The organism is Pseudomonas frederiksbergensis, from assembly GCF_003732705.1.
In the GTDB taxonomy this organism is placed as follows: domain Bacteria; phylum Pseudomonadota; class Gammaproteobacteria; order Pseudomonadales; family Pseudomonadaceae; genus Aquipseudomonas; species Aquipseudomonas frederiksbergensis_F.
In genome coordinates this window covers 226,239-282,791 of sequence record NZ_MOBR01000015.1, presented here as the reverse complement: position 1 = coordinate 282,791, position 56,553 = coordinate 226,239, and the positions used below count along the sequence as shown (strand labels likewise).

At 59.6% G+C, this 56,553-nt stretch carries 54 protein-coding genes and 1 pseudogene (2 of these 55 running past the window's edge); 35 read left to right on the top strand and 20 right to left on the bottom strand.

The window, feature by feature from the left end:
• Together BK667_RS17405 and BK667_RS17400 are read left to right on the top strand one after the other, a co-directional pair.
• Positions 1 to 288 carry the 3' end of a serralysin family metalloprotease gene (locus BK667_RS17405; protein ID WP_123598385.1) on the top strand. It extends 1,122 nt beyond the left edge of the window, so 288 of the gene's 1,410 nt are visible here — the last part of the coding sequence; its start codon lies beyond the left edge, outside the window; its stop codon occupies positions 286 to 288.
• Positions 289 to 538: 250 nt separating this feature from the next.
• On the top strand, positions 539 to 907 hold the full coding sequence (locus BK667_RS17400; protein WP_123598384.1) for a DUF427 domain-containing protein: 369 nt from the start codon (positions 539 to 541) through the stop codon (positions 905 to 907).
• 189 nt (positions 908 to 1,096) lie between these two features.
• On the opposite strand, the gene lldD is transcribed toward BK667_RS17400, so the two are convergent.
• The 3 genes from lldD to BK667_RS17380 all read right to left on the bottom strand — a co-directional run bounded on the left by lldD (position 1,097) and on the right by BK667_RS17380 (position 5,868).
• Positions 1,097 to 2,239 (bottom strand): FMN-dependent L-lactate dehydrogenase LldD, encoded by a 1,143-nt coding sequence (gene lldD, locus BK667_RS17390; protein WP_123598383.1) that lies wholly within the window; start codon positions 2,237 to 2,239, stop codon positions 1,097 to 1,099.
• 98 nt (positions 2,240 to 2,337) lie between these two features.
• Positions 2,338 to 3,960: an MFS transporter gene (locus tag BK667_RS17385; protein ID WP_123598382.1), complete on the bottom strand. Its 1,623-nt coding sequence runs from the start codon at positions 3,958 to 3,960 to the stop codon at positions 2,338 to 2,340.
• A gap of 261 nt (positions 3,961 to 4,221) precedes the next feature.
• Positions 4,222 to 5,868 (bottom strand): GMC family oxidoreductase, encoded by a 1,647-nt coding sequence (locus BK667_RS17380; protein ID WP_123598381.1) that lies wholly within the window; start codon positions 5,866 to 5,868, stop codon positions 4,222 to 4,224.
• A gap of 121 nt (positions 5,869 to 5,989) precedes the next feature.
• Between BK667_RS17380 and BK667_RS17375 the strand changes: the two genes are divergently transcribed.
• A complete protein-coding gene (locus tag BK667_RS17375) occupies positions 5,990 to 6,886 on the top strand; it encodes a LysR family transcriptional regulator (protein WP_123598380.1) in 897 nt (298 codons plus the stop codon).
• A gap of 92 nt (positions 6,887 to 6,978) precedes the next feature.
• On the opposite strand, the gene BK667_RS17370 is transcribed toward BK667_RS17375, so the two are convergent.
• A complete protein-coding gene (locus BK667_RS17370) occupies positions 6,979 to 7,377 on the bottom strand; it encodes a carbohydrate-binding module family 20 domain-containing protein (protein WP_185058232.1) in 399 nt (132 codons plus the stop codon).
• A gap of 220 nt (positions 7,378 to 7,597) precedes the next feature.
• On the opposite strand from BK667_RS17370, the gene BK667_RS17365 reads away from it, so the two are divergent.
• Positions 7,598 to 7,813, top strand: coding sequence for a DUF4287 domain-containing protein (locus tag BK667_RS17365; protein WP_123598378.1), 216 nt, complete (start codon positions 7,598 to 7,600; stop codon positions 7,811 to 7,813).
• 802 nt (positions 7,814 to 8,615) lie between these two features.
• Positions 8,616 to 8,984 carry a DUF6124 family protein gene (locus BK667_RS17360; protein ID WP_123598377.1) on the top strand — a complete coding sequence of 123 codons (369 nt, stop codon included), beginning with the start codon at positions 8,616 to 8,618 and terminating at the stop codon, positions 8,982 to 8,984.
• 191 nt (positions 8,985 to 9,175) lie between these two features.
• Here the strand turns inward: BK667_RS17360 and BK667_RS17355 are convergent, their stop codons facing one another.
• Complete coding sequence (locus BK667_RS17355) at positions 9,176 to 10,666, bottom strand: restriction endonuclease (RefSeq protein WP_185058231.1); 1,491 nt, start codon at positions 10,664 to 10,666, stop codon at positions 9,176 to 9,178.
• Between the two features lie 188 nt (positions 10,667 to 10,854).
• Between BK667_RS17355 and BK667_RS17350 the strand changes: the two genes are divergently transcribed.
• The gene (locus tag BK667_RS17350) at positions 10,855 to 11,160 is read left to right on the top strand and encodes a DUF6124 family protein (protein WP_259698060.1); all 306 of its coding nucleotides are present in this window, start codon (positions 10,855 to 10,857) and stop codon (positions 11,158 to 11,160) included.
• Positions 11,161 to 11,363: 203 nt separating this feature from the next.
• Here the strand turns inward: BK667_RS17350 and BK667_RS17345 are convergent, their stop codons facing one another.
• Genes BK667_RS17345 through BK667_RS17335 form a run of 3 tightly spaced genes read right to left on the bottom strand, consistent with a single transcriptional unit; the run spans position 11,364 to position 14,052 of the window.
• Positions 11,364 to 12,467, bottom strand: a complete 1,104-nt coding sequence (locus tag BK667_RS17345) for a DNA alkylation repair protein (RefSeq protein WP_123598375.1) — start codon at positions 12,465 to 12,467, stop codon at positions 11,364 to 11,366.
• Between the two features lie 25 nt (positions 12,468 to 12,492).
• Positions 12,493 to 13,104, bottom strand: a complete 612-nt coding sequence (locus BK667_RS17340) for a glutathione S-transferase (protein WP_123598374.1) — start codon at positions 13,102 to 13,104, stop codon at positions 12,493 to 12,495.
• 27 nt (positions 13,105 to 13,131) lie between these two features.
• A complete protein-coding gene (locus BK667_RS17335; protein ID WP_123508833.1) occupies positions 13,132 to 14,052 on the bottom strand; it encodes a MurR/RpiR family transcriptional regulator in 921 nt (306 codons plus the stop codon).
• Positions 14,053 to 14,363: 311 nt separating this feature from the next.
• On the opposite strand from BK667_RS17335, the gene BK667_RS17330 reads away from it, so the two are divergent.
• The 14 genes from BK667_RS17330 to BK667_RS17265 all read left to right on the top strand — a co-directional run bounded on the left by BK667_RS17330 (position 14,364) and on the right by BK667_RS17265 (position 32,280).
• A complete protein-coding gene (locus tag BK667_RS17330; RefSeq protein ID WP_123598373.1) occupies positions 14,364 to 16,301 on the top strand; it encodes a bifunctional 5-dehydro-2-deoxygluconokinase/5-dehydro-2-deoxyphosphogluconate aldolase in 1,938 nt (645 codons plus the stop codon).
• Positions 16,302 to 16,436: 135 nt separating this feature from the next.
• Complete coding sequence (iolE, locus tag BK667_RS17325) at positions 16,437 to 17,330, top strand: myo-inosose-2 dehydratase (protein ID WP_123598372.1); 894 nt, start codon at positions 16,437 to 16,439, stop codon at positions 17,328 to 17,330.
• Complete coding sequence (iolB, locus tag BK667_RS17320) at positions 17,327 to 18,136, top strand: 5-deoxy-glucuronate isomerase (RefSeq protein ID WP_123598371.1); 810 nt, start codon at positions 17,327 to 17,329, stop codon at positions 18,134 to 18,136. The genes iolE and iolB overlap by 4 nt, the downstream gene beginning before the upstream one ends.
• A gap of 29 nt (positions 18,137 to 18,165) precedes the next feature.
• Positions 18,166 to 19,668: a CoA-acylating methylmalonate-semialdehyde dehydrogenase gene (locus tag BK667_RS17315; RefSeq protein WP_123598370.1), complete on the top strand. Its 1,503-nt coding sequence runs from the start codon at positions 18,166 to 18,168 to the stop codon at positions 19,666 to 19,668.
• A 23-nt stretch (positions 19,669 to 19,691) separates the two neighbouring features.
• On the top strand, positions 19,692 to 20,513 hold the full coding sequence (locus tag BK667_RS17310) for a TIM barrel protein (protein WP_123598369.1): 822 nt from the start codon (positions 19,692 to 19,694) through the stop codon (positions 20,511 to 20,513).
• 133 nt (positions 20,514 to 20,646) lie between these two features.
• Entirely contained in the window at positions 20,647 to 22,578 is a 1,932-nt protein-coding gene (gene iolD, locus BK667_RS17305) for a 3D-(3,5/4)-trihydroxycyclohexane-1,2-dione acylhydrolase (decyclizing) (RefSeq protein ID WP_123598368.1), read from the top strand.
• Positions 22,579 to 22,610: 32 nt separating this feature from the next.
• Complete coding sequence (gene iolG, locus BK667_RS17300) at positions 22,611 to 23,621, top strand: bifunctional inositol 2-dehydrogenase/D-chiro-inositol 1-dehydrogenase (protein ID WP_123598367.1); 1,011 nt, start codon at positions 22,611 to 22,613, stop codon at positions 23,619 to 23,621.
• A 148-nt stretch (positions 23,622 to 23,769) separates the two neighbouring features.
• On the top strand, positions 23,770 to 24,630 hold the full coding sequence (locus BK667_RS17295) for a sugar phosphate isomerase/epimerase family protein (protein WP_123598366.1): 861 nt from the start codon (positions 23,770 to 23,772) through the stop codon (positions 24,628 to 24,630).
• A 263-nt stretch (positions 24,631 to 24,893) separates the two neighbouring features.
• Positions 24,894 to 25,964: a Gfo/Idh/MocA family protein gene (locus tag BK667_RS17290; RefSeq protein ID WP_123598365.1), complete on the top strand. Its 1,071-nt coding sequence runs from the start codon at positions 24,894 to 24,896 to the stop codon at positions 25,962 to 25,964.
• Positions 25,965 to 26,093: 129 nt separating this feature from the next.
• A complete protein-coding gene (locus tag BK667_RS17285; RefSeq protein WP_123508822.1) occupies positions 26,094 to 27,020 on the top strand; it encodes a sugar ABC transporter substrate-binding protein in 927 nt (308 codons plus the stop codon).
• 70 nt (positions 27,021 to 27,090) lie between these two features.
• Positions 27,091 to 28,656, top strand: a complete 1,566-nt coding sequence (locus BK667_RS17280; RefSeq protein WP_123508821.1) for a sugar ABC transporter ATP-binding protein — start codon at positions 27,091 to 27,093, stop codon at positions 28,654 to 28,656.
• A gap of 57 nt (positions 28,657 to 28,713) precedes the next feature.
• On the top strand, positions 28,714 to 29,736 hold the full coding sequence (locus BK667_RS17275; protein WP_054052830.1) for an ABC transporter permease: 1,023 nt from the start codon (positions 28,714 to 28,716) through the stop codon (positions 29,734 to 29,736).
• 327 nt (positions 29,737 to 30,063) lie between these two features.
• A complete protein-coding gene (locus BK667_RS17270; protein WP_010459637.1) occupies positions 30,064 to 30,468 on the top strand; it encodes a TraR/DksA family transcriptional regulator in 405 nt (134 codons plus the stop codon).
• 201 nt (positions 30,469 to 30,669) lie between these two features.
• Complete coding sequence (locus BK667_RS17265; protein WP_375539175.1) at positions 30,670 to 32,280, top strand: methyl-accepting chemotaxis protein; 1,611 nt, start codon at positions 30,670 to 30,672, stop codon at positions 32,278 to 32,280.
• Positions 32,281 to 32,496: 216 nt separating this feature from the next.
• On the opposite strand, the gene BK667_RS17260 is transcribed toward BK667_RS17265, so the two are convergent.
• From BK667_RS17260 to BK667_RS17250, 3 genes are all read right to left on the bottom strand, one after another.
• Complete coding sequence (locus BK667_RS17260) at positions 32,497 to 32,736, bottom strand: DUF2789 domain-containing protein (protein ID WP_084323168.1); 240 nt, start codon at positions 32,734 to 32,736, stop codon at positions 32,497 to 32,499.
• Positions 32,737 to 32,866: 130 nt separating this feature from the next.
• Complete coding sequence (locus BK667_RS17255; RefSeq protein WP_123508819.1) at positions 32,867 to 33,097, bottom strand: hypothetical protein; 231 nt, start codon at positions 33,095 to 33,097, stop codon at positions 32,867 to 32,869.
• Between the two features lie 160 nt (positions 33,098 to 33,257).
• Complete coding sequence (locus BK667_RS17250; protein ID WP_123598364.1) at positions 33,258 to 33,506, bottom strand: hypothetical protein; 249 nt, start codon at positions 33,504 to 33,506, stop codon at positions 33,258 to 33,260.
• A gap of 407 nt (positions 33,507 to 33,913) precedes the next feature.
• Between BK667_RS17250 and BK667_RS17245 the strand changes: the two genes are divergently transcribed.
• From BK667_RS17245 to BK667_RS17235, 3 genes are all read left to right on the top strand, one after another.
• The gene (locus BK667_RS17245; protein ID WP_123508817.1) at positions 33,914 to 34,384 is read left to right on the top strand and encodes a hypothetical protein; all 471 of its coding nucleotides are present in this window, start codon (positions 33,914 to 33,916) and stop codon (positions 34,382 to 34,384) included.
• Positions 34,384 to 34,587 (top strand): hypothetical protein, encoded by a 204-nt coding sequence (locus tag BK667_RS17240; protein ID WP_123508816.1) that lies wholly within the window; start codon positions 34,384 to 34,386, stop codon positions 34,585 to 34,587. Before BK667_RS17245 ends, BK667_RS17240 begins: the two co-directional genes overlap by 1 nt.
• Before the next feature lie 129 nt (positions 34,588 to 34,716).
• On the top strand, positions 34,717 to 35,733 hold the full coding sequence (locus tag BK667_RS17235) for an ABC transporter substrate-binding protein (protein WP_123598363.1): 1,017 nt from the start codon (positions 34,717 to 34,719) through the stop codon (positions 35,731 to 35,733).
• Positions 35,734 to 35,821: 88 nt separating this feature from the next.
• On the opposite strand, the gene BK667_RS17230 is transcribed toward BK667_RS17235, so the two are convergent.
• On the bottom strand, positions 35,822 to 37,954 hold the full coding sequence (locus tag BK667_RS17230) for a TonB-dependent receptor (RefSeq protein ID WP_123598362.1): 2,133 nt from the start codon (positions 37,952 to 37,954) through the stop codon (positions 35,822 to 35,824).
• An 87-nt stretch (positions 37,955 to 38,041) separates the two neighbouring features.
• The gene (locus BK667_RS17225) at positions 38,042 to 38,428 is read right to left on the bottom strand and encodes a DUF2946 domain-containing protein (protein WP_123598361.1); all 387 of its coding nucleotides are present in this window, start codon (positions 38,426 to 38,428) and stop codon (positions 38,042 to 38,044) included.
• A 95-nt stretch (positions 38,429 to 38,523) separates the two neighbouring features.
• Here BK667_RS17225 and BK667_RS17220 point away from each other — a divergent pair, with 95 nt between their 5' ends.
• Positions 38,524 to 38,961 (top strand): DUF3995 domain-containing protein, encoded by a 438-nt coding sequence (locus BK667_RS17220; protein ID WP_123508812.1) that lies wholly within the window; start codon positions 38,524 to 38,526, stop codon positions 38,959 to 38,961.
• Between the two features lie 114 nt (positions 38,962 to 39,075).
• Here the strand turns inward: BK667_RS17220 and BK667_RS17215 are convergent, their stop codons facing one another.
• The 7 genes and pseudogenes from BK667_RS17215 to BK667_RS17185 all read right to left on the bottom strand — a co-directional run bounded on the left by BK667_RS17215 (position 39,076) and on the right by BK667_RS17185 (position 46,563).
• The gene (locus BK667_RS17215) at positions 39,076 to 39,438 is read right to left on the bottom strand and encodes a Na+/H+ antiporter subunit G (RefSeq protein ID WP_123508811.1); all 363 of its coding nucleotides are present in this window, start codon (positions 39,436 to 39,438) and stop codon (positions 39,076 to 39,078) included.
• Complete coding sequence (locus BK667_RS17210; RefSeq protein ID WP_123409606.1) at positions 39,435 to 39,713, bottom strand: K+/H+ antiporter subunit F; 279 nt, start codon at positions 39,711 to 39,713, stop codon at positions 39,435 to 39,437. Before BK667_RS17210 ends, BK667_RS17215 begins: the two co-directional genes overlap by 4 nt.
• Positions 39,710 to 40,198, bottom strand: coding sequence for a Na+/H+ antiporter subunit E (locus BK667_RS17205; protein WP_123598360.1), 489 nt, complete (start codon positions 40,196 to 40,198; stop codon positions 39,710 to 39,712). Before BK667_RS17205 ends, BK667_RS17210 begins: the two co-directional genes overlap by 4 nt.
• Entirely contained in the window at positions 40,195 to 41,880 is a 1,686-nt protein-coding gene (locus BK667_RS17200; protein WP_123598359.1) for a monovalent cation/H+ antiporter subunit D, read from the bottom strand. Before BK667_RS17200 ends, BK667_RS17205 begins: the two co-directional genes overlap by 4 nt.
• Entirely contained in the window at positions 41,877 to 42,221 is a 345-nt protein-coding gene (locus tag BK667_RS17195) for a Na+/H+ antiporter subunit C (RefSeq protein WP_007986256.1), read from the bottom strand. Before BK667_RS17195 ends, BK667_RS17200 begins: the two co-directional genes overlap by 4 nt.
• A complete protein-coding gene (locus tag BK667_RS17190; RefSeq protein WP_123598358.1) occupies positions 42,221 to 45,157 on the bottom strand; it encodes a monovalent cation/H+ antiporter subunit A in 2,937 nt (978 codons plus the stop codon). The genes BK667_RS17195 and BK667_RS17190 overlap by 1 nt, the downstream gene beginning before the upstream one ends.
• A gap of 376 nt (positions 45,158 to 45,533) precedes the next feature.
• Positions 45,534 to 46,563 (bottom strand): annotated as a pseudogene (locus BK667_RS17185) (DMT family transporter).
• On the opposite strand from BK667_RS17185, the gene BK667_RS17180 reads away from it, so the two are divergent.
• From BK667_RS17180 to BK667_RS17125, 11 genes are all read left to right on the top strand, one after another.
• A complete protein-coding gene (locus tag BK667_RS17180; RefSeq protein ID WP_123508805.1) occupies positions 46,558 to 47,121 on the top strand; it encodes a helix-turn-helix domain-containing protein in 564 nt (187 codons plus the stop codon). The pseudogene BK667_RS17185 and the gene BK667_RS17180 sit on opposite strands and share 6 nt — an antisense overlap.
• A 173-nt stretch (positions 47,122 to 47,294) precedes the next feature.
• Complete coding sequence (locus BK667_RS17175) at positions 47,295 to 47,684, top strand: hypothetical protein (RefSeq protein WP_123598356.1); 390 nt, start codon at positions 47,295 to 47,297, stop codon at positions 47,682 to 47,684.
• Positions 47,685 to 47,898: 214 nt separating this feature from the next.
• Positions 47,899 to 49,092: an SfnB family sulfur acquisition oxidoreductase gene (locus tag BK667_RS17170; protein WP_123598355.1), complete on the top strand. Its 1,194-nt coding sequence runs from the start codon at positions 47,899 to 47,901 to the stop codon at positions 49,090 to 49,092.
• A 10-nt stretch (positions 49,093 to 49,102) separates the two neighbouring features.
• Positions 49,103 to 49,540, top strand: a complete 438-nt coding sequence (locus BK667_RS17165; protein WP_123598354.1) for an acyl-CoA dehydrogenase — start codon at positions 49,103 to 49,105, stop codon at positions 49,538 to 49,540.
• Positions 49,540 to 50,943, top strand: coding sequence for an LLM class flavin-dependent oxidoreductase (locus BK667_RS17160; protein WP_123508801.1), 1,404 nt, complete (start codon positions 49,540 to 49,542; stop codon positions 50,941 to 50,943). The genes BK667_RS17165 and BK667_RS17160 overlap by 1 nt, the downstream gene beginning before the upstream one ends.
• A gap of 245 nt (positions 50,944 to 51,188) precedes the next feature.
• Positions 51,189 to 52,094, top strand: coding sequence for an AMP-binding protein (locus BK667_RS17150; protein ID WP_123598353.1), 906 nt, complete (start codon positions 51,189 to 51,191; stop codon positions 52,092 to 52,094).
• Positions 52,091 to 52,867, top strand: a complete 777-nt coding sequence (locus tag BK667_RS17145) for an ABC transporter ATP-binding protein (protein ID WP_123508798.1) — start codon at positions 52,091 to 52,093, stop codon at positions 52,865 to 52,867. The genes BK667_RS17150 and BK667_RS17145 overlap by 4 nt, the downstream gene beginning before the upstream one ends.
• A complete protein-coding gene (locus BK667_RS17140; RefSeq protein WP_123598352.1) occupies positions 52,867 to 53,748 on the top strand; it encodes a branched-chain amino acid ABC transporter permease in 882 nt (293 codons plus the stop codon). Before BK667_RS17145 ends, BK667_RS17140 begins: the two co-directional genes overlap by 1 nt.
• A gap of 4 nt (positions 53,749 to 53,752) precedes the next feature.
• Entirely contained in the window at positions 53,753 to 54,802 is a 1,050-nt protein-coding gene (locus BK667_RS17135; protein ID WP_123598351.1) for a branched-chain amino acid ABC transporter permease, read from the top strand.
• 25 nt (positions 54,803 to 54,827) lie between these two features.
• Complete coding sequence (locus tag BK667_RS17130; RefSeq protein ID WP_123598350.1) at positions 54,828 to 56,168, top strand: ABC transporter substrate-binding protein; 1,341 nt, start codon at positions 54,828 to 54,830, stop codon at positions 56,166 to 56,168.
• A 3-nt stretch (positions 56,169 to 56,171) separates the two neighbouring features.
• Positions 56,172 to 56,553, top strand: the 5' portion of a protein-coding gene (locus tag BK667_RS17125; RefSeq protein WP_123598349.1) for an ABC transporter ATP-binding protein. 386 nt of this gene lie beyond the right edge of the window; only the first 382 of its 768 coding nucleotides appear in the window; its start codon is at positions 56,172 to 56,174; the stop codon falls past the right edge of the window.

Here is a 56,553-nt window from a genome sequence, read left to right as displayed (position 1 = left end):
TTTGTGTTTGGCGCCGCCAGCGACTCGACCATGACCGCGCCGGACTGGATCATGGATTTCACCAGCGGCCAGGACAAGATCGACCTGTCGGGCATTGCCCAATTTGCGTCGGGTGCTGCGGCGTTGAATTTTGTCAGTGGTTTTACCGGGCATGCGGGCGACGCGATCCTTACGTACTTTGCGCAGACCAATCAGACCAGTTTGATGGTGGATCTGACCGGGCATGGCGCGGTGGATTTTGCGGTGGGCACGGTGGGGCAGGCGGCGGTGTCGGATATCGTGGCTTGATCTGAAAAGGCTGCGATCTTTTGATTTTGTGGCGAGGGAGTTTGCTCCCGTTCGGCTGCGAAGCCGTCGTGAATGCGAAATTTGGGTTATACCTGACAGTCGTGGTCCAAGGTTTTGGGGCTGCTTCCCCGCCCAGCCCGTAGGAGCAAAGCTTGCTCGCGATGGCGTTACGTCGGGTATACCGCGTTTTCGTTCATCGCGAGCAAGCTTTGCTCCTACAGGTCCATCACCGTCATGAGGAACGTATTCCATGAAAAGCTCCGGTCCCAGCCCTGTCATCACCATCGCCGAGCAGCCCGGCTGTCTGCTGGTGAAGTTCCACGGCATCCAGGTGGCCGCGTCCTCCCGGGCGCTGGTGCTGCTTGAGGCCAACTATCCGCCGGTGTATTACGTCCCGCGCGAAGACATTGACGAAAAGTATTTTGCCCGCACCGATCACACCAGTTATTGCCCCTACAAGGGCGATGCCAGCTATTTCAGTTTGCAGGTTCCGGGGCATGAAGGCGCCAACGCGGTGTGGAGTTATGAAGACCCCAAGGTGTCTGTCGATCAGATTCGTAACTATGTAGCGTTCTATCCCGATCAGGTGAAGTTCGAGATTATCGAAAACTTTGAGTGACTGTGGCGAGGACTTTGGGCCGGTATTACAAGGCCAGGACGCCACAACCCCTGTGGGAGCGAGCTTGCTCGCGATGACGGTTTAACGCTCCGCGCATGTATCGCCTGCCAGTCCGCTATCGCGAGCAAGCTCGCTCCCACAGGTTTTACTGACATCAGGGCAAGCGTCCCTGCCTTAAGGCAGCTCAAATCATCGAAGCGCACCGACCAACGTCGATTCATCAATCTGCCCAATCGAAGTCACGCCGGTCAATGTCATCGCCACGCGCATTTCCTTGGCGAAAATATCCAGCATGTTTTCCACCCCACGCTGGCCATCGGCCGCCAATGCATAAGCCATGGAGCGCCCCAGCAATACGCCTTTGGCCCCCAGCGCCAACATGCGCACGACATCCAGCCCCGAGCGGATCCCCGAATCGACCAGCACCGTCAGATCGTTGCCGATGGCCTGCATGATCGGCGGCAATGCCTTGGTGGTGGACAACACGCCATCCAGCTGCCGCCCGCCGTGGTTTGACACGACGATGCCGTCCGCGCCAAAGCTCACAGCGTCCCGTGCATCCTGAGGGTCGAGAATGCCTTTGATGATCATCGGGCCTTTCCAGAACTCACGAATCCATTCCAGATCACTCCAACTGATCGACGGGTCGAAGTTATTGGCCAGCCAGCCCATGTAGTCTTCGAGGGTGACGGCTTTGCCCAGGTACGCGGAAATATTGCCCAGGTCATGCGGCCGGCCCATGACCCCGACGTTGAAGGCCCAGTCGGGTTTGGTCATCGCCTGGAGCATCCGCCGCGACGAGGCAAAAGGGCCGGACATGCCCGAATGAGCGTCCCTGTACCGCGCTCCGGGCGTCGGCATGTCCACGGTAAACACCAGATTCTTCACTCCGGCGGCCTTCGCCCGCTCCAGGGCATTTTTCATGAAGCCCCGGTCTTTCAAGACGTACAGCTGAAACCAGATCGATTGCTGGCTTTGCGCCGAGACTTCCTCGATCGAGCACACTGACACCGTCGAGAGGCACAGCGGGATACCTTTGTTTTGCGCCGCTTTGACCGCCTGCACTTCACCACGCCGGGCGAACATGCCCGTCAGGCCGACCGGCGCCAGAATGATCGGCATTGAAAGGGGTTGATCGAAGAGGGTGGTTTCCAGGCTCAGGGTTTCGACGTTTTTCAGGATGCGCTGACGCAGGCTGATGCCGCTCAGGTCGGCGCTGTTGGCCCGCAGCGTTTGCTCGGCGTAGGCGCCGCCATCAATGTAATCGAACAGGAATCGGGGAAGTTTGCGGCGTGCTGCCTCGCGGTAGTCGGATGCGGATGAAATGATCATGGGGCCTCGGTCTGTGGGATGGCGGGGCTGTAGGGTTGCGTCGAGCTTAACCTGTGGCGAGGGGGCTTGCCCCCTCGCCACAAGGTATTGCGGTGAACTCAGTTGGTATCCAGATCCACGTTTTTCGTCTCACGCAAACAGATCAACCCCACAATCAAACTCACCCCGGTAATCACCACCGGGTACCACAGCCCATAGAAGATGTCCCCGGTGTACACCACCAACGCAAACGACACCGTCGGCAGGAACCCGCCGAACCAGCCGTTGCCGATGTGGTAGGGCAGGGACATCGAGGTGTAGCGGATGCGCGTCGGGAACAGTTCAACCATCAGCGCCGCCAGCGGGCCGTAGCACATGGCGGAGATGATGATCAGCGCGACAATCAACGCGACGATCATCGGTTTGTTGATCGACTGGATATCTGCCTGTGACGGGTAGCCCGCCAGGGTCACCGCGCCGCGCAGGGCCGCTTCGTCGTAGCCGTCGATTTTCACGTCACCGACGCTGACCTGCACACCCGCGCCCGCTGGAGCGGCAGCGCTGGTATAAGGCAGGCCTTGCTTGACCAGGAAGGTCTTGACCTTGTCGCACGGGCTATCAAATTTCGCCTTGCCCACCGGGTCGAACTGGAAGGTGCAGGTGGCCGGGTCGGCCAGTACGGTGATCGGAGCCTGTTGGCTGGCCTGATCGACCGCCGGGTTGGCGTAATGGGCCAGGCTCTTGAAGATCGGGAAGTACAGCGCAGTGGCCAGCAACAGGCCGATCATCAGCACCGGTTTGCGCCCGACCTTGTCCGACAGCCAGCCGAAAAAGATGAAGAACGGTGCGCCAATAATCACGCTGACAATCAGCAGACTGTTGGCCAGCGCCGGGTCCATTTTCAGGAACTGGGTGAGGAAGAACAGCACGTAAAACTGCGCGGCATAGAACGTCACCGCTTGCCCGGCGTTGATGCTGAACAGGGCGATCAGCACCACTTTGAGGTTTTCCCATTTGCCGAAGGAATCGCGCAGCGGCTGCTTGCACAGCTTGCCTTCCTCTTTCATTTTCACGAAGGCCGGCGACTCGTGCAGGCTCAAGCGAATCCAGGTCGAGATGCCCAGCAGCACGATGGAAAACAGAAACGGAATGCGCCAGCCCCAGACTTCAAATTGATCGCCGGTGAAGTAGCGGCAACCGAGCACCACCAGCAACGACAGCAGCAGGCCAAGGGTGGCGGTGGATTGAATCCAACTGGTGTGGAAACCGCGTTTGCCCATCGGCGCATGTTCGGCCACGTAAGTCGCAGCGCCACCGTATTCGCCACCGAGGGCCAGGCCCTGAAGCATGCGCAGCACCACCAGGATGATCGGCGCGGCGATGCCGATGCTGGCGTAGGTTGGCAGCAACCCGACACAGAACGTCGCCAGACCCATGAGGATAATGGTCGCGAGAAACGTGTATTTACGCCCGATCATATCCCCCAACCGACCGAACACCAGCGCCCCGAACGGGCGCACGATGAAGCCTGCGGCAAACGCCATGAGCGCGAAGATAAACGCCGTGGTGTCGTTGACCCCGGCAAAAAACTGCTTGCTGATCACCGCCGCGAGGGCGCCGTAGAGGAAAAAGTCATACCACTCGAACACTGTGCCGAGTGACGACGCGAAGATGACTTTCTTGGTGCCGCTGCTGACGCCCGCGCTACGCGTGGCTTCCAGGGGCTGAACGTGTTCTGACATATCGGTATCCCTCACAGTGATTGTTTTTGTTGTTCCACTGTCGGCACCGGCCTTGTGGGCCAGTGCCGCGTTTATCCATAAAGCGGGGTGTACGTACCGCGAATCTTCCTGTGCCCCCATTCCCTGTAGGAGCAAGGCTTGCCCGCGAAGGCGTCCTTGAAATCCCCATCGAATCCTGCTCTTTGTAGGAGCGAAGCTTGCTCGCGAAGGCGTCCATGAAATCGCCATCGCGGGCAAGCCATGCTCCTACAGGTGTGTGATTCAGGCGTTACTCAGCAGTTCCTTCTGGGGGGCGAAGCTCCTTGTTTCAGGGTTCAGCATCAACTGCGCCGCCTTCTCGGCAATCATCAGCGTAGGCGAACAGGTGTTGCCCGAGGTAATCCGCGGCATGATCGACGCATCGGCGATGCGCAGCCCCGGAATGCCATGGACCTTCAGTTGTGCATCGACCACGGCTTCGGCGTCATGACCCATCCGGCAAGTACCCACCGGATGGAAAATCGTCGTACCAATCCGCGCTGCCGCTTCGTGCAATTCTTCCTCACTCTGCAAACTGTCCCCCGGCAAATATTCAACCGGTTTGAACGCCGCCAGCGCCGGCGCGGCAACGATGCGCCGGGTCAGGCGAATCGCATCCGCCGCCACCCGCAGATCCTCAGGATCACTCAGGTAATTAGGCTGAATCAGCGGCGCTTCCTGTGGATCGGCACTGCGAATCTCAATCCGTCCCCGACTCTGCGGCCGCAGATCACACACCGACGCCGTAAACGCAGGAAACCCATGCAACGGTTCGCCAAAACGCTCCAGCGACAGCGGCTGCACGTGATATTCAAGATTCGCCGAAGCCTGCTCCGGCCCCGAGCGGGCAAACGCACCCAACTGACTCGGCGCCATGGACAGCGGCCCGCTACGGTCATACAGGTAACGCAGGCCCATGCCCATCTTGCCCCACACACTGCCGGCGATCTGGTTCAGGGTGCGGGCGTTTTCCAGTTTGTAGATCAGCCGCAATTGCAGGTGATCCTGCAAATTGCCGCCCACCCCCGGCAGCTCATGCACCACGCCGATCCCCAGGCGTTGCAACAGCGGGCGCGGGCCAATCCCGGAGCGCTGCAAAATGCTCGGCGAACCAACGGAACCGGCGCACAGGACGATTTCCTTGCGCGCCTTGAAGGTTTTCGCCTGACCCTGCCAGCGAGTGATCACCGCCGAAGCACGCCCGTTTTCCAGCAGCACGCGGTCCACTTCAACCTCGGTTAAAACCGTGAGATTGACGCGATGTCGGATCGGTTTGAGAAAGGCCTTGGCCGCGTTCCAGCGAATCCCGGCCTTCTGATTGACCTGAAAGTAGCCGCAGCCTTCGTTATTACCCTGGTTGAAGTCATCGATGCTGGCGATGCCGCTTTGCTCGGCAGCGCTGCGGAACGCATCCAGAATCGGCCACGACAGTCGTTGGCGCTCGACTCGCCATTCCCCGGCGGCGCCGTGAAATTCCGAGTCGCCGGCAAAATGGTTTTCGCTTTGTTTGAATAACGGAAAAACGTCCTTCCAGGACCAACCCGGATTGCCATCAGCGGCCCAGCCATCGTAATCCCCAGCCTGTCCGCGCATGTAAATCATGCCGTTGATCGAGGAGCAACCGCCGAGCACTTTGCCTCGTGGGTAGCTCAGGGCGCGACCTTGCAGGCCCGGTTGCGCTTCGGTCTTGAAGCACCAATCGGTGCGCGGGTTGCCGATGCAGAACAGGTAACCCACCGGAATATGAATCCACGGGTAGTTATCGCGCCCGCCCGCTTCCAGCAGCAGCACCCGGTGTTGCGGGTTGGCCGACAACCGATTAGCCAGCAAACACCCGGCCGGCCCGGCGCCGACCACGATGTAATCGTATTCATCAAGGGGAGCCTGCATCCCTGACCTCTCATTGTTTTTGTTGTTGAGGTTCATCCTAGTTGTTAGCTTTCGTATAAAGAATGTTAGTTTTTGCGCAGCCGCTGTGCGTTTTCAGACAGCGTAGCCCTAAGGAAGCCTGATGTTCGACTGGAATGACCTGCGGTTTTTTCTCGAATTACAGCGCAGCGGCCGCTTGCTCACCGCCGCCCGCCGCTTGAACACCACCCACGCCACCGTGGCCCGGCACATCGAGGCGATTGAAAAGAGCCTCGGCACCGCGCTGTTCGTCCAGCATGCCCAGGGGTATCAGCTAACCCCGGCCGGCGAGGCGCTGCTCAAACACGCCGAAGCCATGGAGAATGTGGCGCTGCTGGCCCAGGAAGAAATCACCCAATCCACCGCGCCGCTCGGCAAAATCCGCGTCGGCGTCACCGAAGGGCTGGGCATCATGTTCCTCGCCAGCCGCATGAACGGCCTGTTCGAACGCTACCCCGGCCTGGAAGTGGAACTGGTCGCCGTGCCGCGCTTCGTCAGCATCCTCAACCGCGAAGCCGAAATCAGCATCCACCTCGAACGCCCGGCCGCCGACATGCTGGTCACGCGCAAACTCACCGACTATCGCCTGGCGCTCTACGCCAGCCAGGCCTACCTCGACAAAGCGCCACCACTCAACAGCCGCGAAGACCTCGGCCGCCATGCGTGGATCGGTTATGTCGATGATTTGCTGTTCAGCCAGGAACTGATGTTCCTCAACAGTTTCTGCCGCAACCCCCAAGTCGTGTTCCACAGCACCAGCGTCATCGCCCAGCAACAAGCGGCGCGCTCGGGGCTGGGGATTGCGGTGCTGCCGTGCTACATGGCCAGTGCTGATCCGGAACTGGTGCCGTTGTTTGCGGATGAGAGCATTCAGCGCAGCTACTGGATCAGCACGCGGCGGGAGTTGCACAAGTCGGTGCGGTTGCGGGTGTTGTGGGATTACGTGGTGGAGTTGTGTGAGCGCGAACAAAGCCTGCTGCTAGGCCCCGATCTACTGTAGGAGCTGTCGAGAGAAACGAGGCTGCGATCTGTTGATCTTGACCTCGCTCTTCATCTCTTCATCTCTTCATCGGTCTCTCGGCCACCCACACCTCAGAACGCGCCAACACTCTTCGGCACGGGACTGAAGGCCATCGTCACCTTGTTGTTGGGATCGGGTTGCCACTTGACGTCGGTCGGGTCGTTCTCATTGCGCACGATACACTTCCACTCCACCTCATCACCGGGGTTCGCGCCTTGGAAATTTACCGTGCCGGCCCATGTAGGGTAGGCACCAGGGGCGAGTTTTGCGGCTTTTGCCGGATCCCAATTCCCTAACTCTGGACTGGCGCCAGCCACATACACACTGTAGCCGGGCGTCGTGATGCCGTTGTTGCATTGAAAATCCACTTTGAGCAAGTACGTAAACTGGGCACCCGGGGCATCGCGCAACACGGGTAGCATCGCCAACAAGAAAACGCCCAGCGGCAATAAGTAACGATGGCGGGACATGATGAACACCTCAATTCACTCCAGTGGGTTCAGCTTACCCCCGGCCAAATTGAACGTGACCTGTCATAAATGACAGTTTTTTAGAACGCTTGGCGATAGTTTTAATGGTTGCTTATGAACTTGTTCGCGCTGGACGGTGCTGCTGTCCTGGCCTTCAATTCGGAGGGTAAAACAAGGAGCGTCCATCGACACTCCGTCGTGAACAAAGGAGCTTGCAGCAATGACCGATGAGACAAAAACCAAAGGCCCGGCATCGTATTTCCCCTCAATTGAAAAAAAGTACGGCCAACCCATCGACCACTGGCTGGGACTACTGGGAACGGTGAGCGACAAAAAGCATATGGAAATGGTGGCGTGGTTGAAGGCTGAGCATGGCATGGGGCACGGCCATGCGAATGCGTTGGTGGCGCATTATTTGGCGGGCGCTAAATCGTGAATTCTATTTAAGCGGCATGCCGTTAGATGGATGCCGGATGTGCCGACGTCTTCGCGAGCAAGCCCGCTCCCACATGGGGCTGGTGTTGTTCGCAGGATTTGTGGTTGGCGCAGGTCCCTGTAGGAGCGAGGCTTGCCCGCGAAAGCGGCGTGTCAGTCGACATCATCGTCATTGACATACCGCCTTCGCGGGCAAGCCTCGCTCCTACAGTTGGTTGGTGTTGATCGCGGGATTTGTGGCCGGCGCAGATCCCTGTAGGAGCGAGGCTTGCCCGCGAAAGCGGCGTGTCAGTCGACATCATCGTCATTGACATACCGCCTTCGCGGGCAAGCCTTGCTCCTACAGTTGGATTGGTGTTGTTCGCAGGATTTGTGGCCGCCACCGGCCCCTGTGGGAGCGAGCTTGCTCGCGATGGCGCCAGATCTGACACCGCATAAACATGTTTAACGACGGCTGTTTAAAGACACTCGGTGTTACGTCATAAGCGGCTACAACGCCTTGCGCCGTTGCCTACGCGTGCGCCAGAATCCGCCGGCTTGTGCGGCTGAGGGGTGGGCTATATCGTTTCCGGGTCACTGCAAAACAGTGATCGGGTTTGGTAGCCCGCCTCGAAACCGTCGCATGGCGACACCTTATGCAGTCTCTTTTTGGGGACTCAGCTTTATATGGTGGGCATGCGTGGGGCTCCTTGTGAGCGCCGGGTTTCCCGTTTCGACCGGTCTACCAACCCACGTATGGCCGCCACCCTTCGTTTGGTAGCGAGGGTGATGGCTCCTTAATTTTCGAAACCGGAGCTTCATCTATGTTCAAAGTAACGCCCAACCCCCCAGATACTGATCCAGTACCCTACGACGCCTCTTTTGATCTTGACCCCAAGAAAATGAAAGCGGCGACAGACCGCGCACTCGATTTCTACCTCAAGCCCGGGGCGACGAAAACGCAGATACCGCCCCGCACATCCGGCACCTTCCTCACCATCGACGCAGCGGTGGATGACGAAACGTTGCTGGTCGAGGCCTACGAGTCGCTGTCATCGTCCCGCAAAATGGTCAACGACCTCGCCGAACTGGAAGACAACCCGCGACGCCATACGATGCTGGTGTTGCATCGGTCGCTCCTGATCGGTGAGCTGGCGCTCAATCGCGTACTGGATAACCACAAGCCTGGGTAGCAGCCAGGCACATCCCCTGTAGGAGCAAAGCTTGCTCGCGAAGGCGTCAGGTCTGACACACCGCGTCATAGTTGTTTGCGGGCAAGCCTTGCTCCTGCAGGGGAAATCTGAAATCCATCTGGCCGACTTCTCCACCTCAAGGAGGCAATGCAAAGTCTGAACTTCGACGAATCTAGGATGAAAGTTGCGTTTCACTCATTCAATGAAAACCCTAGCGTATTAGCTATCGAGTCTTTTGCTAAGCCTGTCGGCCGCCAGGTCTCGGTATGAGGCATAGATAGGCATTTTAGTGATGGATCTATTAGTGCTAGTTTTTCAATGTAATGTACGTCTATGACGTTAACCGAGATAAGTAGTTCGAGTAAGTTTGTGCCTTTATTTTCTACATATTTTTTGTCGTCCTCGTCAAATCGCAAAATCAGTGTTTTGATAGATTTTCTAAGTTTATGTTCCTCTCCAGATATTCCTGCGATGCTTGATAAGGCATATTCTTTGGAGATGGCTGCGTGCAATCCTGATGGGCAAAAACAAAGCAGAGAAGCATAGTAGCCTCTTTCCGCTGTGCGACCGGATAGAGCTATTTCGGCAAGCGATAGTTCCTCTCGCAAGCCTTTTATGCGATGAGAGTACTCACCTTCTTTTTCATATTTTTCCACGGCGTCAGCAACATCGCCTATGGTGGTTGAATCCGATTCGCTTAAAAGATCCTCACCCTTGTCGATTAGGATTCTTCCGTAGATATAAATGGCCTGAGCAAGCCTTAAATTCCAAAATGACCAAACAATGCTCAACGTCCTTAGTCCAAATCTATTTTTTGCTGAGCAAATATTTTTTATTAGTTTAATGTCCCAGCTTGGAAACAAGTCGCTAGAGCGAACCTCATTGTCAGGGATAAAGGACGGGCGCACAAACGAGCACGGAACAACTAGGCAAAAATCTTTTATACGTTCAATGAATATGGTTGAAAATACTCTTTCAGTCGCCAGTTCGTTAGCAAAAGATACCAGCTCTTCAGTAGCAGTTTCTGCTGCCTTAATATTGCCAGCTGGATAATGCATAGTGGTCGGTATGCCATTTATTCGAGACGAGCCTTCTCTATTAACAACGTGATCTTTACTATACTCGGAAAATGGGAGTACTAATGTTGTTGCAATTCTAGAGAAACTTTTAGGGAGCCAGCGGAAGGCCAGCATCCATCCATCTGAAGACGCAGTCGCGATTAAATTACGTTCGATATCTTCGTTGTCAAATATCTGACATTTGAATGTCGGATTATTTTCTTTGGTTTGCCTTAACTTTGCCTCTAAACCAGACGAAGGTTCGGGGTTGTAGAATCCGATAAACTGCTGGCATCCCCACTGTTGCATATCTCCAAGGGGTGCTTTTTCATCGTCACGTGGAATGGAACCTTTAGAGTAGTTTTTGCAACTTACAAGCCAGCGCTCATTGCCTACTCGAATAACAATATCTGCGCCGCCATCAGGTCCGCGGCCAACCGTTTTTTCGACTACTGCACCATAAATAGCAATAAAGAAGTCTTTTGCAAATTTCTCAAAGGCACTGACATCTGAGGATGGAGATTTAGATGGAGGGATTTCTGAAAAATCTAATAACGCCATTTTTATTTCCAAAAAATAAAGTCTTTTGTACTGGCCGGATGCTATATGCCAGAAGCTGGACATGCAACCAGTCTGTTCGAGCATACAGCCTTCGTCGGCTTCGTATCATTGAAGAAGCGAGTGGGAGCAGTCTTGGATTCAGGGCATGTCACGACCCACCAATTGGAATCGTAGCGGTCCTTTGTGACCTGTCTTCGATGCATTTTTCCTGAAGGTGGATTTGAAGGACGCTGCGATTTTCTCAAGGGGACTTGGAGGTCAGTATTGACCAGTCAGCGGCAGACCGCGCACCCAACTACTACCTCAACCCCGGGGCGACGAAAACGCAGATACCGCCCCGCAGTTGCGGCACCTTCTTCACCATCGACGCAGCGGTGGATGACGAAACGTTGCTGGTCGAGGTCTACGAATCGTTATCAACGGCCCGCAAGATGGTCAACGATCTCGTAGAGCTCACGGACGGCCCGCGACGCCATACGATGCTGGTGTTGCATCGGTCGCTCGTGATGGGAGAGTTAGCGGTCAATCGGATACTGGATAACCACAAGCCCGGCTAATCACCCGGCCCTGTAGGAGCGAAGCTTGCTAGCGATGGCGTCAGGCCTGACACACCGCGTTATCGTTCATCGCGAGCAAGCTTTGCTCCTACAGTGACGGCGTCAGGCCTGACACACTGCGTTATCGTTCTTCGCGGGCAAGCATCGCTCCTACGTTTGTCAATGTAGGAGTTGCCGAAGGCAGCACCTACGGGGATCGTATTTCAGGGGAGTATTTCAAATGAGGTACTGGCCAGCCGTTCGCCATTCACCATGATGTGCACGGCATGCTCGCCCGCGTAATGCCGGCGTGTGGTGAGCTCCTTGATCTGCTGCCCACGGCTGACCAATTCGCTGGCATGGCCGGGCAACGTCAATGCCTTGAGCTTGAACACTTTCGCGGAAGTGCTGCCGTTGGCTTTGACGTAATCAATCGCATAGTCGATCACCAGCCGCTGACTGTCCGGGACTGTGGATTTCACAGTAAAAGAGAGCGTGATTTTCTCCCCCAGCCAAATAACCTTCGGTTCCACTTTCACATCGATGATCTCCACCTCAGGCTTCCCGCCAGCCCCAATCACCGCCAACGCCCGCTGATTCCCCTGTTTGATCAAACTGCGCAACGCATGTTTGGCAATCCACGCGGTGTGCTTGTTCTCCAGCGCCCAACCTTCAATCAAGTCCAGCACCCACTCCGGATGATCCTTGGTGATGTCATTGAGATGGTTAGCCACGGATTTGCGCACGTACAGGCTTTCATCAGCCTTGAGGTTATCCAGAATCTTTGCGGCCAGTGTCGGATCAGCCTGAATCGGTTCCAGGCGAAACGACCACGGCAAACGTGGGCGGCTGCCTTCGCTGGCCAGACGCCGGACGTGTTCGCTGTCATCCAGCGACCACACCTGCATCAGCGCCAGTGACCGCTCAAGATCGCTGCGCAGAAAATGCCTGATCGCGAATTCAGAGGAGCCGAATGAGGTGAAAAACTTGAGCGCTTCCATCGACTGCTCAAAGTCATGGGCGCCATACATCGCCACGTAATTCGGCAGCGAGATGCTGACAAACCCGCTGTTCAGACGCGGGGCGAGGGCGCGCAGTACGTCGAGGGATTCTTCATACCCCAGCGGCAACACCGCATGCAGGCACTCACTGACCCGCGCCATGCGCTGCATGATCGACAGTTCGGCCAAGCCATCATTGGCCATTTTGAGAAAGGCTTTGGCATTGAACGCCGGGTAAACCGCCGTCATCTCTTTCGCGATGTGCTTGAGGCGCTCGGCGTTGAAGATTTCCTTCAGCGCCGGGGCAGAGGTTTCAGCGGCAGTCATGGGCGAATCCGTGGAGAAGGGCGGCTCAGGTTATCGGGGTAGCGACGAATGCCTCAAGCTTTTCTGCCTGCGCGGTGAATTGAGCAATGTGCGGGAAGCGCTCGGCATCGACCTGATCCGGGACCACGAGGTTGGTGAAGCTCCAGGCGACGGCGACGGTAATGCCGTCCTGGGCAATCTCGGAATCACTCAACAGCGGTTGCTTCGACAGCTCCCGCTCCAGCGCCGAATAGGCCGCAGCGAGTTGCCCTTCAACCCGCTCAACCCAAGGCTGATACTGAATATCCGCCGGGCGCAGGTTGCGTTCGTAGTAAAGCTGCACCGACTTCTCACACGCCGCCAGCGCTAGCCCGATTACCCGCAACGAACGCAGACGCTGTTTCAGATCACTCGGCATCAAACTCTTCGACGGGCCGGCAAGCGCTTCCAGGTAGTCGATGATCAGCGTCGAATCCACCAACACCTCACCGTCATCCAGCACCAGCGTCGGCGCCTTGACCACCGGGTTGATCTGCTGGAACTGCTCGAAATGCCGGAACACCGACACCGATTCATGTTCCAGGTCGATGCCCAACAACCGGGCGGAAATAGCCGCCCGACGCACATAGGGCGAGTCCAGCATGCCGATCAGCTTCATCAACGTTCTCCTGTAAACGCTTTGATGTCAGTCCTCAAACCCCACCTGCTCATGAATCTCATCCACCTTCAATTCCAACCGATACGCCACCGCAATAAACAACGCCTGACACAAGCACAACGTCGCACTCAACGACCGGAACGCAAACGAACTCCCTTCATTCACCAGCAACACCGTGCTCGCGCGCTTGGCCAGCGGCGATAAATTGCTGTCAGTGATGATCAACGTTTTCGCCTGATGGTGCTGGGCGATACGCAGGCAGTGCTGGGTTTCCTTGCCGTAGGGCGTGAAGCTGATGGCGATCACCAGATCATTGGCGCGCACGCTGCGCATCTGCTCGCGGTAGCTGCCGCCGAGACCGGAAACCAGGTGAATACGCTTGTTGGTGTGTTGCAGGTTGTAGACGAGATAGTCGGCGACGGCGAATGAACGGCGCACCCCGACGACATAGATGTTGTCGGCATTTACCACCAGATCGACGGCCTTGTCGAAGGCCACATCGTCGAGCTCCATGCCCAAGCGTTCGATGCCCGACAGCGTGGCGTCGATGCACTCGCGCGCGAGGTCGCCGCCGCTGGCCTTCTGCGACTTGTTGGCGATCATGCTGCGGATGCGCTGCTGGTAGTTCTGCACCGGCGTGGTTTTGTGCGTGTACGCCTCGCGGAACAACGCCTGCATTTCGCTGAAACCGCTGAAACCGAAGCGCTGGGAGAATCGCACGATGGCCGACGGGTGCACTTCGCATTCACGGGCGATGTCGCTGATGCGATCGACCATGATTCGGTCGCTTTGCTGGCTCATGTAGGTGGCGATGCGTTTGAGCTGGCGCGGCAGGCTTTCGTATTCGTTGGTGATCAGCTGCAGCAAACGCTCGGCATTGATCGGTGGGCTCTGGAGGTCGCTCTCGGGCGGGCTCTCGGTCGTGGCCGGCTGATCGGTGCGGGACATAGGAAATCCTTCTGGCTTGTTCTTATAGGAATGACGAATCGGTCATCCCCTGACAATAGGTTGGCTGTGCGCAGTCTACAGGGTAGGCCGGAATAAAATCTTGAGCATGCCGTCGGCACACACGCTGCTGAAACGATGCACTGCGCTCTGGAACGCTCGTACCGGAGTTTATTGGAAAAAATATTCCACGTAAAAAATATATAGAATAAATATTGATTGTTCGGTCCCGGTCGTTTTAGTCTGCATCCACCAAGAGTGTTCGGCACGGCCATCGTCCCGAACGCAGGCTGATAAAAATAACAGGAGCCAGCATGGGCCAGACTCGTTTTGCCAGTGGGCGTCAATTGGATCTGATTTGCCTGGGGCGCCTTGGCGTCGACCTCTACGCGCAGCAAGTCGGCGCGCGGTTGGAAGATGTTTCAAGCTTCGCCAAATACCTCGGTGGATCCTCCGCCAACATCGCGTTCGGCACTGCACGCCTGGGCCTCAAGTCGGCGATGTTGAGCCGGGTAGGGGACGACCACATGGGCCGCTTCCTGCTTGAATCCCTGGCCCGCGAAGGCTGTGACGTCAGCGGCATCAAGGTCGATCCGGAACGCCTGACCGCCATGGTCCTGCTGGGTCTCAAGGACCGCGAAACCTTCCCGCTGGTGTTCTACCGCGAAAACTGCGCCGACATGGCGCTGCGGGCCGAAGACGTCAACGAAGCCTTTATTGCCTCCAGCAAAGCCTTGCTGATCACCGGCACCCATTTCTCCACCGACGGCGTGTACAAGGCGAGCATCCAGGCGCTGGACTATGCCGAGAAGCACAACGTCAAACGCATTCTGGACATCGACTATCGCCCGGTACTATGGGGCTTGGCGGGCAAGGCGGACGGTGAAACCCGTTTCGTCGCCGACCAGAATGTCAGCCAGCACGTGCAGAAAATCCTCCCGCGTTTTGACCTGATCGTCGGCACTGAAGAAGAGTTTTTGATTGCCGGTGGTTCCGAGGATTTGCTCACGGCACTGCGTAACGTTCGACGTTTGAGTGACGCGACGTTGGTGGTCAAGCTCGGCCCACAAGGTTGCACGGTGATTCACGGGGTGATTCCGGTACGCCTTGAAGACGGCGCGATTTACCCCGGCGTACGGGTTGAAGTGCTCAACGTGCTGGGCGCCGGCGATGCCTTTATGTCGGGCTTCCTCGCCGGGTGGCTGGAGGACGCCAGCGACGAGCGTTGCTGCCAGTTGGCCAATGCTTGCGGCGGGCTGGTGGTGTCGCGCCACGCTTGCGCCCCGGCGATGCCGACTCGCGCCGAACTCGACTATCTATTCAACAGCCCGGTGCCGATCACCCGGCCAGATCAGGACGTCACGCTGCAACGCCTGCATCAGGTCAGCGTGCCGCGCAAACAGTGGAAGCAACTGTTCATCTTTGCCTTCGATCACCGTGGGCAATTGGTGGAACTGGCGCACAAGGGCGGACGTGAGCTGAGTGCGATTTGCGAACTGAAGCAACTCTTTATTAAAGCTGTTGAACGGGTCGAAGCGGATTTGCGTACGCAAGGCATCGAAGCCGATGTCGGGCTGTTGGCCGATCAACGCTTCGGCCAGGATTCGCTGAACGCCGCCACCGGTCGCGGCTGGTGGGTGGCGCGGCCGGTGGAAGTGCAGGGTTCGCGGCCACTGGCCTTCGAACACGGGCGCTCGATTGGCAGCAATTTGATTGCCTGGCCGCAGGAACAAATCATCAAGTGTCTGGTGCAATTTCACCCGGATGACGAGCCGCTGCTGCGCCTGGAACAGGAAGCGCAGATCAAGGGTTTGTACCAGGCGTCCCAGGTCAGCGGGCATGAACTGCTACTGGAAATCATCCCGCCCAAGGATCACCCATCGACCCATCCGGACGTGCTCTATCGCGCGCTGAAACGCCTCTACAACCTGGGCATCTACCCTGCGTGGTGGAAGATCGAAGCGCAGAGTGCCGAGGAATGGAAACAGCTGGATGAGTTGATTCAGGAACGTGATCCGTACTGCCGAGGGGTCGTATTGCTAGGCCTGAATGCCCCGGCGGCGGCGTTGGCTGAAGGCTTTCAACAGGCCAGTCAGAGCCAGACCTGTCGTGGGTTTGCCGTGGGACGCACGATTTTCCAGGAACCGAGCCGGGCGTGGATGGCCGGGGAAATCGACGACGAAACGTTGATCCGTCAGGTGCAGGGGACGTTTGTCGAATTGATCGATGCCTGGCGGAGCGCCCGCGCCTGAAGCGCCGAATACCTGTAGGAGCAAGGCTTGCCCGCGATGGGGCCCTCAAGAACTCTAAAAGCATCGCGAGCAAGCTTTGCTCCTACAGGGCCGGTTTGCAGAGATCTCATTTGGACAACAATAAAAGGTGCAGCCATGCCCGCTATTCGAATTGGCATCAACCCGATCTCCTGGAGCAACGACGATTTGCCGTCCCTCGGTGGCGAGACGCCGCTGAGCACTGCGCTGAGCGAAGGCAAGGACATCGGTTACGAAGGTTTTGAACTCAACGGCAAATTCCCCAAGGATGCCAAAGGCGTCGGTGACGTGCTGCGGCCTTACGATCTGGCGTTGGTCTCCGGCTGGTATTCCAGCCGTTTGGCCCGCCGTTCGGTGGCCGAGGAAATCGACGCCATCGGCAGCCATGTCGAGCTGCTGGCGAAGAACGGCGCCACGGTGCTGGTCTACGGCGAAGTCGCGGACTCGATCCAGGGCCAGCGCATTCCACTGGTCGAGCGCCCGCGTTTCCACACCGAACAAGCGTGGCAGGAATACGCTGACAAGCTCACCGAACTGGCGCGTTTCACCCTGTCCCAAGGCGTGCGCCTGGCGTATCACCACCACATGGGCGCCTACATCGAATCCCCGGCGGACATCGACAAGTTGATGGCCCTGACCGGCAGCGAAGTCGGCCTGCTGTTTGATTCGGGCCACTGCTACATGGGCGGCGGCGAACCCTTACAGGTGCTGCGCAAACACATCGAACGCATCTGCCACGTGCATTTCAAGGATGTGCGCAAACCGGTGGTGCAACTGGCGCGCAACCACCTGTGGAGCTTCCCGGATTGCATCATCAACGGCACCTTCACCGTGCCGGGGGATGGCGATATCGACTTCGGCGCCTTGCTCGACGTGTTGCTGGCCGCTGATTACCACGGCTGGCTGGTGGTCGAGGCCGAGCAGGACCCCGCCGTGGCACCGAGTTATGTTTACGCCAAGAAAGGCTTCGACACCTTGCGTACGTTGCTCGACGAGAGGATTGCGTTATGAGCCTGCTGGTCAAAAGCAATGCCCATGGCCGGACCATGGTCGAGTTGGGCAAGGGTGAGCTGGAATACGTCGGTTTCGCCGCGTATCGCTTGAGCCTCGGCGAAACTTTGCCGGTGTCTGCGGGCGATAAAGAGTTATGCCTGGTGCTGCTCAGCGGTCGCGTCAGCATCAAGGGCGAAGCACCGGGGCAGGGCGCGTTCGACTGGGACAATATCGGCGACCGCCAATCGGTGTTCGAAGACAAATCGCCGTTCGCTGCTTATTTGCCGCCGGGCAGTCAGGCGCAAGTAGTCGCCCTCAGCGACGTGCAAATCGCCGTGTGCGCCGCGCCCGGCTCAACCGCCGACAACCTCGGCCCACGTTTGATCAAACCCGAAACGATGAAACGCAGCGTACGCGGCAAAGGCGCCAACACCCGTTACGTGTGTGACATCCTGCCCGACACCGAGCCCGCCCATTCGCTGCTGGTGGTGGAGGTGCGCACACCGTCCGGGCATTCGTCGAGCTACCCGCCGCACAAGCACGACACCGACGACCTGCCGCACCAGAGCTTTCTTGAAGAAACCTATTACCACCAGATCAACCCGCCCCAGGGCTTCGTGTTCCAGCGGGTCTACACCGACGACCGCAGCATCGATCAGGCCATGGCCGTGGAAAACAGCGACCTGGTGGTGGTGCCCAAGGGTTACCACCCGGTCAGCGTGCCGTACGGCTACGAGTCGTATTACCTGAACGTGATGGCCGGGCCGAAACGCGTCTGGCAGTTCCATAACGATCCGCAGCACAGTTGGCTCCTGGATCTCTAATTCCAACACTTGCACGGAGAACAAGAACAATGAGCAACGCCCCGGTCATCGGCCATTACATCAGCGGCCAAGTGCAAGACACCGGCAGTGAGCGCTTTAGCAACGTGTTCAACCCGGCCACCGGTGCGGTGCAGGCGCGGGTCGGCCTGGCCAGCGAGAAGACCGTCGTCGAAGCCGTGGCCTCGGCCCTGAAAGCCTTCCCTGCGTGGTCCGAGCAATCGTCCCTGCGTCGCTCCCGGGTGATGTTCAAGTTCAAGGAACTGCTCGACCGTCATCACAACGAACTGGCCGAAATCATCAGCCGCGAACACGGCAAAGTGCTGTCCGACGCCAAGGGTGAGGTCACTCGCGGCATCGAAATCGTCGAATACGCTTGCGGTGCGCCGAACCTGCTCAAGACCGAATTCAGCGACAACATCGGCGGCGGCATCGACAACTGGAACCTGCGCCAGCCTCTGGGCGTTTGCGCCGGGGTCACGCCGTTCAACTTCCCGGTGATGGTGCCGCTGTGGATGATCCCCCTGGCGCTGGTCACTGGTAACTGCTTCATCCTCAAGCCGTCCGAGCGCGATCCATCGGCCAGTTTGCTCATGGCCCGTTTGCTCACCGAAGCCGGATTGCCAGACGGTGTGTTCAACGTGGTCCAGGGCGACAAAGTGGCGGTGGACGCCTTGCTGCAACACCCGGACATCGAGGCGATTTCCTTTGTTGGCTCAACGCCGATTGCCGAGTACATCCACCAGCAGGCCACCGCTCGCGGCAAGCGTGTGCAAGCACTGGGCGGCGCGAAGAACCACATGATCGTCATGCCCGACGCGGATCTGGATCAAGCCGCCGACGCGTTGATCGGCGCGGCTTACGGTTCGGCCGGCGAACGCTGCATGGCGATCTCGATTGCGGTCGCGGTGGGCGATGTCGGCGACCAATTGATCGCCAAGTTGCTGCCGCGCATCGACCAATTGAAGGTCGGCAACGGCCTGCAGGGCGACAGCGACATGGGGCCGCTGGTCACTGCCGAGCACAAGGCCAAGGTCGAAGGTTTTATCGGCGAAGGCGTGGCCCAGGGCGCGCAACTGATCGTCGATGGCCGCAACTTCAAGGTGCCGGGGGCCGAGAACGGTTTCTTCGTTGGTGCGACGCTGTTCGATAACGTCACGACCGAGATGAGCATCTATCAGCAAGAGATTTTTGGCCCGGTGCTGGGCATCGTCCGTGTGCCGGATTTTGCCAGCGCCGTGGCGTTGATCAACGCTCACGAATTCGGCAATGGCGTGTCGTGTTTCACCAGTGACGGCGGCATCGCCCGGGCGTTTGCCCGCACCATCAAGGTCGGCATGGTCGGCATCAACGTGCCGATTCCGGTGCCGATGGCCTGGCATTCGTTCGGCGGCTGGAAGCGCTCGCTGTTCGGCGACCACCACGCTTATGGCGAAGAGGGCATCCGTTTCTACAGTCGCTACAAAAGCGTGATGCAACGCTGGCCCGACAGCATCGCCAAAGGCCCTGAATTCAGCATGCCAACCGCCAAATAATTCACCTGCGGAGAACAACAATAATGAGCAAGCCCCTGCGTTTCGCCCTGAACCGTATGGTCGCCCCACGTTTGTCCCTGCCGGCGTTCATCGACCTGGCGGTGACCCTCAAGGCCGACGCCATCGAGATCCGCAACGACCTCAAAGGCGTTGAAATCGAAGACGGCACCGCGCCTGAAACGGTGCGTGAGTTGTGCGCGGCCAAAGGCATCACCGTGCTGTCGATCAACGCGCTGTACCCGTTTGATGTGTGGAATGACGAGCGCCGTGTGCAGGCATTGAAACTGGCGGCTTATGCCCGGGATTGCGGTGCGCAAGGGCTGGTCATGTGCCCGTTGAATGATCGCGCCGATCCGCGCAATGAAGCGGAACGAGCTTCGGGGTTGCGCACGGCTCTGACTGAACTGGCGCCGATTTTGCGTGATCACGGCATCCTCGGTTTCATTGAACCGCTGGGGTTTGAAGAGTGCTCGTTGCGGCGTAAACGCACGGCAGTGGACGCGATCAAGGCCATCGGTGGGCTGGATGTGTTCCGGCTGGTGCACGACACTTTTCACCATCATCTGGCCAGTGAACAGGAGTTTTTCCCTGAGCTGACCGGGCTGGTGCACATCTCGGGTGTCGAGGATGCCGAAGCCCCGCTCAACAGCATCCGCGATGGCCATCGAGTGCTGGTGGGCGAGGGCGACATCCTCGGCAACGCCGCGCAGATCGAACGGTTGCTCGGTAGCGGTTACAGCGGCTACCTGTCGTTCGAACCGTTTGCCGACAGTGTGCATGGCCTGGCGGACATCGAACAGGCGATCGGCGCGAGCATGAACCACCTGCAAAACTCTCAAGGCTAATGAAGATCCCCTCTGTGGGAGCGAGCCTGCTCGCGAAGACGGCGGCACATCCAACATCCATGTTGCCTGACACTTCGCTTTCGCGAGCAGGCTCGCTCCCACAAGGGTTTCTTCGTTTATTGAAGGATCGGACATGACCACAACAAGACTGACCATGGCCCAGGCCCTGGTGAAATTCCTCGATAACCAGTACATCGAGGTCGATGGCGTCCAGAGTAAATTCGTCGCCGGGGTCTTTACCATTTTCGGCCATGGCAACGTGCTCGGCCTGGGCCAGGCGTTGGAGCAGGACAGCGGCGATTTGATCGTGCATCAGGGCCGCAACGAGCAGGGCATGGCCCACGCCGCCATCGGTTTCGCCAAGCAACACCTGCGGCGCAAGATCTACGCCTGCTCGTCCTCGGTCGGCCCCGGCGCGGCCAACATGCTGACCGCTGCCGCAACCGCCACGGCCAACCGCATTCCGTTGTTGCTGCTGCCCGGCGATGTCTACGCCTGCCGCCAACCGGACCCAGTGCTGCAACAGATCGAACAGTTCCACGACTTGAGCATCAGCACCAACGATGCCTTCAAAGCCGTGAGCAAATACTGGGACCGCATCAACCGTCCCGAGCAACTGATGACCGCCGCGATCCACGCCATGCGCGTGCTCACCGACCCCGCCGAAACCGGCGCGGTGACCCTGGCCTTGCCGCAAGACGTGCAAGCCGAGGCCTACGACTACCCGGATTACTTCCTGCAAAAACGCGTGCACCGCATCGAGCGGCGTCCGGCTACTGAAGCGATGATTGGCGATGCGTTGGCGCTGGTCAAAGGCAAGCGCAAGCCGCTGATTATTTGCGGTGGCGGGGTGCGTTACTCCGGGGCAAATGCGGCGTTGCAGGCGTTTGCCGAACGCTTCGACATTCCCTTCGCAGAGACCCAGGCTGGCAAGAGCGCGGTGGTGTCGAGCCATCCGCTGAACGTCGGCGGCATTGGCGAAACCGGTTGTCTGGCGGCGAATCTGCTGGCCAAGGACGCTGATCTGATCATCGGCATCGGCACCCGCTACAGCGACTTCACCACCGCCTCGAAGTCGTTGTTCCAGCATCCTGAGGTTCAGTTTCTCAACCTCAATATCAGCCCCTGCGATGCGCTGAAACTCGACGGCGTGCAACTGCTGGCCGACGCCAAAACCGGTTTGCTCGCACTGGCTGACGCACTGGGCGATTACCGCTCCAGCTGGGGCGATCAACCGCGTCAGGCCAAGGCGCAACTGGATGAGGAAGTCGACCGCATCTATCAGGTCGACTACCAGGCCAAGGACTTCGTCCCGGAAATCAACGACCACATGGACCCGGCCGTGCTGCGGGAATTCATCGAATTGACCGGTTCCTGCCTGACCCAAAGCCGCGTGCTCGGCGTGCTCAATGAAACCTTGGCCGACGACGCGGTGATCGTCGCCGCCGCCGGCAGCCTGCCCGGCGACTTGCAGCGCAGTTGGCGCAGCAAGGGCGTGAACACTTACCACGTCGAGTACGGCTATTCCTGCATGGGATACGAGGTCAACGCCGCGTTGGGCGTGAAGCTCGCCGAGCCGGATCGCGAGGTCTACGCGCTGGTCGGCGACGGCTCCTACATGATGCTGCACTCGGAGCTGGCGACCTCGATTCAGGAGCGCCGCAAGATCAACGTGGTGCTGCTGGACAACATGACCTTCGGTTGCATCAACAACCTGCAGATGGAACACGGCATGGACAGCTTCGGCACCGAGTTCCGCTTCCGTAATCCGGAAACCGGCAAGCTCGACGGCGGCTTCGTGCCGGTGGATTTCGCCATGAGCGCGGCGGCTTATGGCTGCAAGACCTACAAAGTGAACACCGTCGAAGAGCTGCAAGCGGCGTTGGCGGATGCGCGGTTGCAGAGCGTTTCGACGCTGATCGATATCAAGGTTCTGCCCAAGACGATGATTCATAAATACCTGTCGTGGTGGCGGGTCGGCGTGGCGCAAGTCTCCACCAGTGCACGCACCGATGCGGTGGCCAAGACCCTGAACGAACGACTGGCGAAGGCTCGTCAGTACTGATTGCCCTCAAACCAATAAGCGGGAGTGTTTATATGTCTTTGAAGATCGGCGTCATCGGCACCGGGGCCATCGGCCAGGACCATATCCGTCGTTGCAGCCAGACCTTGCTCAATAGCCAGGTCGTCGCGGTGACCGACATCAATTTGCAGCAAGCCGCCAAGGTTGTTGCTGATCTGAAACTGACCGCAGAGGTCTACCCCGATGGCCACGCGCTGATCAAGGCGCCAGAAGTCGAGGCCATCCTCGTCACCTCCTGGGGCCCGAGCCACGAAGAATTTGTGCTGGCCGCGATTGCTGCCGGCAAACCCGTGTTCTGCGAAAAGCCACTGGCCGTCACCGCCGAAGGCTGCCGCAAGATCGTCGAAGCCGAAGTGGCCCACGGCAAGCGCCTGGTGCAGGTCGGTTTCATGCGTCCGTACGACGAAGGTTATCGCGCCCTCAAAGCGGTGATCGATAGCGGCCAGATCGGTGAACCGCTGATGCTGCACTGCGCGCATCGCAACCCGACCGTGGGCGAAAACTACAAGACTGACATGGCGATCACCGACACCCTGATCCATGAACTGGACGTGCTGCGCTGGTTGCTCGACGATGACTACGTTTCGGTGCAGGTGGTGTTCCCACGCAAATCCAGCAAAGCCCTCGCGCATTTGAAAGACCCGCAAATCGTCCTGCTGGAAACCGCCAAGGGCACACGCATCGACGTGGAAGTGTTCGTTAACTGCCAGTACGGCTACGACATCCAGTGCGAAGTGGTGGGGGAGACCGGCATCGCTAAATTGCCGGAACCGCAACAGGTGCAATTGCGCAGTGGCGCGAAGCTGTCGAATGCGATTCTGATGGACTGGAAGGATCGGTTTATTGCTGCCTACGACGTCGAGCTTCAGGCCTTTATTGATGGCGTGCGAGCAGGTCAAGTCGGCGGTCCATCGGCATGGGATGGCTTTGCCGCCGCCGTCGCCGCAGACGCGTGCATTGAAGCCCAGAACAACGGCCAGATCGTTAAAGTCGGCCTACCAGAGCGCCCACATTTCTACGGCTAACGATGATCGTTCCCATGCTCCGCGTGGGAATGCAGCCCGGGACGCTCCGCGTCCCAAGAGCGGACGCAGAGCGTCCATGGCGGCATTCCCACGCAGAGCGTGGGAACGATCAGTGTCAGGGCTGAGATTGGTGAAGGAGAACAAGAACATGCGCATCGCACTAGACCCTTACATGTACCGCACCCTGTCCCTGGGCAAGATGGTCGATAAGGTCGCCGAGCTCGGTTACGAACACATCGAGCTCTCGCCCCGCGAAGACTTCCTGCCGTTCTACAAAGCCCCGAGGGTCGACAAGGCGCGGATCAAGGAATTTCGCAAAGCCCTGAGCGACACCGGGGTCAAACTCTCTTCCTTATTACCGATGTACCACTGGGCCGCCGCCGACGAGGGCCTGCGGGTCGCCGCCGTGCGCAACTGGAAGCGCGCGATCCAGATTGCGGTGGAGATGGACTGCGAACTGGTCAACACCGAATTCACCGGCCAGTCGGACAACCCGCTGGTGTGCGAAAACCAGTTCATGCGCTCCATGGACGAGTTGATCCCCGAATTCGAACGCGAAGGCATCAAGCTCGACATCCAGGCGCACCCTTACGATTTCTGTGAGCGCAACAACGAGTCGGTGGACATCATTCGCGGGCTGGATCGCGACTGGATCAACTACCTCTACGCCGCGCCGCACACGTTTTTCTATGACGACGGCGTGGGCGATATCACTTCGATGCTCAAGTACGCCGGCTCGAAACTGAGCCACTTGATCATCGCCGATACCTACAACCACAAGGCTTCTTCGGGGTTGCGCTACATCGTCAACCCGCCGGGTGTGGTGGCCACCGTGCACCAGCATTTGGACATCGGGCAGGGCGAAGTCAATTGGGAGGCGTTCTTCGGCACGTTGCGCGAGATTCAATTCGACGGGATTGCCACGGTGTCGGTGTTCGCCTGGGAAGACCGGCCGGACGAGTCCAACCGGATGATGCTGGAACGGGTCAAAAGCGAGCTCTGCCGTTAAGCCCCACACAATAACCCTGTAGGAGCGAGCGGTGCGGCGATCCGACTTGCCCGCGAAGGCGGCGGCACATTCAACATCGACGTCGCCTGACACACCGCCTTCGCGGGCAAGCCTCGCTCCTACCGGGATCGCGGTTAACCGATCGTTCCCACGCTCTGCGTGGGAATGCAGCCCGGGACGCTCCGCGTCCCAAAAGCGGACGCAGAGCGTCCATTGATGCATTCCCACGCAGAGCGTGGGAACGATCAAGAAGGAGTTGAGTCATGCGTATCGGACTTGTCGGTTACGGCCATGGCGGCCGGTTTTTCCATGCTCCGCTGCTCAGCAGCCTGCCGGGTGCCACGTTTGTCGGTGTGGTCACCCGTTCCCCGGAGCGCCGTCAGTTGTTGGCCGCCGAGCATCCCGGTGTGCCGGCCTTCGACAGCATCGGCCAACTGGTGGAAGCCGGGATCGACGCACTGGTGGTGTCCACGCCGCTTAAGGGCCGTCCGGCGCTGGTACTCGATGGCATCGAGCACGGGGTCGCGGTGGTCAGTGACAAACCGTTCGCCGCCGATGCGCAACAGGCACAAACCCTGATCACCATGGCCGAGCGCCAGGGTGTGCGGCTCAGCGTCTATCAGAACCGACGCTGGGATTCGGACTTCCTCACCGTGCGCAAACTCATCGAATCTGGCGCGCTGGGGCAGGTCACTCGCTTCGAATCCCGGATCGAACGCTATTCGCCGCAAGCGGTGAACAACGGCAGCGGTGGTGGTTTCCTGCGGGATTTGGGCAGCCATTTGGTGGATCAAGCGTTGCTGCTGTTCGGCCCGGTCACACAGGTCTACGCCGAATTGGAGTACCTGGAAAAAGGCCAGACCTACGACAACGGCTTCTTTATGTCCCTGACCCACGCCAACGGCGTCACCTCGCACCTGGGCGGGAGTTGCCTGCAGAACACCCCCGGACCCCGCTTTCGAGTCACCGGCACCCAAGGCTGCTACAGCGTCGATGGGCTGGACGGGCAGGAGGCCCTGACGCTGGCCGGGCTCTCGCCAAAATCCGAAGGTGAACGCTGGGGCGTCGAAGAGCACCGACGCTGGGGCTGGTTCGAACAAGGCGAGGTGCGCGAACGGGTGCCCTCCGAACGCGGCTGCTGGAACCAGTTCTATTTACAGCTACAAACCGCGTTGCAGAGCGGTGGCCCATTGCCGGTGGAGGCCCGTGATGCACTGGCGGCCACCCGTGTTCTGGACGCTGCGCGCTTGAGTGCCGAGCGTCATCAAGTGGTGGAATTGGGCCAGTTTGATCACCGTGGAATAAAATCAGAATTAAATTCTAAAACTGGTTGATATAGAAATTATATTCCAATAGAGTCATTTCCAGCGACCTGCCTCGCGCCACGTTTCACCCTGTTGCCGCTTACTGAAATCGTCACGCCATATCCATAAAACCAACAAGAATGTGGAGAAAGACTTTTCATGAAGACCCAGATCCGTTTCACCGCCCTTGCTCTCTCTTTGATGTTCGCCAGCGGCGCTGCACTGGCCGATATGAAGATCGGCGTGAGCATGTCCCAGTTCGATGACACCTGGCTGACCTACCTGCGCGAATCCATGGACAAAAAAGCCAAGTCCTACCCTGACGGCGTGCAGCTGCAATTCGAAGACGCCCGCAGCGACGTGGTCAAGCAGCTCAGCCAAGTGGAAAACTTCATCAGCCAGAAGGTCGATGCCATCGTGGTCAACCCGGTGGATACCGCCGCCACCCGGAAAATAACCGAAGCCGCGGTCAAGGCCGGGATTCCGCTGGTCTACGTCAACCGCCGCCCGGATGACCTGAAACTGCCCAAAGGCGTGGTCACCGTCGCTTCCAACGACCTGGAGGCCGGTGAAATGCAGATGCAATACCTGGCCGACAAAATGGGCGGCAAGGGCGACATCGTGATCCTGTTGGGCGACTTGGCGAACAACTCCACCACCAACCGCACCAAAGGCGTCAAAGAGGTGCTGGCCAAATACCCGAACATCAAGATCGAGCAAGAACAGACCGGCACCTGGCTGCGGGATAAAGGCATGACTCTGGTCAACGACTGGCTGACCCAGGGCCGCAAATTCGACGCGGTCGTGGCCAACAACGACGAAATGGCGATTGGTGCGGCGATGGCCCTGAGCCAGGCCGGCAAGGCCAAAGGGGAGGTGCTGATCGCCGGGGTCGACGGTACGCCGGACGGCTTGAACGCGATCAAGAAAGGCAACATGACGGTCTCGGTGTTCCAGGATGCCAAAGGCCAGGCGGACGGTTCGATCGACACGGCGGTGAAAATGGCCAAGAACGAACCGGTTGAACAGAACGTCTGGGTTCCCTACCGCTTGATCACCCCGCAAAACGTCGACACGTTCAAATAGCCTGTCCGTCCAATAACAACAATAAGCACGCAAGGTTGCCACCGCGACCTTGCTGATGGAGTACCTGATCATGTTCGCTTCAGCGACTGCTTCGAGCACCCCGTTGGTGGGTAGCCAGCCAACCGCAACACCTGTCGATGAGCCGTACTTGCTGGAGATCATCAACGTCAGCAAGGGTTTTCCAGGTGTGATTGCCTTGTCCGATGTGCAACTGCGAGTGCGTCCCGGCTCCGTGCTGGCCCTGATGGGCGAGAACGGCGCGGGCAAATCGACCCTGATGAAAATCATCGCCGGCATCTACCAGCCGGACGCCGGTGAAATTCGCCTGCGGGGCAAACCGGTGGTCTTCGAAACACCGCTGGCAGCGCTGCAGTCCGGGATCGCGATGATCCACCAGGAACTCAACCTGATGCCGCACATGAGCATCGCCGAAAACATCTGGATCGGTCGTGAGCAGCTCAACGGCTTTCACATGATCGATCACCGCGAAATGCACCGCTGCACCGCCGCACTGCTGGAACGCTTGCGCATCAACCTTGATCCAGAAGAACAGGTCGGCAACCTGAGCATCGCCGAGCGGCAGATGGTTGAAATCGCCAAAGCCGTCTCTTATGACTCCGACGTCCTGATCATGGACGAACCGACCTCGGCCATCACCGATAAGGAAGTGGCCCACCTGTTCTCGATCATTGCCGACCTCAAGAGCCAGGGCAAAGGCATCATCTACATCACCCATAAAATGAACGAAGTGTTCGCCATCGCCGATGAAGTGGCGGTGTTCCGCGACGGCGCCTACATCGGCCTGCAACGGGCCGACAGCATGGACGGTGACAGCCTGATTTCGATGATGGTCGGTCGCGAGTTGAGCCAGTTGTTCCCGGTGCGCGAGAAGCCGATTGGGGATCTGCTGTTGTCGGTGCGCGACCTCAAGCTCGACGGCATTTTCAAAGGGGTGTCGTTTGACCTGCATGCCGGGGAGATTCTTGGTATCGCCGGGTTGATGGGCTCCGGGCGGACCAACGTGGCCGAAGCGATTTTCGGTATCACCCCCAGCGACGGCGGCGAGATTCGCCTCGACGGCCAGGTGGTGCGCATCAGCGACCCGCACATGGCGATCGAGAAGGGCTTCGCGCTGTTGACCGAGGATCGCAAGCTCAGTGGCCTGTTCCCCTGCCTGTCGGTGCTGGAAAACATGGAAATGGCCGTGCTGCCGCATTACGCCGGTCACGGTTTTATCCAGCAGAAAGCCCTGCGGGTGTTGTGCGAAGACATGTGCAAAAAGCTGCGGGTCAAGACCCCGTCGCTGGAGCAGTGCATCGACACCTTGTCCGGCGGCAATCAGCAGAAAGCCTTGTTGGCGCGTTGGCTGATGACCAATCCACGGATTCTGATTCTCGACGAGCCAACCCGCGGCATCGATGTCGGCGCCAAGGCCGAGATCTACCGGCTGATCTCCTACCTCGCCAGCGAAGGCATGGCGGTGATCATGATTTCCTCGGAACTGCCGGAAGTGCTCGGCATGAGCGACCGGGTGATGGTCATGCACGAGGGCGACCTGATGGGCACCCTCGACCGCAGCGAAGCGACCCAGGAACGGGTGATGCAATTGGCCTCGGGCATGTCCGCGGTTCACTAATTGATGCCGGCGCTGGCTGCGGCCAGCACGGGCGACGCGATAGAAGGGTGAGTGGTTATGAACGCGATACTGGAAAACAAGCCAGCAACGGCACCGACCAAGAGTCGTCGGCGCTTTCCGACGGAGTTGAGCATCTTCCTGGTGCTGATCGGCATCGGCCTGGTGTTTGAGGTGTTTGGCTGGATCGTGCGCGACCAGAGCTTCCTGATGAACTCCCAGCGTCTGGTGCTGATGATCCTGCAAGTCTCGATCATCGGCCTGCTGGCCATCGGCGTGACCCAGGTGATCATCACCACCGGTATCGACTTGTCCTCGGGTTCGGTGCTGGCGCTGTCGGCGATGATTGCCGCCAGCCTGGCCCAGACCTCGGACTTCGCCAGGGCGGTGTTTCCGTCGCTGACCGACTTGCCGGTGTGGATCCCGGTGATTGCCGGGCTCGGGGTCGGACTGCTGGCGGGGGCGATCAACGGCAGCATCATCGCCGTCACCGGGATCCCGCCGTTCATTGCCACCCTCGGCATGATGGTCTCGGCCCGGGGCCTGGCGCGGTATTACACCGAAGGCCAACCGGTGAGCATGCTGTCCGATTCCTACACCGCCATCGGCCACGGCGCCATGCCGGTGATCATTTTCCTGGTGGTGGCGGTGATCTTCCACATCGCCCTGCGTTACACCAAGTACGGCAAATACACCTACGCCATCGGCGGCAACATGCAGGCGGCGCGGACTTCCGGGATCAACGTCAAGCGGCATCTGGTGATCGTCTACAGCATCGCCGGGTTGCTCGCAGGCCTGGCTGGCGTGGTGGCCTCGGCCCGTGCCGCGACCGGGCAGGCCGGGATGGGCATGTCCTATGAGCTGGATGCGATTGCCGCGGCCGTGATCGGTGGCACCAGCCTGGCGGGTGGCGTAGGGCGCATCACCGGTACCGTGATTGGCGCGCTGATTCTCGGGGTGATGGCCAGCGGCTTTACCTTTGTCGGGGTCGATGCATATATCCAGGACATCATCAAGGGGTTGATCATTGTGGTGGCGGTGGTCATCGACCAGTACCGCAACAAGCGCAAACTCAAACGCTGAAACCGCAATAAACAGCAAAAATGCGCCACGCCTGACCCGCGTGGCGCAGCCGTTTGTCTTCTATATAAAGCCGCTGGACTGAATTTCTTGCTATAAACGCACTCCGATAACCACCACAACGGCTGCCAAAGCGCACTTTCCGGGTGTTGTCGGACAAATTCGCTGTCTTTTCAGTTGCTGAGGCCTCAAGTCGGCCTTAGACTGCCGCCCCTCGTAAATTGAGTGCCGGGTGGCGCTTGGAATACATGGCGCCTTTCCGACGGCCGACGAGGTCCGACGGAACGCTCCCTAATTCGCCTTAATGCACGTTTTTTTATAGAGATATCAATGACAAAGGACAAGTTGCTGGCCATGCCGGCGGATGACTACATGAATGCCGAGCAACATGCTTTTTTCTACGAGCTGTTGCAGAACATGAAAGTCGAAACCCACGAGCGCATCGAACAGAACCGCATCGCCATCGAAAGCCTGGACACCCCGGCTGACCCGGCCGACGCGGCTTCCGTTGAAGAAGAGCGCACCTGGCTGGTCAACGCGATCGATCGCGACCAGCGCATGCTGCCTCAGTTGGAACAGGCTCTGGAACGCATCAAAGAAGACAGCTTCGGCTGGTGCGACGACAGTGGCGAGGCCATTGGCCTGAAACGCCTGCTGATCAGCCCGACCACCAAGTACTGCATCGAAGCTCAAGAGCGTCACGAACAGATCGACAAGCACCAGCGTCAGGCCTGATTCCGTAGCGCCCCCTTCGCGGGCAAGCCTCGCACCTACACACATCCTGTAGGCGCGAGGCTTGCCCGCGAAGCTTTTTGCCGTCCGCGAAACCCCAACACTTCTATTGACCTGCTGCAATATCCACGACTAATGGACCATAGATAATGGCCCACTAGTGGCGTTTAATGCAGTCACAACAAATAGAAGACGCATGGGGTGATGAAGATGACGAGAGACGGATCTCTGGTTGGGCATGTGCCTGCACCAGTACTTGCGCCAAAGAACCTTTGGCTGACGCCGACGGTGCAAAGCATCGCCCTGGTGCTGTTGCTCTGTGGCATGGCCTTGGGCGGCGCGTCGCTCTACATCGGCCTGCCCGTGGCCGTGCTGATCATCTGGCTGCCGCGCCTGCGCACACGCGCAATCCCCGATTCAATCCCTGCCGACAGCTCAAGCGCCATTGCCGAGTTGACCCGCGACCTTTCCTACACCACCAGTCACAACGCGCTGTCCGCTGCTGGCGTGGCGTTTTCGGTCAAGCAACTGGCCGAGAAGGTGCAATCGCAACTCGATGCCGCCAAGCGCATCGTCAGCAACGCCGAAGTGATGATTTCCACCGAACAAGCCACCTCGACGCTCAGTCGCGAAGCCTTGAGTGCGGCCAGTGAGGCCCATCAGAGCAGTGCCGCCGGGCGTACGGAGTTGATCGAATCGATTTCCCGCATGCATCAGCTCAGCCAGCGCGCCAGTGCCAGTCGAGAACTGATTGAAGCCCTGAGCCTGCGCAGCGACGACATTCAGCGGGTCACCCTGGTGATCCAGTCCATCGCCAGCCAGACCAACTTGCTGGCACTGAACGCCGCTATCGAAGCGGCACGGGCCGGGGAACACGGTCGCGGTTTTGCGGTGGTGGCGGATGAAGTTCGCGGTCTGGCCGCCCGCACCGCGACGGCCACCGGCGAAGTCGGGGAAATGGTCGCCGACATCCAGCAACGCACCGCGCAAGTGGTGGAACAGATTCGCCAGCTCTCCAGCGATCTGGACGTCGGCGTCAAACAGGTGGAGCACACCGGCCAGCATCTGGAAAACATCGCGCGCCTGGCCGCCGGCGTGGAACAGCAGGTCGGGGAAATCGCCCGGGGCGCTGACACCAACCGCGAGCAACTGGACGGCCTGTTTCATGCCATCGAGCAGATGCGCAGCGATTTGGCGATCAGCGATCAACAGACCCAACATCTGGCCAAGGCGGCGGTGCAGATGGAAGGGCAGGCCGAAACCATCAGCGAGCGCCTGGCCGAGGTTGGCCTGGACGATTATCACCAACGGATTTATGACCTGGCCCGCGAAGGCGCGAGTCAGATTGCTGCGCGTTTTGAGGCGGATATCGATCAGGGCCGGGTCAGTCTCGATGATCTGTTCGATCGCAATTACCAGGCGATTCCCAACACCAGCCCGGCCAAGTTCCAGACGCGTTTCGACCGCTACACCGATCAGGTGCTGCCGGCGATCCAGGAACCGTTGCTACCGCGCCATGAAGGTTTGGTCTTTGCCATCGCCTGTACGCAGCAGGGCTATGTGCCGACCCATAACACGGTGTTCAGCCAGCCGCTGACCGGCGATCCGCAAGTCGACACCCTGCAAAACCGCACCAAACGCAAGTTCGCCGACCGCACCGGGATCCGCTGTGGCAGCCATCAGCAACCGGTGTTGTTGCAGACCTACACCCGCGATACCGGTGAGTTGATGCACGATTTGTCTGTGCCGATCATGCTCAAGGGGCGGCATTGGGGTGGATTGCGGCTGGGCTACAAGCCCGAGAAACCGCGCTAGTGCGAGGCTTATTGATGACTTGACGGGCTTTTTGTGGCGAGGGGGCTTGTCGGAATGCCGCATCACCCCGTTCGGCTGCGAAGCAGTCGCCAATCCAGGCAACTCGGTAAGCCTGAGGGGGCCGCTTCGCGGCCCAACGGGGGCAAGCCCCCTCGCCACAGGCAAGTGCACACTTCAGGGGGCTCTTTTTTGCTCAAGATTTTTCAGGTGTGCGGCCTAGTGAACCTGATGCATCCGCAGGTTCAAATCGTCCACCACCCGCGCCCAGTCCGCGTCTTCACGCAGTTGTTCTTTTAGGAAACCGGCTTGTTGCGGGGTCCAGAACTCGGCGTCGATCAGTTTCTTGTCGTCGGCGAGGGGGGAGTGGCTGGCGATGAAATCGTCGATGGCCTTCTCGCTGGAGTCCAGGCCGAGTTGGTCGAACAAACCTTTCAAGTCGTGTGTAGGTGAATCCATGTTCATCTCCTTGCGGGTCGCGTCGAGTGCGAGATCTGAGGGGCGGCTTCACTGCATCTGAGGGAGCCGCGCTTCAGGAGTTCGATTGCGATGGTCGAAAGCAGGGGAGAGCATAGACGGCAAAGCGGGATCAGTCTTTCAATGCGCCGCCATCAACCGCCAGCTTCAGGGCCTTGGCGGCTTCCTGGGCGGCAATGAACGCGACGTCCGAGGTTTTGAACCAGCGATCCTTCTCGACTTGGTGATAGGTCACGGTGGTCAAGGGTGGTTTGGCACGCATCACAATGACAGCCTGGAATTCGCCTTCAACTTCTCTGGCTTCGCCCCGGATAAAAAATTCACCGATATCAAATTCCGTCACGTAGCAGCCTTCCCTTGGAAATATTATGTTGTATTGAAAGCCGTCCGCCGAGGGGCCGGAATTCATGGGGTGCGCAGTATGGCAGTAGTTGCCGGCCGACGGCTGAGTTAAGTCGTCGGCGTGACGAAACGTCATTCGGGATAAAAGGCAATGGTGGGCGTCAGGTGCGTGTGGCCAGTGAACGGGCGAGGGCACAGGCTTCGTTATGGTGGGTGCGGAAACCTCTTACACGACCGGTGGCCGTTTCCTTGATGTGGAAGAACGCCTTGCCGGCCGGTATCACCTGGAAGCGCGGCATGACCAGCGTTGCAAAGGGCAGGACATACGCCTGGAATACCACGGGATGCAGGGGCGCCGGGTGGTTGGTGTGGATTGTCGAGTGATTCGCAAAGTGAGTCATGGTGCACATAAGAAGTCCTTTTCGTGTGTTAACCGACGTGTGTTCGTCGTTTTGAGTAGTCTCGACGAGCGTCGCTGCTCTAGAATCGCCATCACTGTTGGCGATTGGCATCCATCTAAAGCAATTTTTTACGGGCGATATGTCGGAAAAGTGCTTTTATTGAAGGGATTTTTCCCTAAAGTCAGTAGTCCGCTTTTTCCGGCGGCAAGAAGGGTGTTTTCCTTCAAGGTTTGGCGAACGTCAGGGAGGACGGCGCGAGTGACAATCCAGTAATCTCTCTTACCTCGCGATAGATGAGCGCTCTGCTCAGTTCAGGATTTCGACCCGGCTCATTCGGCACACATTCGCCATGGCCGCTTTTTCTGCTGTGCGTTTTTCCTGCGTGCGGCATCATTTTCAGATGTGGGGATGTTTCCTTGGCAGTAAGTAATCTTGATATGCACGCGTTGTTCGTCCTGGGTGATTTGCGTGCGAAGTTGGTTAAACAGTTTCAGTCCCGTTTTGTCTATGTCACCGAACAGAACGCTGAAGGCATCTACATTGCCGAAATCGATACCGAAGCAGCACTGGTGGTGGACGACAAGCCCGGCCTCAAACTCAAGGTCGGCGATCATTTCAGCGCCTCGGTATTGCCCAGTCGCGAAGGCGGCAAACTGGACATCAAGTTCCGTGAAATCAAACTGACGGTCTACGGCCTGGGCGATTACGCGTTTGTCACCACCGCCGACGGTCACGGCATTGTGTTCAAGGAAGGTCATAGCGTGGTGATGGTGTTCGCCGCTCACCAACAGTTGCAGGAAGGCCTGACCAAAACCCTGAAAGCCGTGACGGCCAAGGCCGCCAAGTGGCGCAAGGGTGAACTGGTGACCTTCAAGGCCAGCGAGTAATGCCCCTGACCCGCGCCGATTTTCACGTGCAGAACCTTGCCAGCGCACAGGTCGAGGCCCAGCGCCTGTTCGACCAGAAGGCCGTTCTGCAAAGCGGTTGGCTGACTTGGGTGGCGTCACAGATCTACACCTTGCGTCCGGCGGAGTACGCCAGCATGGTGCGAAGGGAATTGGCCCGGTTGCAGCAACCTTCTGAAAAGTAATCCTCGCACCTCGTGATCCCTAAAAAGCGGGAACCTCTACTACAGTCAATGGACTGAGTATTCAGAGGCTTGCGGTCTTGTCTGTCAGGCCATCCTGCTATTGCTGTGAACAGCACGAGGTGCAAAAGCATGAAAGGACTTCGACAGTTGCTGGCCGCTACCCTGGCCACCTTTGGTTTGTTGGCCTCGCCGGTCCCGGTGTTCGCGGCCCAGGCGCCAATCCACTTCGCCGACCTGAACTGGGAAAGCGGCAGCCTGATCACCGATATCCTGCGGATCATCGTCGAGAAGGGCTACGGCCTGCCGACCGACACGTTGCCCGGAACCACCATCACGCTTGAGACCGCCCTGGCCAACAATGACATCCAGGTCATTGGCGAAGAGTGGGCCGGGCGCAGTCCGGTGTGGGTCAAGGCGGAAGCCGAAGGCAAGGTCGTGAGCCTGGGCGACACGGTCAAGGGCGCCACCGAGGGTTGGTGGGTGCCGGAATACGTGGTCAAGGGCGACCCGGCCAAAGGCATCAAGCCCCTGGCGCCGGACCTGCGCAGTGTCAGCGACCTGCCGCGCTACAAGGATGTCTTCAGCGACCCGGAAAGCCCAGGCAAGGGCCGCTTCCTCAACAGCCCGATTGGCTGGACCTCGGAAGTGGTCAACAAGCAGAAACTCACGGCCTACGGCTTGAACGACAGTTATGTGAACTTCCGCAGTGGTTCGGGCGCCGCGCTGGACGCGGAGATTGCTTCGTCGATCCGCCGTGGCAAACCGGTGCTGTTCTATTACTGGTCCCCGACGCCGTTGCTTGGGCGCTTCAAGCTGATTCAACTGGAAGAACCGCCGTTTGACGCCGAAGCCTGGAAAACCCTGACCGACGCCGATAACCCGAATCCGAAACCGACCCGTTCGCTGGCTTCCAAGCTGTCGATTGGCGTGTCCACCCCGTTCCAGAAGCAATACCCGCAGATTGCTGAGTTCTTCACAAAGGTTGATTTGCCGATCGGGCCATTGAACAAGGCCCTGGCGCAGATGAGTGAGAAACACACCGCACCGCGCCAGGCGGCGGAGGCGTTCATGAAGGCGCATCCGGACGTGTGGCAGGCGTGGTTGCCGAAGGATGTGGCGGATAAGGTGAGTGCCTCACTGAACTGAGCGCATACCCTGTAGGAGCAAGGCTTGCCCGCGATGGCGATCTCATGGATGTCATCGCGGGCAAGCCTTGCTCCTACAGGAGGTGTACTTAGAACCGCGTCTGTACAGCCAACTCGAATGTCCGTGGCGTCCCCAGGTAATACGCCGGCGAAACATGCGCAAACTCGGCATACACCTCGTTGGTCAGGTTACGCACCCGGCCGGTCACGGTGGTGTGCTGGTCGACCTTGTAGCTCAGGAAACTCCCGAACAGCGTGTACGACGGCACAGTCATGGTATTGGCGCTGTCGGCAAACACCGAAGCCACGTACCGCGCATCGACACCGCCCTGCCATTGCGGCGCGAAGTCATAGGTCAGCCACAGGTTACCGACCCGATCCGGCACGTTGGTCGGCGTGTTGCCTTTACGTGAAACCACTACGCCTGCCGCGTTCTTCTCGGTGAACTCGTCGTATTGCGCATCGACCCAGGCGAAGTTGCCTTCGGCCAACAGCCTGTCGGTGATCTTGAAGGACGAGGCCAGTTCGATGCCTTTCGACGTCTGCTGACCCACCGGAATGCTTAGGGTCGGGTCCAGCGGATCGGTCACCGCGAAGTCTTTACGCTCGATGGTGTACGCCGCCACCGTCGCCGATCCGCGACCGCCCAGATAATCGAACTTGCTGCCGACTTCCCACTGTTTGCCGGTGGACACATCAAAGTTCTGCGTGCCGTTGGGCTGTTCGGCGGCGGTGCTGTATTGCACGTAGACGTTGGCCGTGGGGATGAACTGGTAGGTCAGGCCGACCCGCCCGGTCACCGGCTCCCACCTTTGCTTGAGGTGCCGGGGATTACTGGCGGTTACCTCGCGGTGATTGGTCACGTCCAGGTCGATGTCGTCGTAACGCAGCCCGGTCAGTAGTGCGAGTTTGTCAGTCAATGCCAGCCGGTTCTCGACGAACAGCGCTTTGGTGGTGACCTCGTTGGTCTTGTCGCTGATCAGTTTGGGATTGGTGCCAGGGATGTCATAGAAGTGCCCCGGCTGGAAATTGTTCGGGTCAACGGTGCTGGCGCCTTTGACGTTCAGCGGCGAGTTGGTGGTCTGGTTGACCTTGTACTCGAAACCGCCGGACCAGGTGGTGTCCAGACCGAACAGGGTGTTGTCGTGGCGCAGCTCGAACTGGTTGCCATTCTGCTCACCCTGATGCCGCACCTGATACGCCGTGGAGCGGTTCACCGCGCTGTTGTCGGCGTTGTACTGGTAGGTTTCCAGGTTGCGGTAGTCGCGCTGACTGTCGAGGTGATACAGGGTGTTGCGCAGGCTGGTGCTGTCGTTGATCCGGTAGTCGATGATCGAGCGCACCCAGATCGTGCGCTGCTCGTAGCGACCATCCTCGACGTTGTAGTTATTGAAGCGGTTGTGTTTGTCGATCTTCAACTCGCCAGCCTTGGGATTGAGCACGGGCGTGCCCCAGTACGGACTGTCTTCGTGTTCGTCCTGATATTCCAGGGCCAGGGTGTGGGACAGGTTCGGCGTCAGGTCGCTGAGCAGCGAGAACGCCACGCTCCAGGCATCGCGCTCCTGACGGTCGATGTAACCGTTGCTGGCGTTGTGGCTGACGTCGAGTCGCTCGTAGTGCTGAACGTCCGCCCCGGCCTCACTGAGGGCGTGGTTGAGGCCAAATGCGGTCTCGGTGGTGTCGTAGCTGCCATAGCTGACCCGACCTTCGGCGGCTTGCTCTTCGCGGGTCGCCAGTTTGGTCACGTAGTTCAGCGAACCGCCCACGGAACCGGCGCCATTGATCAGCGACGAGGGGCCGCCCACCAGCTCCACCCGATCATAAATCCACGCATCCACGGGGCGCGCCAGACCGCCGGAGACGTTGATGCCATTGAACATCTGGGTGATCTGGCTGCTGGTGAATCCACGGTAAGAGACAAATCCGCCGAAACCCGGCGGTGCACTGGCATTGACGCCGGGCAAGGTGTTGGCGGCGTCCTGGAAGTTCTGCGCGCCATGGCGCTCGATGTCGTTGCGGTTGGCGATGGCCACCGAGGCCGGGGTGTCCCGTACGCTCAGGCCCAGTCGCGAGGCCATGCCGCTGGATTGATCAAGGCTCAGGCCCGGTTCGGTATTAGCTTCGCCATCAATGGTGATCGGCGCCAGATCGACGGTGGATTGCGCCCAGACATTAACGGACAGGCAGCCAAACAGGCTCGCCAGTAAAGGGATGTGTTTCATCGATGAATCCTGAATTCTTGGCTAGGAAACAGCACACAGGCGAACGCCACGCGTAGGCGTAGTGAGCTGATCGGAAAGGCAAAAAAATCAGGCGTAAGGCGGGGCGCGGGGGTTGGCTGAAGGCCAGGTGTAGCGGGCAGGGAGGTCTATATCGGCAGCGACGGCCAGCGGTGGGCTGTGCTGTTGCGGGAGAATCGCCAGGGTCAGGCTGGAATTGAGCGCCGGACCCATGCCGCCGGTAGAGCACAGCGGGCAGCCAAACGCCTTGGACAGGGTCGGCAGCTTCTCATCGGAGGTGTTCGAGGCGGCCGGCGCCTGGGTCGCCGGGTCGACGCTGCAGAACTGGCCGCCGAGGCCGTTGAGCTGCATCCCGACCATTTGCCCGTGACCGATACTGCAGGCGAACACGTTGAACAGGACGCAGCAATAAAGCATCCAGGCCATCAATGTGCGATCAGTTCGGGCGAGTTTCATGGGGCGGCACTTTACCACCGCCGATGACATTTACCCTTACAAAAATGCTCGATGAAGTTCATCCTGCTGCGACATTTCACGCTGGAAGTCTGAATATGAGCCTAATGGTCGCGCAATGGATTGCTGCAATCTTCCTGTTGATCAGCCTGATTCACTTGTATTGGGCGGCAGGTGGCAAGCTTGGAAGCGAGGCGGCGGTGCCGCGAGTGCCCGGGGAGGGCGGTGGGGAGTCAAGGCAAGCGTTCAAGCCCTCGGGCTTTGCCACGTTGCTGGTGGCGGTGGGTTTGCTGCTGATTGCGATGCTGGTGTGTTTGCGGGTCGGTCTGTATTTGCCGACGGTGCAGCATTGGTCGCTGCAATGGGTGATCAGCGCGATTGCAATGCTGATGTTTGCTCGGGCGATCGGGGATTCGAACCTGATGGGGTTCTTCAAGCAGGTCAAGGGCTCGAAGTTTGCCCGGCTTGACACCTGGGCCTATTCGCCGTTGTGTGTGGTGTTGGGGGCGGGGTTGCTCGCAGTGGCCTGGATTTAAAAGCTTCGCGGGCAAGCCTCGCTCCTACGGGTCATGTGTTGAATCATCAACCCCAACCTGTAGGAGCGAGGCTTGCCCGCGAAGAGGCCCGCCCAAACACCAAAAATCCTGAACCTAACCCTGACTGTCAGTCCGCCGACTACTCACCTCAGCCGGCACATCATCCCCGGCCATGCGCTTGCGGAACAACGCCGCCCGCGCCAGCAGCAACGTGGTCACCGGCACCGTAATCGCAAGCAAAATCGGGATCAACCACGCATGCAGCACCGGCGCGGACTTGAGGGCCGAAAAGTAAATGATCGACGCCAACGCCACGCACCACGCGCCCAAGGTCGAAGCCAGGGCGGGCGGGTGCATGCGCTGGAAGTAATCCTTCATCCGCAGCAACCCGGCCGCGCCAATCAGCGCAAACAGACTGCTGAGCACCAACAGGATCGCCACCGGGATCTCGACCCACAACGACAATTCGCCATTCATTCGATCACCTCGCCACGCAGCAGGAATTTGGCCAGGGCAAACGAGCCGACGAAGCCGAACAGGGCGATCAGCAGCGCCGCCTCAAAGTAGGTGTCACTGGCATAACGAATGCCCAGGGTCAGCATCATCAGCATGGCGATGATGTACAGGTAATCCAGCGCCAGAACCCGGTCCTGGGCCGATGGGCCCTTGAACAGCCGGATCAGGGTCAGGATCATCGCCACCGAAAAGATGAACAGGCTCAGCAGAATCGCGTTCGACAGCAATTCGCTCATTCGAAGATCTCCATCAAGGGGTGCTCGTAGGTTGTCTTGAAGTGCTCGATAAACGACGCTTCATCATCCAGGTCGAATACGTGCAACAACAGAATGCTGCGGTCCAGCGCCAGTTCCGACCACACCGTGCCGGGCACCACCGTGCAGATCATCGACAACGCCGCCAGGCCGTTGGCATCGCGCAAGTCCAGCGGCACTTTGACAAATGCCGAGCGCGGTGGGCGCCGACCGGCATTGAGCACGCCCCAGGCCACCGTGAGGTTGGACACCACGACGTCGCGACCGACCAGGAAGAACAACCGCACAATCACCCCCGGCCGCCGAATACGAATCGGCAATGGTCGCAGCTTGCGCATCATCAACGGCGCACAGAACCCCAGTGCCGCGCCCAGCAGCAGATTACCGGGGCTCATCGACAGGTTCAGCACCAGCCACAACAGCCACAGCGCCAGGGACAACCAGGGTGCAGGAAACACACGGTTCATGGTTGCACCTCCGCCATCGCAGCCTTGGCTTCGGGGCTCGGAACCGCGCGGGTGCCGAGCACCGCCATCACGTATTGCTGCGGGTTGTTCAAGGCATCCGCGGCAGCCTGGGTGTAGCGCAGCAGCGGTTCAGCCTTGAAGGTCAGCACAATGCTCAGCCCCAACAGCGCGATGATCGGCACGCACTCGAAGCGTCGCAACAGTGGCGAGGGCCGCTCCTCAGGCGTCCAGAAACGCTGGATGCCCAGGCGCGAGAAGGCAATCAGCGAGGCCAGGCCGGACAGGACCAGCAATGCCAGCAAACCCCACGCCGCGTTCGAAACCGGTACATCACCGCTGTTGCCGATGCCCAACGGATTGAGGAGGGCGCTGAGCAGGCCGAGCTTGCCGATGAACCCGGAGAGCGGCGGCATGCCGATGATCAGCAGCGAGCAGGCAATGAAACTTAAACCGAGGAACGCCATGGTCCAGGGGATCACCTGGCCGACCACGGCTTTCTGTTCATCATCGAGGTTGATGCCTTTGGGCGGTTGCAGGGATTCCATCGGCCGTGGCAGCAAGTCGCCGTCATCGTACAGCGGCATTTCGTTGACCGAACGGGAGCGCTCGATCAACTCGGCCAGCAGGAACAGCGCACTCAATGCCAACGTCGAGCTGACCAGATAGAACAGCGCCGCGCCAATCAGGTTCGGTTGGGCGAAACCGATGGCCGACAGCAGAATCCCCGCCGACACCAGAATGCTCAGGCTGGCGAGGCGTTCCAGCCGTTGCGCGGCCAGAATCGCCACGCCCGCGCAAACGATGGTCGCCATGCCGCCATAGATCAGCCAGTCGCCACCAAAGTAGGCGGACGCCCCGGCCTGGCCGGAGAACAGCAGCGTCCACAGCCGCAGCAACGTGTAGACGCCGACCTTGGTCATGATCGCGAACATCGCCGCCACCGGCGCACTGGCAGCGGAATAGGCCGGGACCAGCCAGAAGTTCAGCGGCCACATCCCGGCTTTCGCCAGGAACGCCACCGCCAGAATCGCCGCGCCGGCATGCAGCAGGCCGCGATCAGCTTCCGGCACCAGCGGGATTTTCAGCGCCAGATCGGCCATGTTCAGGGTGCCGGTGACGCCATAAATCAGCGCCGCGCCAATCAGGAACAGCGATGAGGCCAGCAGGTTGATCGAGATGTAATGCAATCCCGATGAAACCCGCGCCCGGCCCGAGCCATGCAGCATCAAACCGTAGGACGCGGCCAGCAGCACCTCGAAGAACACGAACAGGTTGAACAGGTCCGCGGTCAGGAACGCGCCGTACAGGCCCATCATCTGAATCTGGAACAGCGCGTGGAAGCTTGAACCGGCGCCGTCCCAGCGGGCCATGGCAAACAGCAGGGCGCTGACACCGATAATCCCGGTCAGCACCAGCATCAACGCCGAGAGGCGATCCACCACCAGTACCAGGCCAAACGGCACTTGCCAGTTGCCGGGCAGGTACACGCCGATGGAGCCGGGCACGCCGGTGGTTTGCGTCCATTGCAGCAACAACACGGAAATCCCCAGGCCCAACAGGCTGGAGAACAGGTTGATCTTGGCTTTCAGCGGGCGATGTTTTTCGCCAAGCAACAGCATGATCGCGGCGGTCAGCAGCGGCAGCAGAATCGGTGCGGCGATCAGGTGCGTCATCGCATTCATTCTTTAGGCTCCCGGCCATCCACATGGTCGGTGCCGGTCAGGCCCCGGGAGGCCAGCAACACCACCAGGAACAGCGCGGTCATGGCGAAGCTGATGACGATGGCGGTCAGCACCAATGCTTGCGGCAGCGGGTCGGTGTAATGCAGCAAATCCTGGGGCACGCCGTCCTTGATGATCGGCTCCTTGCCGATAAACAGGCTGCCCATGCTGAAGATGAACAGGTTGACGCCGTAGGACAGCAGGCACAGGCCCATGACCACCTGGAACGTCCGTGGCCGCAGGATCAGCCAGACCCCGGACGCGGCCAGGACGCCGATGGCGATTGCGATGACTTCTTCCATCAGACGGCTCCTTTGGCGGCAACGGATCGGGGCAGGCCGGCGGATTTGGGCTGCGCTGCGGTCTTGTGACCCCGGACCGATTGGTGGGCGATGGCGGTGAGCATCAACAGGGTCGAACCGACCACCACGGCGTAGACGCCGATGTCGAAGAACAGCGCACTGGCGATATGAATGTCGCCGAGCACCGGCAATGAGAAATGCCAGGTGTGGGTGGTCAGGAACGGATAGCCAGCAGCCATCGCCCCCAGCCCGGTGACCGTGGCGAACAGCAGCCCGGTGCCCATCCAGCGCAGCGGCCGCAGGCTCATTTGCGCCTCGACCCACTGCGTGCCAGCGACCATGTATTGCAGGATGAACGCCACCGACATCACCAATCCGGCAACAAACCCGCCGCCCGGTTGGTTGTGACCACGCATGAACAGATAGAACGACACCACCACTGCAATAGGCAGCAGCAGGCGCACCAGCACCGCCGGCACCATCATGAAACCGAGGGCGGTGTCGCTGGCGTGACGCGGGTTGACCAGATCGGTCACCACATCCGGCGCGAGCAAGCGCTGCTGGGCCGGCAACTGCAGGCTTTCTTTCGGCGGGCGGAAGCGACGGAGCAGGGCGAACACGGTCAGCGCCACGGCCACCAGCACGGTGATTTCGCCGAGGGTGTCGAAGCCACGGAAGTCCACGAGCATCACGTTGACCACGTTGCTGCCGCCACCTTCAGGTAGCGCGCGACTGAGGTAGAACGAGGAAATATCGTTCGGCGTCTGGCGGGTCAGCATCGCGTAGGCCAGCAACGCCATGCCGCCGCCCACGCCGGTCGATAACAGCAAGTCACGGATACGGCGGATGCGCGCCTTGCGCAGGCTGCTCGGCAGCGGTGATACCTCTTCGATCCGTCGAGGCAGCCAGCGCAGGCCCAGCAGGATCAGCACGGTGGTCACCACTTCGACCACCAGTTGGGTCAGGGCCAGGTCCGGCGCCGAGAACCAGACGAAGGTCACGCAGGTCATCAACCCGCACACGCTGACCATGGTCAGGGCTGCGAGACGGTGATACTTGGCCTGCCACGCCGCGCCAAGGGCACAGGCAATCGCCAGCAGCCAGAGGATCACGAACACAATCGAGCCCGGAATCTTTGGCCGATCGCCCCAGCTCAGGCTGCTGTGGAGCATCGGGATCAACCCGGCCAGCACGGCCGCGAGCACCATCAGGAACAATTGGGTTTGCAGGCGCTTGGTGCTGATCCGCCGCTCCAGACGCCGGGCCAGGCGCATCATCACCACCAGGCTGCGCTCGAACAAGCGCTTGCCGTTGAAGCGGCCAATCAGCGGCGGGTACTTGAAGCGGCCGCGCTTGAGCTGATTACGCAGCAGCAGGTAAAGCACGATGCCGCAGGACATGGCGATCAGGCTCATGATCATCGGCGCGTTCCAGCCGTGCCAGATGGCGAGGCTGTATTCAGGCAGCGTGCCTCCGACCACGGGCAGGGCCGCCGCCGCGAGCAACGGGCCGACCACTTGCGCCGGGAAGATCCCGACGATCAGGCAGGTGAACACCAGCAACTCGACGGGTGCGCGCATCCAGCGTGGCGGTTCATGCGGGGTGTGCGGCAGGTCGGTGGCGGGCGGGCCGAAGAACACGTCGACGGTAAAGCGCAGGGAGTAGGCGACGCTGAACGTACCGGCGATGGTCGCCACGATTGGCAGGGTCATCTCGACCCAGGCCGTGGCGTTGATGAACACGGTTTCGGCGAAGAACATCTCTTTGGAGAGGAAACCGTTAAGCAGCGGCACGCCCGCCATCGAGGCGCTGGCGACCATCGCCAGGGTGGCGGTGAATGGAATCAGTTTGATCAGGCCGCTGAGCTTGCGAATGTCCCGGGTGCCACTTTCGTGGTCGATGATCCCGGCGGCCATGAACAGTGAGGCCTTGAAGGTGGCGTGGTTGAGAATGTGGAACACCGCGGCCACGGCAGCCAGCGGACTGTTCAGGCCCAGCAGCAGGGTGATCAGGCCGAGGTGGCTGATGGTCGAATAGGCTAGCAGCCCCTTGAGGTCGTTCTGGAACATTGCGCAATACGCGCCGAGCAACAGGGTGCAGGCGCCGGCGCCACTGACGATGTAGAACCATTCTTCACTGCCGGACAGCGACGGCCACAACCGTGCCAGCAGGAAGACCCCGGCCTTGACCATGGTTGCCGAGTGCAGATAGGCCGAAACCGGGGTCGGCGCCGCCATCGCGTGGGGCAGCCAGAAGTGGAAGGGGAATTGTGCGCTTTTGCTCAAGGCGCCGATGAGGATCAGGGGCAGCAGGATAGGGTAGAGGGCATGTGCGCGAATCAGATCGCCGGCGGCCAGGACCTTGTCCAGGTCATAGCTGCCGACCACATGGCCGAGCAGCATGACCCCCGCCAGCAGGCACAAGCCCCCGGCACCGGTGACCATCAGCGCCATATAGGCGCCGCGTCGCGCATCGGCGCGGTGGTGCCAATAGCCGATCAACAGGAATGAGAAGAGGCTGGTCAGCTCCCAGAAAAAAACGATCTGGATCAGATTGCCGGAGATTACCAGCCCGAGCATCGCGCCCATGAACGCCAGGAAAAACGCGAAGAACCGCGGCACCGGATCGTCCGGTGACATGTAGTAGCGGGCGTACAGTGACACCAGCGTGCCGATGCCCAGCACCAGCAGCGAGAACAGCCAGGCAAACCCGTCCATGCGCAGGACGAAGTTCAAACCGAGGCTGGGCAGCCAGAAAAACTCTTCGCGGATTACGCCGCCATGGGCGATTTGCGGGTACAGGAAAGCGACCTGGATGGTGCCAATCAAGGCCACCAGGCCAGCCAACAGCGATTCGGTATTACGCGCGTTGTGTGGCAGCAAAGCCGCGACACAGCTGCCGATAAAAGGCAGAAGCAGTAGAACTATCAGGGACATAGGCTTCTAATCTGCGGAAGTTTGTGAAGCATCATACGTGCCAGCTCTCGGATCGCAAAACGCCAACGTGTGGCAGGATCCTACAAGGTAGGCGGGAAAGGCGGGTTTTTCACTGTTTCAGAGGAATGGTTTCAGCAAGCCCGGCGCCTTCGCGAGCAGGCTCACTCCTACAATGGTTCGGAGTACACCAGCCCATGTGGGAGCGGGCTTGCTCGCGAAGGGGCCATCACATTCAACGGAAATGTTGACTGACAGTCCGCCTTCGCGAGCAAGCCCGCTCCCACAGGGATCTGCATTGATAGGAAATGTTGTGTGCAGCGCCAAACCCCTGTGGGAGCGAGCCTGCTCGCGAAAGCGATTTATCAGTCACATCAACCTAATCAACAGCCTCATTCTCCAACTCGCCCTCAACCTGCTCGCGCTGCTTACCCTTGGTCTTCAATTCACTGACAATCACCGCCGCCACAATCAACCCAGCCCCCAGCAGTGCAATCCCCGGCAACCGCTCCCCGGCAATCCGCCCGACAATCCCGGCCCACACCGGCTCGCCGGCGTAGATCAACGTCGCCCGGGTCGGCGAAACGCTTTTCTGCGCCCAGTTCATCGCCACCTGGATTGCCGCACTGGCCGCGCCCAAACCCAGGGCGCTGCCCAGCAGCAACCAGGAGAAATGCGGAATCGCTTCCTGTGTTGGCACCACCATCAGAAACGCCAGCATCGAAGTCACCGCCAGTTGCACCACCGTCACCCGCCGCACATCCACCTGGCCGGCATAGGTGCTGATCAAAATGATCTCGGCGGCAATGGCGACGGTGCTGATCAGCGTGGCGATTTCGCCAGGGCTGAAATCCAGCGAAGCCCCGGAAGGCCCGGACAACATCATCAACCCGGTAAAGGCCAGCATGATGCCAATGCTCGGCATCAACCCCGGACGTTTGCCAAACACCATCCACTGCAACAGCGGTACAAACGGCACGTACAACGCGGTAATAAACGCCGACTGACTGCTGGGAATCGTCTGCAAACCGACGGTCTGCAAGCCATAACCGAGCATGATCGCCACGCCGATGAATGACCCGGCCTTGAGTTCCAGCAGCGTCAATGCCCGCAGGCTGCGCCAGGAAAACAGCGAGACAATGCACGCCGCCGCCGCAAAGCGCAGGCCGACGAAGAACATCGGCCCACTGACCGTCATCGCATGCTGCACCAGCAAAAAGGTGCCACCCCAGACCATGGTGATCAGCACCAGCACGCACTCGGCCTTGCTGAACCGCGAGAAACGGGAGGAGGTGTGGGGAGTGTTCACCGACGTCATGACCTTGCGCGCTACCTGAGGCGGACGCACAATGCGCCCGAATGTTGCGCAGTATACTGCCCAACCCTACCGAGTGAGCAATATAGTGCACAAAGATTCTCCCCCACGGGCTTCGGTCCTCCAGCACGTCAGCCAGAACGTCAAACGCCTGCGCCACGCCGCCGACATGAGCCAGACTGCTCTGGCGGAAAAGTCCGGGGTCAGCCGCCGCATGCTGGTGGCCATCGAGGCCGGCGAGAAAAACGTCAGCCTGACCACCCTCGACCGTGTGGCCGAAGCGCTGGAGGTGGCGTTCAGCGACCTGATCCAGGCCCCGGACGCCCGTGATCCGAGCCGTATCAATGAACTGGCCTGGGCCGGCACGATCCCCGGCAGCAAAGCCGTCCTGCTGTCCAAAGCCACCGCCACCCGCGAAGTGGAGCAGTGGGAATGGTGCCTGCAACCGGGGGAAATTTACCCGTCGCAACCGGATGCCGATGGCTGGAGCGAACAGATCTACGTGTTCGAAGGCTGCCTGACCCTGATGCTCGGCGATACGCCCCACGCAATCGCCGCCGGCGAGTTCTATATGTTCGCCAGCAACCAGCCCCATACCTATCGCAATGACGGGGAAGTGGCGGCGCGGTTTGTGCGTAATGTGGTGATCTGACAGGGGATCACCGATCATCGGAAAGATCGCGATACCTGTAATTTCTGACAGTAGACGTAGAACCTTCGTGAACTTTAAATGGGTCAGCAAGCGCTTGCCTGAGCCCAGCCGTGGAGACGTGTAGTCGTCGCTTGTTTCAGGCTTTATTGGTGATCAACTGAAGGAGTTCAGAAATGGAAGATTCTCAAGATGCTGTGAATCTCGCCTTAGACCCCGAGCGTCAACCACTCACCGTCGCAGAAGCGGATTCGGATAACGTCATCAAACTAACGAACATTGTCGGAGAGTTTGCCACAGGCGTTATTTCTGCCCCGGATGGATGGTCGGAAGGTGATACTGTCAGAGTGTTCATCACGAGAGATAGGCACACGATTGAAGCTGGGTATGTACCTGGCGTCGGCAAACCTGACGTTAATGGGAATTTCAATATTCCACTGCGTAAATACGCCTTTCTGGAGTACGTAGCAGGGAATCCAGTTGTGTTTTTTTACGGTTGGTATTTCGCGTCAGGTCCTGCTTTTCAATCACCTAATTCTATTCCGTACAGCATCCAGCACAGTTGATCGAGAATGTTCTTAAATGCCCAATCCTTTATGTGTTGGGCATTTTTTGTTTTTGCTGTTGTTCAGGCAACAGCTAACCAACATTTTGCGTGGATATTTTTTAGGTGTGCATTTATAAAGTGATCCCAAGCATATGAAAAATATCGAATAAATTAATTGGCACGACTTGTGTAAAGGTTCATGGGTACTCACTCGGAACCACGGAGTCGGCCCCATGACAACTTTCCCCAGCACCGCCCACCTGATCCGCTCGGACGCCGAAGCCATCGCCGTCGCGCACAAACTCGCGGCTCGCTTCGCCGTCGAAGCCAGCGTCCGCGACCGCGATCGACGCTTGCCGGTGGCCGAGCTGGACGAATTCTCCGCGAGCGGTCTTTGGGGCATCACGGTTCCCAAGGAATACGGCGGTGCCGGTGTGTCCTATGTGACCGTCGCCGAAGTGATCAAGATCATTTCCGCCGCCGATTCATCCCTCGGCCAGATCCCGCAGAACCACCTCGGCGTGCTCGACATCCTGTTGCAAACCGCCACTGAAGAGCAGAAGCGCTACTACTTTGGCAAAGTCCTGCAGGGTTACCGTTTCGGTAACGCCTTCTCCGAATCCAAAAGCAAAAACGCCGGGGCCTTTGAAACCCGCATTCGCTTCGACCAGGACACCGCGCAGATCGACGGCGAGAAGTTCTACTGCACCGGCGCGTTGTTCGCACACATCGTGCCGGCGGTGGCGGTCAACGAACAGAATCAAGCCTTCATCGCCTTCATCGAGCGCGACAATCCCGGCCTGACGGTGATCGACAGCTGGGACGGTTTCGGCCAGCGCACCACCGCCAGCGGCGGCGTGACCCTCAACGCGGTGAAAGTGCCGTTGAACGCGGTCATCCCGGCCCACAAAGCCTTCGACGAACCCACCGCCGACGGTCCTATCTCGCAAATCATCCAGGCTGCCGTGGACACCGGCATCGCCGTCGGTGCGCTGGAGGAAACCAAGCGCTACGCCCGCGAATCCCGTCCATGGATCGACAGCGGTAACGATCACGGCTGGCAGGACCCGTTCAGTATCGCTGCGATTGGCGATCTCGAATGGCGCGTCCACGGCACCGAAGCGATTCTGAAAAAGGCCGGTCTGGCCATCGACGCGGCGTTACTCAATCCCAACGAAGACACCGTTGCCCACGCCTCCGTGGTGGTGGCCCAGGCCAAGGTCCTGTCGGCCGACATCGCCTTGCTCACCAGCAGCAAACTCTTCGAGCTGGCCGGCACCCGCTCGGTGCTTGGCAAGTACAACCTCGACCGCCACTGGCGCAACGCCCGGACCCACACCCTGCACGACCCGGCGCGCTGGAAATACCACCTGATCGGCAACTACTTGCTCAACGGCGTGAAGCCCGCGCGCCATGCCTGGAACTGAGGAGCCCACCATGAATGCCTTGACCCAACCGATTAGCGCCGGGCAACCCCTGGCCAAAAGTCAGCACGACTTGCACAACGCCCGCAGCCTGCTCGACGCGACCCTGCGGTTTGTCCGCCAGCACGAGCAAGCCACGCAGGATCCCTATGTCATCAGCCGCTTTGGCGATCTGCACATTCGCATCGAAGTCGCCGCCGCGCTGCTCGAACGCGCCGAAGAATTCCTGAGCAGCACTGAGGACGACACGGAAATCAGCGTCGCCATCGCCGAGTCGCACCTGGCCAGCGCTGATGCCTTGAGCGCCGTGAGTAATGCGGAATTCGAACTCACCGGCCAACGCACTGCGTTGCACGGTTCACTGCATGACCCGCTGCGCTGGAAACTTCACCTGATCGGCAACTTCCGCCTCAACGGCATTCATCCCCCCAGTGTTCGGAGTGCCGTTTGATGGCCCGTGAAATTCGTCTCAACGCTTTTGACATGAACTGCGTCGGTCATCAGTCGCCGGGGTTGTGGGCACATCCGCGGGATCGTTCCTGGCAGTACAAGGACCTCGAATACTGGACCGATCTGGCGAAAATCCTTGAGCGTGGCAAGTTCGACGGCTTGTTCATTGCCGACGTGCTCGGGATCTACGACGTCTACAACGGCAACGGTGATGCGGCGATCCGCCAGGCGGCGCAGGTGCCGGTCAATGATCCGCTGCAACTGATCCCGCCGATGGCGCTGGTCACCGAGCATTTGGGTTTTGGCCTGACTGCATCGCTGTCCTTCGAACATCCGTATCCGTTCGCCCGCCGCCTCTCGACTCTGGATCACCTGACCAAGGGCCGCGCCGGCTGGAACATCGTCACCTCGTATCTGGAAAGCGGCGCCAAGAATCTCGGCCAGAAAAACCAGACCGAACACGATGCCCGCTATGACTTCGCCGAAGAGTACCTGGAGGTTTGCTACAAGCTCTGGGAAGGCAGTTGGGAGGAGGGCGCTATTCTGCGGGATCGCGAGCGGCGGATCTTCAGCGATCCGAGCAAAATCCATGAGATCCAGCACGTTGGTAAACACTTCCAAGTGCCGGGCATTCACCTCTGCGAGCCTTCGCCGCAACGCACGCCGGTGTTGTATCAGGCCGGTGCGTCGAGTCGTGGCAAGCAGTTCGCAGCGGAGCATGCCGAGTGCGTGTTTGTCGCCGCGCCGTCGAAAGTACTGCTGAAGAAAACCGTGGCGGATATCCGTCGTCGTGCCGCTGAAGCGGGGCGCGATCCGAAGAAGATTCTGATCTTCAACCTGCAAACGGTGATTCTTGGCGAGACCGATGCCAAGGCCAAAGCCAAGTTCGAGGAATACAAAACCTGGGTCAGCTACGAGGGCGCCATGGCGCTGATTTCCGGCTGGACCGGGATTGATTTCAGCCAGTTCAAACCGGATGAACCGCTCAAGCACGTGCACACCAATGCGATTCAGTCGGCGGTGGAAGCGTTCTCCACCGCAGACCCGAACAAGGTCTGGACCCCGAATGAACTGGCGGATTGGGTCGGGATTGGCGGGTTTGGGCCGTTGTTTGTCGGCAGCCCGGAAACCGTCGCGGATCTGCTGCAGGAGTGGGTCGAGGAAACCGATGTGGACGGCTTCAACCTGGCGTATGCGTTGACCCACGAAACCTTTATCGACGCCGTGGAATTGCTGGTGCCGGAGTTGCAAAAGCGCGGTGTGTACAAGACCGAATACGCGCCGGGGACCTTGCGCGAAAAGCTGTTTGGCGAAGGGCCGCGACTGCCCGAGATTCATCCGGGGGCAGGGTATCGGGATTTGGTGGGGTTACGGCAGCAGGAGAAGAAAGTGGTGTCTGCGTAGACGCCTTCGCGAGCAAGCCCGCTCCCACAGGGGAGCGAGTTGCCCGAGAGACATGATGATCGTTCCCACGCTCTGCGTGGGAATGCCGCCATGGACGCTCTGCGTCCGCTTTTGGAGCTGGGACGCGGAGCGTCCCGAGATGCATTCCCACGCGGAGCGTGGGAACGATCATTACAGGGGATGGCGATCAATTTTCAGCCCGGCGGACCACCGCACGCTTTTGCCCATGAACAGGAGGTCAATCCATGAGCGTGCATGAACTCAAGCGTCCGCCAATCGCGGATTCTGTCGAATGGCAGGTCAAGGCGCCCCAGGCTTTGGAGCAGTTGCGCCATTGGGGCCAGGTCAGTCCATTGCAAACCGCGCTGCGACACAAACGCCACGGCCAGTGGTTTGTCTGGCGCTGGATCGATGCCTTGCGCGATGTCGAGCGTTTGGCCGATGGCTTGCGCCAGCAGGGTTTTACCGAAGACTCGCGGCTGGCCCTGAGCGGTACTTTCGAACCGAATCTATTGCTGCTGGCCCTGGCGGCGAAGCATGTCGGCGGTGAAGTCCTCACCTTGCCCGACACCCTCGACGCCGAATCGCTGCACAAAGTGCTGTGGCGCAGCCGTCCGACCCACGCCTTTATCCAGGGCCGGCAAACCCGACAACTGTGGCTCAACCACGGCCAATCACTGCTGAGTTTCGACGAACTCCTCGGCCCGGTCGAACCGCCGCAACGCCTGCGTCTGGGCGTCAACAGCGCCCAACTCTGGAGCGAAGAGGGCACCGAGTGGCAGGACGGCCTCACCGTGTTGCTCGATCAATGGCTGACCAGCGGCCAATCCCTGGCCTTCCCGGAAAGCCCCGGCAGCGCCAGCCGTGACCGCCGCGAAGTCGCGCCGTCCGGGCTGCTGTTGTCCGCCGAACGTCTGCAACGCCTGGCCGATGAAATCGACAGCCGCCTCGCGCCCCCAGGCACCTGGCGCCGACGCCTGTGCGACTGGGCCATCGCCCACCCGGAAAAACCCCTGCAACGCCTGATCAAAAACCGCGTTCGCCGATTGCTGGGCTTCCACAACCTGCATTTCATCTGGCAAGCCACCCGCAGCCCTGACGCTCAACCCGCGCCAACCTGGCTTGCCGAATTCAAACGGGACATCGCATGAGCTCGACCGACTCCATCCTGCAAGTCAGCGGCATTTCCCTGTCGTTCAAAGGCGTGAAGGCGATCAACGAATTGTCCTTCGACGTGCGCCGGGGCGAGATCTGCGCGCTGATCGGCCCGAACGGCGCGGGCAAGAGTTCGCTGCTCAACGTGCTGAACGGCGTGTACCGCTTCGATGCCGGCTCGATAGTCTTTGAGCAGCAACCGTTTAAACGCATCGATCCATTAAGCGCCGCTCGCCGGGGCATCGGTCGCACGTTCCAGAACAACGCACTGTTCAAGAAGATGAGCGTGATCGACAACATCCTCACCGGCCTGTCACGCCACCTGCGCAGCAGCTTTATCGAACAAGCGCTGAACCTGCCGCGTGCCCGACGCGAGGCGCAAGACTTCCGCCAGCAAGCCCAAGGCATTCTCGAATTCCTCGAACTGCAAGCCCACCGCGACGTACCGGTGGGCAATCTGTCCTACGGCCTGCAAAAGCGTGTGGAGCTGGGCCGCGCCTTGATCGCCGGCCCGCGTCTATTGCTGCTGGACGAGCCGATGGCCGGAATGAACGCCGAAGAGAAACAGGAAATGGCCCGCTTCATCGCCGACATCAACCGCGACCTCGGCACCACGGTGGTGTTGATCGAACACGACATGAGCGTGGTCATGGGCCTGTCCGACCATGTCGTGGTGCTGGATTACGGGCGCAAGGTCGGCGACGGCACCCCCGCGCAAGTGCAGGCCGATCCCGAAGTGATCGCGGCCTATCTGGGAGTGGTGCACTGATGACGTTCTTCTTCGAAACCCTGCTCGGCGGCTTGCTTGCCGGGACCATGTATTCCTTGGTCGCCATCGGTTTTGTGCTGATCTACAAGGCCAGCGGCGTGTTCAATTTTGCCCAGGGCTCGATGCTGCTGTTCGCTGCGCTGACCTTTGTCAGCCTGCATGACCAAGGCGTGCCGTTCGCGTTGGCGCTGTTGCTGACGGTGCTGGTGATGATCATCGGCGCGTTGCTGATCGAACGGCTGGTGCTGCGGCCCTTGGTCAACCGTTCGCAAATCACCCTGTTCATGGCCACGCTGGGCCTGTCGTTCATCATCGAAGGCCTGGCCCAGGGCTTGATGGGTTCGCAAGTGCGGGCGCTGGACCTGGGCATCGATGACGTGCCGATTTTCATCGGCGGGATGATGGTCAGCCAGTTCGACCTGATCGCCGCCGCAGCCGCCATCGTGTTGGTGACGGTGCTGGCGCTGCTGTTCAACAAGACCCGGATCGGTGTGTCCCTGCGCGCCGTGGCGGATGACACCACCGCCGCGTTGTCGATCGGCATCAACCTCAATCGCATCTGGCAGATCGTCTGGGCGGTGGCCGGGGTGGTCGGGCTCGTCGCCGGATTACTGTGGGGGGCGCGCCAAGGGGTGCAGTTTTCCCTGTCGCTGGTGGTGCTCAAGGCCTTGCCGGTGTTGATCATCGGTGGCTTCACCTCGATTGGCGGGGCAATTGTCGGCGGGCTGATTGTCGGTGCGGCGGAGAACCTCGCCGAGGTCTATATCGGTCCGCTGATCGGCGGCGGCATCACGCCGTGGTTCGCCTATGTCCTGGCCCTGGCCTTCCTGTACATCCGTCCCGCCGGCCTGTTCGGCGAGCGCGCCATCGAGCGAGTCTGAACCCATGTCGATTTCCCTAACCCGCGAAACCGCGCCGTCAGTGTTGATCCAGCGTCGCGTGCCCATCGGACTGAGCGCTCTACTGCTGATCGCTTTCGTCATCGTGCCGCTGACCGGCAATGACTATTGGCTGAACGCGATTCTGATCCCGTTCCTGGTGCTGTCCCTGGCCGGGCTCGGCCTCAATCTGCTGACGGGTTACACCGGCCAGACCTCGGTCGGCGCGGCGGGATTCATGGCGGTGGGTGCTTTTGCCACTTACGGCTTTCTGCTGCGACTGCCCGAGTTGGGCCTGCCGGTGGCACTGCTCGGCGGCGGCTTGATCAGCGCCGTGGTCGGTTTTGTGTTCGGTTTGCCGAGTTCGCGGATCAAAGGTTTTTACCTGATGGTCACCACGTTGGCCGCGCAGTTCTTCCTCGAATGGCTGTTCGTCAAATTCCCCTGGTTCTACAACTACGGCTCGTCCGGGACTATTTCCGCTCCGAAACTGGCACTGTTCGGCCATGACCTCAACACCCCGGTCGGGCGTTATTTGCTGACCCTGAGCACGGTGCTGCTGTTGACCTGGGTCGCGGTGAACCTGGTGAAAAGCCAGATCGGCCGCAACTGGATGGCGATCCGCGACATGGACACCGCCGCTGCCGTGATCGGCATCCCCGTGGTGCGCTACAAACACTTGGCCTTCGCCGTCAGCTCCTTCTATCTCGGCATCGCCGGCGCCTTGTGGGCTTTCGCCTACCTGGGCACCGCCAGCGCCAGCAGCTTCGATATCAATCGTTCATTCCAGATCCTGTTCATCATCATTATTGGCGGCATGGGCAGCATCGCCGGCAACTTCGTCGGCGCGGCGTTTATCAGTTTGCTGCCGATCTTGCTCAGCCACGCCGGGCAAGCCTTGTTTGGTGGTTCGGTGGACGCCGGGCAATTGCAAAACCTGCAAAAAATCATCTTCGGCGTGTTGATCATCCTGTTCCTGATCAAGGAACCGGAAGGGCTGATTCGCCTGCTGGGCAACCTTCGTGAACGGCTGAGCCACTGGCCGCTGCGCTTCTGAATTCCTATCTGATTAGAGAGACAACATGCGTGCATCCTTGAAACGTTCCTTGCTCGGCGCGGCCCTGACACTGGCGGTTTTCAGCAGTGCGGTACCGATGGTCCAGGCCTCGCCAGACCAACAGTTCTTCCCGTTGGCCACGTATCGCGTTGGCGCGTATGCCTCCAGCGGCGTGCAGGTGTGGGCCGGGATGCTCGATTACCTGAACTACATCAACGAGGTGGAGGGCGGGATCAACGGCGTCAAACTGGTCTGGCAGGAATGCGAAACCGAGTGGACGGCGGAGAAGGGCATCGAGTGCTATGAGCGCTTCAAGAAAGGCCTGGACGGCGCGCCGGTGGCGATCTATTCCCCCAACGGTGCCCCGGCGGCGTATGCCTTGAGCGAGCGGGCCGAGGTCGACAAAATCCCGCTGATCACCCTCGGCTACGGTCGCACCGAAGCCACCGACGGCACGGTGTTCCCCTACAACTTCCCGGTGATGCTGACCTTCTACAGCGAGGCCTCGAGCCTGATCAACTACATCGCCCAGCGCGAGGGCGGCTTCGACAAACTCAAGGGCAAGAAGATTGCCACGGTCTATCACGACTCGGCTTACGGGCGCGAAACCCTCGGCCCGCTGAAGCTATTGGCGGAGAAATACGGCTTCGAAAATATCCAGATTCCGGTAGCGGATCCAGGCAACGAACAGTCGTCGCAATGGCGGCAGATTCGCCAGGTCAACCCGGACTGGGTGTTCCTGCGCACCTGGGGCGTTTCCACGCCCGTGGCGGTCAAGACTGCCGCACGGTTCGGCTTCCCGGTGGACCATATCGTCGGCGATATCTGGGCCAGTTCCAGCGAAGACGTGTTGCCCGCCGGTGCCGCCGCCAAAGGTTATCTGGCGCTGACGCCATACCCGGCCGGCACCGATTTCGAGATCCACAAACGCCTCAAGCAATACATCCTCGACAAGGGCAAAAGTGACCTCAAGGACCTGAAGAATTTTGGCAGCGTCTACTACAACTCCGGGCTGGTGAACGCCGCCGTGATGGTCGAAGCGATTCGCACGGCGCAAGGCAAGTTTGGCAAACGTCCGTTGAATGGCGAGGAAGGGCGCTGGGGCCTGGAACACTTGAACATCGACGATGCGCGGCTCAAGGACATGGGCTACTTCGGGTTGATGCAAAACCTCAAATTGTCGTGCAAGGATCACGAGGGCGGGGGTTCGGCGCGGGTGCAGCAGTGGGACGGCGCCAACTGGACGCTGATCAGCGACTGGATTGCGGCGGATCGCGCTTTGTTGCGGCCGTTGATCGACGAAAAATCCGCCGCGTTCGCCAAGGAAAAAGGCCTGACGCCGCGCACCTGCACCGGGGATGAATAAGCTATGAACCACGCCGCCACGGATAACGCCACGCAGGCGCTGTTGCAGGTCAAGGACATCGAGGTGATCTACGACGGCGCGATCCTGGCCGTGGCCGGGGTGTCGCTGACGGTGCCCAAGGGTGGCATCGTCGCATTGCTCGGGGCCAACGGCGCGGGCAAAAGCACCACGCTCAAGGCAATTTCCGGGTTGGTGCGGGCCGAACGGGCGGAGGTCAGTCGCGGCAGCATCGAGTTTTTAGGCCGCGACACGGCCGGGGTCGATCCGAGTGTGCGGGTGCGCCAGGGCATGGTCCATGTGCTGGAGGGTCGGCACGTGTTCCCGCAACTGACGGTGGAGGACAACCTGCGCAGCGGCGGGTTTGTCCGACGCTTGAGTCGCCAGG

Excerpts from the sequence above, each read along its gene's own strand:
- BK667_RS17400 (WP_123598384.1), top strand. The coding sequence starts at position 539 with ATGAAAAGCTCCGGTCCCAGCCCTGTCATCACCATCGCCGAGCAGCCC.
- lldD (WP_123598383.1), bottom strand. The coding sequence starts at position 2,239 with ATGATCATTTCATCCGCATCCGACTACCGCGAGGCAGCACGCCGCAAA.
- BK667_RS17385 (WP_123598382.1), bottom strand. The coding sequence starts at position 3,960 with ATGTCAGAACACGTTCAGCCCCTGGAAGCCACGCGTAGCGCGGGCGTC.
- BK667_RS17380 (WP_123598381.1), bottom strand. The coding sequence starts at position 5,868 with ATGCAGGCTCCCCTTGATGAATACGATTACATCGTGGTCGGCGCCGGG.
- BK667_RS17375 (WP_123598380.1), top strand. The coding sequence starts at position 5,990 with ATGTTCGACTGGAATGACCTGCGGTTTTTTCTCGAATTACAGCGCAGC.
- BK667_RS17370 (WP_185058232.1), bottom strand. The coding sequence starts at position 7,377 with ATGTCCCGCCATCGTTACTTATTGCCGCTGGGCGTTTTCTTGTTGGCG.
- BK667_RS17365 (WP_123598378.1), top strand. The coding sequence starts at position 7,598 with ATGACCGATGAGACAAAAACCAAAGGCCCGGCATCGTATTTCCCCTCA.
- BK667_RS17360 (WP_123598377.1), top strand. The coding sequence starts at position 8,616 with ATGTTCAAAGTAACGCCCAACCCCCCAGATACTGATCCAGTACCCTAC.
- BK667_RS17355 (WP_185058231.1), bottom strand. The coding sequence starts at position 10,666 with ATGTCCAGCTTCTGGCATATAGCATCCGGCCAGTACAAAAGACTTTAT.
- BK667_RS17345 (WP_123598375.1), bottom strand. The coding sequence starts at position 12,467 with ATGACTGCCGCTGAAACCTCTGCCCCGGCGCTGAAGGAAATCTTCAAC.
- BK667_RS17340 (WP_123598374.1), bottom strand. The coding sequence starts at position 13,104 with ATGAAGCTGATCGGCATGCTGGACTCGCCCTATGTGCGTCGGGCGGCT.
- BK667_RS17335 (WP_123508833.1), bottom strand. The coding sequence starts at position 14,052 with ATGTCCCGCACCGATCAGCCGGCCACGACCGAGAGCCCGCCCGAGAGC.
- BK667_RS17330 (WP_123598373.1), top strand. The coding sequence starts at position 14,364 with ATGGGCCAGACTCGTTTTGCCAGTGGGCGTCAATTGGATCTGATTTGC.
- iolE (WP_123598372.1), top strand. The coding sequence starts at position 16,437 with ATGCCCGCTATTCGAATTGGCATCAACCCGATCTCCTGGAGCAACGAC.
- iolB (WP_123598371.1), top strand. The coding sequence starts at position 17,327 with ATGAGCCTGCTGGTCAAAAGCAATGCCCATGGCCGGACCATGGTCGAG.
- BK667_RS17315 (WP_123598370.1), top strand. The coding sequence starts at position 18,166 with ATGAGCAACGCCCCGGTCATCGGCCATTACATCAGCGGCCAAGTGCAA.
- BK667_RS17310 (WP_123598369.1), top strand. The coding sequence starts at position 19,692 with ATGAGCAAGCCCCTGCGTTTCGCCCTGAACCGTATGGTCGCCCCACGT.
- iolD (WP_123598368.1), top strand. The coding sequence starts at position 20,647 with ATGACCACAACAAGACTGACCATGGCCCAGGCCCTGGTGAAATTCCTC.
- iolG (WP_123598367.1), top strand. The coding sequence starts at position 22,611 with ATGTCTTTGAAGATCGGCGTCATCGGCACCGGGGCCATCGGCCAGGAC.
- BK667_RS17295 (WP_123598366.1), top strand. The coding sequence starts at position 23,770 with ATGCGCATCGCACTAGACCCTTACATGTACCGCACCCTGTCCCTGGGC.
- BK667_RS17290 (WP_123598365.1), top strand. The coding sequence starts at position 24,894 with ATGCGTATCGGACTTGTCGGTTACGGCCATGGCGGCCGGTTTTTCCAT.
- BK667_RS17285 (WP_123508822.1), top strand. The coding sequence starts at position 26,094 with ATGAAGACCCAGATCCGTTTCACCGCCCTTGCTCTCTCTTTGATGTTC.
- BK667_RS17280 (WP_123508821.1), top strand. The coding sequence starts at position 27,091 with ATGTTCGCTTCAGCGACTGCTTCGAGCACCCCGTTGGTGGGTAGCCAG.
- BK667_RS17275 (WP_054052830.1), top strand. The coding sequence starts at position 28,714 with ATGAACGCGATACTGGAAAACAAGCCAGCAACGGCACCGACCAAGAGT.
- BK667_RS17270 (WP_010459637.1), top strand. The coding sequence starts at position 30,064 with ATGACAAAGGACAAGTTGCTGGCCATGCCGGCGGATGACTACATGAAT.
- BK667_RS17265 (WP_375539175.1), top strand. The coding sequence starts at position 30,670 with ATGAAGATGACGAGAGACGGATCTCTGGTTGGGCATGTGCCTGCACCA.
- BK667_RS17260 (WP_084323168.1), bottom strand. The coding sequence starts at position 32,736 with ATGGATTCACCTACACACGACTTGAAAGGTTTGTTCGACCAACTCGGC.
- BK667_RS17250 (WP_123598364.1), bottom strand. The coding sequence starts at position 33,506 with ATGTGCACCATGACTCACTTTGCGAATCACTCGACAATCCACACCAAC.
- BK667_RS17240 (WP_123508816.1), top strand. The coding sequence starts at position 34,384 with ATGCCCCTGACCCGCGCCGATTTTCACGTGCAGAACCTTGCCAGCGCA.
- BK667_RS17235 (WP_123598363.1), top strand. The coding sequence starts at position 34,717 with ATGAAAGGACTTCGACAGTTGCTGGCCGCTACCCTGGCCACCTTTGGT.
- BK667_RS17230 (WP_123598362.1), bottom strand. The coding sequence starts at position 37,954 with ATGAAACACATCCCTTTACTGGCGAGCCTGTTTGGCTGCCTGTCCGTT.
- BK667_RS17225 (WP_123598361.1), bottom strand. The coding sequence starts at position 38,428 with ATGAAACTCGCCCGAACTGATCGCACATTGATGGCCTGGATGCTTTAT.
- BK667_RS17220 (WP_123508812.1), top strand. The coding sequence starts at position 38,524 with ATGAGCCTAATGGTCGCGCAATGGATTGCTGCAATCTTCCTGTTGATC.
- BK667_RS17215 (WP_123508811.1), bottom strand. The coding sequence starts at position 39,438 with ATGAATGGCGAATTGTCGTTGTGGGTCGAGATCCCGGTGGCGATCCTG.
- BK667_RS17210 (WP_123409606.1), bottom strand. The coding sequence starts at position 39,713 with ATGAGCGAATTGCTGTCGAACGCGATTCTGCTGAGCCTGTTCATCTTT.
- BK667_RS17205 (WP_123598360.1), bottom strand. The coding sequence starts at position 40,198 with ATGAACCGTGTGTTTCCTGCACCCTGGTTGTCCCTGGCGCTGTGGCTG.
- BK667_RS17200 (WP_123598359.1), bottom strand. The coding sequence starts at position 41,880 with ATGAATGCGATGACGCACCTGATCGCCGCACCGATTCTGCTGCCGCTG.
- BK667_RS17195 (WP_007986256.1), bottom strand. The coding sequence starts at position 42,221 with ATGGAAGAAGTCATCGCAATCGCCATCGGCGTCCTGGCCGCGTCCGGG.
- BK667_RS17190 (WP_123598358.1), bottom strand. The coding sequence starts at position 45,157 with ATGTCCCTGATAGTTCTACTGCTTCTGCCTTTTATCGGCAGCTGTGTC.
- BK667_RS17175 (WP_123598356.1), top strand. The coding sequence starts at position 47,295 with ATGGAAGATTCTCAAGATGCTGTGAATCTCGCCTTAGACCCCGAGCGT.
- BK667_RS17170 (WP_123598355.1), top strand. The coding sequence starts at position 47,899 with ATGACAACTTTCCCCAGCACCGCCCACCTGATCCGCTCGGACGCCGAA.
- BK667_RS17165 (WP_123598354.1), top strand. The coding sequence starts at position 49,103 with ATGAATGCCTTGACCCAACCGATTAGCGCCGGGCAACCCCTGGCCAAA.
- BK667_RS17160 (WP_123508801.1), top strand. The coding sequence starts at position 49,540 with ATGGCCCGTGAAATTCGTCTCAACGCTTTTGACATGAACTGCGTCGGT.
- BK667_RS17150 (WP_123598353.1), top strand. The coding sequence starts at position 51,189 with ATGAGCGTGCATGAACTCAAGCGTCCGCCAATCGCGGATTCTGTCGAA.
- BK667_RS17145 (WP_123508798.1), top strand. The coding sequence starts at position 52,091 with ATGAGCTCGACCGACTCCATCCTGCAAGTCAGCGGCATTTCCCTGTCG.
- BK667_RS17140 (WP_123598352.1), top strand. The coding sequence starts at position 52,867 with ATGACGTTCTTCTTCGAAACCCTGCTCGGCGGCTTGCTTGCCGGGACC.
- BK667_RS17135 (WP_123598351.1), top strand. The coding sequence starts at position 53,753 with ATGTCGATTTCCCTAACCCGCGAAACCGCGCCGTCAGTGTTGATCCAG.
- BK667_RS17130 (WP_123598350.1), top strand. The coding sequence starts at position 54,828 with ATGCGTGCATCCTTGAAACGTTCCTTGCTCGGCGCGGCCCTGACACTG.